This is a genomic window from Mycobacterium scrofulaceum (assembly GCF_001667885.1).
GTDB classification, from domain to species: Bacteria; Actinomycetota; Actinomycetes; order Mycobacteriales; family Mycobacteriaceae; genus Mycobacterium; species Mycobacterium scrofulaceum_C.
On sequence record NZ_LZJW01000132.1, the window covers coordinates 1 to 55,086 of the forward strand.

General features: G+C 68.2%; 58 protein-coding genes and 1 pseudogene (1 of these 59 only partly in view). 28 read left to right on the forward strand and 31 right to left on the reverse strand.

The window, feature by feature from the left end; all coding sequences use genetic code 11:
- Positions 1–810, reverse strand: an 810-nt coding sequence (locus A5681_RS18845) for a GlxA family transcriptional regulator (protein WP_067278382.1), incomplete at its 3' end; no start/stop codon positions are given.
- Positions 811–922: 112 nt separating this feature from the next.
- On the opposite strand from A5681_RS18845, the gene tpx reads away from it, so the two are divergent.
- Both tpx and A5681_RS18855 read left to right on the forward strand, forming a co-directional pair.
- Positions 923–1,417, forward strand: a complete 495-nt coding sequence (gene tpx, locus A5681_RS18850) for a thiol peroxidase (RefSeq protein WP_067278385.1) — start codon at positions 923–925, stop codon at positions 1,415–1,417.
- Between the two features lie 160 nt (positions 1,418–1,577).
- Positions 1,578–1,889 (forward strand): DUF4333 domain-containing protein, encoded by a 312-nt coding sequence (locus A5681_RS18855; protein WP_067278389.1) that lies wholly within the window; start codon positions 1,578–1,580, stop codon positions 1,887–1,889.
- Here the strand turns inward: A5681_RS18855 and A5681_RS18860 are convergent.
- Positions 1,870–2,826, reverse strand: coding sequence for an NAD(P)H-dependent flavin oxidoreductase (locus tag A5681_RS18860; RefSeq protein WP_067278392.1), 957 nt, complete (start codon positions 2,824–2,826; stop codon positions 1,870–1,872). The genes A5681_RS18855 and A5681_RS18860 overlap by 20 nt on opposite strands.
- A complete protein-coding gene (locus tag A5681_RS18865; protein ID WP_067278395.1) occupies positions 2,823–3,203 on the reverse strand; it encodes an NYN domain-containing protein in 381 nt (126 codons plus the stop codon). Before A5681_RS18865 ends, A5681_RS18860 begins: the two co-directional genes overlap by 4 nt.
- A gap of 134 nt (positions 3,204–3,337) precedes the next feature.
- Here A5681_RS18865 and A5681_RS18870 point away from each other — a divergent pair, with 134 nt between their 5' ends.
- The 5 genes from A5681_RS18870 (at position 3,338) to A5681_RS18890 (ending at position 8,046) form a co-directional block, all read left to right on the forward strand.
- Positions 3,338–4,522, forward strand: a complete 1,185-nt coding sequence (locus A5681_RS18870; protein ID WP_067278399.1) for an acyl-CoA dehydrogenase family protein — start codon at positions 3,338–3,340, stop codon at positions 4,520–4,522.
- A gap of 152 nt (positions 4,523–4,674) precedes the next feature.
- On the forward strand, positions 4,675–5,577 hold the full coding sequence (locus A5681_RS18875) for an NAD-dependent epimerase/dehydratase family protein (protein ID WP_067278402.1): 903 nt from the start codon (positions 4,675–4,677) through the stop codon (positions 5,575–5,577).
- A 9-nt stretch (positions 5,578–5,586) separates the two neighbouring features.
- Positions 5,587–6,033: a helix-turn-helix transcriptional regulator gene (locus tag A5681_RS18880; RefSeq protein ID WP_067278406.1), complete on the forward strand. Its 447-nt coding sequence runs from the start codon at positions 5,587–5,589 to the stop codon at positions 6,031–6,033.
- A gap of 4 nt (positions 6,034–6,037) precedes the next feature.
- Complete coding sequence (locus A5681_RS18885) at positions 6,038–6,448, forward strand: VOC family protein (RefSeq protein WP_067278409.1); 411 nt, start codon at positions 6,038–6,040, stop codon at positions 6,446–6,448.
- A 143-nt stretch (positions 6,449–6,591) separates the two neighbouring features.
- Positions 6,592–8,046: an aldehyde dehydrogenase family protein gene (locus A5681_RS18890; protein ID WP_067278413.1), complete on the forward strand. Its 1,455-nt coding sequence runs from the start codon at positions 6,592–6,594 to the stop codon at positions 8,044–8,046.
- Between the two features lie 69 nt (positions 8,047–8,115).
- Here the strand turns inward: A5681_RS18890 and A5681_RS18895 are convergent, their stop codons facing one another.
- Entirely contained in the window at positions 8,116–8,370 is a 255-nt protein-coding gene (locus tag A5681_RS18895; RefSeq protein WP_067278416.1) for a hypothetical protein, read from the reverse strand.
- A 248-nt stretch (positions 8,371–8,618) separates the two neighbouring features.
- Between A5681_RS18895 and A5681_RS18900 the strand changes: the two genes are divergently transcribed.
- Both A5681_RS18900 and A5681_RS18905 read left to right on the forward strand, forming a co-directional pair.
- Positions 8,619–9,266 carry an SOUL family heme-binding protein gene (locus A5681_RS18900; RefSeq protein ID WP_067278419.1) on the forward strand — a complete coding sequence of 216 codons (648 nt, stop codon included), beginning with the start codon at positions 8,619–8,621 and terminating at the stop codon, positions 9,264–9,266.
- An 82-nt stretch (positions 9,267–9,348) separates the two neighbouring features.
- Entirely contained in the window at positions 9,349–10,182 is an 834-nt protein-coding gene (locus A5681_RS18905; RefSeq protein ID WP_067278422.1) for a class I SAM-dependent methyltransferase, read from the forward strand.
- Here the strand turns inward: A5681_RS18905 and A5681_RS18910 are convergent, their stop codons facing one another.
- Positions 10,183–11,193: an NADP-dependent oxidoreductase gene (locus A5681_RS18910; RefSeq protein ID WP_067278425.1), complete on the reverse strand. Its 1,011-nt coding sequence runs from the start codon at positions 11,191–11,193 to the stop codon at positions 10,183–10,185.
- Between the two features lie 51 nt (positions 11,194–11,244).
- Here A5681_RS18910 and A5681_RS18915 point away from each other — a divergent pair, with 51 nt between their 5' ends.
- On the forward strand, positions 11,245–11,919 hold the full coding sequence (locus A5681_RS18915; RefSeq protein WP_067278883.1) for a hypothetical protein: 675 nt from the start codon (positions 11,245–11,247) through the stop codon (positions 11,917–11,919).
- A gap of 29 nt (positions 11,920–11,948) precedes the next feature.
- Positions 11,949–12,794 (forward strand): class I SAM-dependent methyltransferase, encoded by an 846-nt coding sequence (locus tag A5681_RS18920; RefSeq protein ID WP_067278428.1) that lies wholly within the window; start codon positions 11,949–11,951, stop codon positions 12,792–12,794.
- A 6-nt stretch (positions 12,795–12,800) separates the two neighbouring features.
- Here A5681_RS18920 and A5681_RS18925 read toward each other — a convergent pair whose 3' ends face one another.
- Positions 12,801–13,649 carry a glycoside hydrolase family 16 protein gene (locus tag A5681_RS18925; protein ID WP_067278431.1) on the reverse strand — a complete coding sequence of 283 codons (849 nt, stop codon included), beginning with the start codon at positions 13,647–13,649 and terminating at the stop codon, positions 12,801–12,803.
- A 258-nt stretch (positions 13,650–13,907) separates the two neighbouring features.
- Here A5681_RS18925 and A5681_RS27205 point away from each other — a divergent pair, with 258 nt between their 5' ends.
- Positions 13,908–14,114, forward strand: coding sequence for a hypothetical protein (locus A5681_RS27205; RefSeq protein WP_156738055.1), 207 nt, complete (start codon positions 13,908–13,910; stop codon positions 14,112–14,114).
- Between the two features lie 279 nt (positions 14,115–14,393).
- Here A5681_RS27205 and A5681_RS18930 read toward each other — a convergent pair whose 3' ends face one another.
- Positions 14,394–15,065 carry a cutinase family protein gene (locus tag A5681_RS18930; RefSeq protein WP_067278434.1) on the reverse strand — a complete coding sequence of 224 codons (672 nt, stop codon included), beginning with the start codon at positions 15,063–15,065 and terminating at the stop codon, positions 14,394–14,396.
- A gap of 101 nt (positions 15,066–15,166) precedes the next feature.
- Here A5681_RS18930 and A5681_RS18935 point away from each other — a divergent pair, with 101 nt between their 5' ends.
- Entirely contained in the window at positions 15,167–15,829 is a 663-nt protein-coding gene (locus A5681_RS18935; RefSeq protein ID WP_067278886.1) for a class I SAM-dependent methyltransferase, read from the forward strand.
- A gap of 11 nt (positions 15,830–15,840) precedes the next feature.
- On the opposite strand, the gene A5681_RS18940 is transcribed toward A5681_RS18935, so the two are convergent.
- Genes A5681_RS18940 through A5681_RS18950 form a run of 3 tightly spaced genes read right to left on the reverse strand, consistent with a single transcriptional unit; the run spans position 15,841 to position 18,921 of the window.
- Positions 15,841–16,917 carry a prenyltransferase gene (locus A5681_RS18940; RefSeq protein WP_067278438.1) on the reverse strand — a complete coding sequence of 359 codons (1,077 nt, stop codon included), beginning with the start codon at positions 16,915–16,917 and terminating at the stop codon, positions 15,841–15,843.
- Positions 16,904–17,662 carry a class I SAM-dependent methyltransferase gene (locus tag A5681_RS18945; protein ID WP_067278441.1) on the reverse strand — a complete coding sequence of 253 codons (759 nt, stop codon included), beginning with the start codon at positions 17,660–17,662 and terminating at the stop codon, positions 16,904–16,906. Before A5681_RS18945 ends, A5681_RS18940 begins: the two co-directional genes overlap by 14 nt.
- A complete protein-coding gene (locus A5681_RS18950) occupies positions 17,656–18,921 on the reverse strand; it encodes a glycosyltransferase family 4 protein (RefSeq protein ID WP_067278444.1) in 1,266 nt (421 codons plus the stop codon). Before A5681_RS18950 ends, A5681_RS18945 begins: the two co-directional genes overlap by 7 nt.
- Before the next feature lie 577 nt (positions 18,922–19,498).
- On the opposite strand from A5681_RS18950, the gene A5681_RS18955 reads away from it, so the two are divergent.
- Together A5681_RS18955 and A5681_RS18960 are read left to right on the forward strand one after the other, a co-directional pair.
- Positions 19,499–20,305 (forward strand): DUF1906 domain-containing protein, encoded by an 807-nt coding sequence (locus A5681_RS18955; RefSeq protein ID WP_067278446.1) that lies wholly within the window; start codon positions 19,499–19,501, stop codon positions 20,303–20,305.
- Positions 20,306–20,345: 40 nt separating this feature from the next.
- Positions 20,346–21,125, forward strand: coding sequence for a glycerophosphodiester phosphodiesterase family protein (locus A5681_RS18960; protein ID WP_197498654.1), 780 nt, complete (start codon positions 20,346–20,348; stop codon positions 21,123–21,125).
- Between the two features lie 173 nt (positions 21,126–21,298).
- Here A5681_RS18960 and katG read toward each other — a convergent pair whose 3' ends face one another.
- The 3 genes from katG to A5681_RS18975 all read right to left on the reverse strand — a co-directional run bounded on the left by katG (position 21,299) and on the right by A5681_RS18975 (position 25,371).
- Positions 21,299–23,542 carry a catalase/peroxidase HPI gene (gene katG, locus A5681_RS18965; protein ID WP_419866340.1) on the reverse strand — a complete coding sequence of 748 codons (2,244 nt, stop codon included), beginning with the start codon at positions 23,540–23,542 and terminating at the stop codon, positions 21,299–21,301.
- A 26-nt stretch (positions 23,543–23,568) separates the two neighbouring features.
- Positions 23,569–24,009, reverse strand: coding sequence for a Fur family transcriptional regulator (locus tag A5681_RS18970; protein ID WP_197498650.1), 441 nt, complete (start codon positions 24,007–24,009; stop codon positions 23,569–23,571).
- An 84-nt stretch (positions 24,010–24,093) separates the two neighbouring features.
- Positions 24,094–25,371 (reverse strand): L,D-transpeptidase, encoded by a 1,278-nt coding sequence (locus tag A5681_RS18975; protein ID WP_067278889.1) that lies wholly within the window; start codon positions 25,369–25,371, stop codon positions 24,094–24,096.
- A 135-nt stretch (positions 25,372–25,506) separates the two neighbouring features.
- Here A5681_RS18975 and A5681_RS18980 point away from each other — a divergent pair, with 135 nt between their 5' ends.
- A complete protein-coding gene (locus A5681_RS18980; RefSeq protein ID WP_067278458.1) occupies positions 25,507–26,322 on the forward strand; it encodes a hypothetical protein in 816 nt (271 codons plus the stop codon).
- 75 nt (positions 26,323–26,397) lie between these two features.
- On the forward strand, positions 26,398–27,888 hold the full coding sequence (locus A5681_RS18985; protein WP_067278460.1) for an FAD-dependent oxidoreductase: 1,491 nt from the start codon (positions 26,398–26,400) through the stop codon (positions 27,886–27,888).
- A gap of 77 nt (positions 27,889–27,965) precedes the next feature.
- Here the strand turns inward: A5681_RS18985 and A5681_RS18990 are convergent, their stop codons facing one another.
- A complete protein-coding gene (locus A5681_RS18990; protein WP_197498651.1) occupies positions 27,966–29,009 on the reverse strand; it encodes a class I SAM-dependent methyltransferase in 1,044 nt (347 codons plus the stop codon).
- Positions 29,010–29,065: 56 nt separating this feature from the next.
- Positions 29,066–30,244, reverse strand: a complete 1,179-nt coding sequence (locus A5681_RS18995) for a glycosyltransferase (RefSeq protein ID WP_067278469.1) — start codon at positions 30,242–30,244, stop codon at positions 29,066–29,068.
- Between the two features lie 335 nt (positions 30,245–30,579).
- On the opposite strand from A5681_RS18995, the gene A5681_RS19000 reads away from it, so the two are divergent.
- The 3 genes from A5681_RS19000 to A5681_RS19010 all read left to right on the forward strand — a co-directional run bounded on the left by A5681_RS19000 (position 30,580) and on the right by A5681_RS19010 (position 33,593).
- Positions 30,580–31,911: a PPE family protein, SVP subgroup gene (locus A5681_RS19000; protein WP_067278472.1), complete on the forward strand. Its 1,332-nt coding sequence runs from the start codon at positions 30,580–30,582 to the stop codon at positions 31,909–31,911.
- A gap of 465 nt (positions 31,912–32,376) precedes the next feature.
- Complete coding sequence (locus tag A5681_RS19005) at positions 32,377–32,658, forward strand: DUF732 domain-containing protein (protein WP_156738056.1); 282 nt, start codon at positions 32,377–32,379, stop codon at positions 32,656–32,658.
- 131 nt (positions 32,659–32,789) lie between these two features.
- Positions 32,790–33,593: an MOSC domain-containing protein gene (locus A5681_RS19010; protein WP_156738057.1), complete on the forward strand. Its 804-nt coding sequence runs from the start codon at positions 32,790–32,792 to the stop codon at positions 33,591–33,593.
- 5 nt (positions 33,594–33,598) lie between these two features.
- Here A5681_RS19010 and A5681_RS19015 read toward each other — a convergent pair whose 3' ends face one another.
- From A5681_RS19015 to A5681_RS19045, 8 genes are all read right to left on the reverse strand, one after another.
- A complete protein-coding gene (locus A5681_RS19015) occupies positions 33,599–34,867 on the reverse strand; it encodes a cytochrome P450 (RefSeq protein WP_231996358.1) in 1,269 nt (422 codons plus the stop codon).
- Positions 34,868–34,879: 12 nt separating this feature from the next.
- Complete coding sequence (locus tag A5681_RS19020) at positions 34,880–36,283, reverse strand: NAD(P)/FAD-dependent oxidoreductase (protein WP_067278482.1); 1,404 nt, start codon at positions 36,281–36,283, stop codon at positions 34,880–34,882.
- On the reverse strand, positions 36,280–36,495 hold the full coding sequence (locus A5681_RS19025; protein WP_067278485.1) for a ferredoxin: 216 nt from the start codon (positions 36,493–36,495) through the stop codon (positions 36,280–36,282). Before A5681_RS19025 ends, A5681_RS19020 begins: the two co-directional genes overlap by 4 nt.
- A gap of 118 nt (positions 36,496–36,613) precedes the next feature.
- Positions 36,614–36,865 carry a hypothetical protein gene (locus A5681_RS19030; protein WP_067278488.1) on the reverse strand — a complete coding sequence of 84 codons (252 nt, stop codon included), beginning with the start codon at positions 36,863–36,865 and terminating at the stop codon, positions 36,614–36,616.
- Between the two features lies 1 nt (position 36,866).
- Positions 36,867–37,112: a DUF6480 family protein gene (locus A5681_RS26690; protein ID WP_082968432.1), complete on the reverse strand. Its 246-nt coding sequence runs from the start codon at positions 37,110–37,112 to the stop codon at positions 36,867–36,869.
- Positions 37,113–37,129: 17 nt separating this feature from the next.
- A complete protein-coding gene (locus tag A5681_RS19035) occupies positions 37,130–38,335 on the reverse strand; it encodes a zinc-dependent alcohol dehydrogenase (protein ID WP_067278491.1) in 1,206 nt (401 codons plus the stop codon).
- Positions 38,336–38,351: 16 nt separating this feature from the next.
- On the reverse strand, positions 38,352–38,846 hold the full coding sequence (locus A5681_RS19040) for a hypothetical protein (RefSeq protein WP_067278894.1): 495 nt from the start codon (positions 38,844–38,846) through the stop codon (positions 38,352–38,354).
- Positions 38,847–38,983: 137 nt separating this feature from the next.
- Positions 38,984–39,238 carry a hypothetical protein gene (locus A5681_RS19045; RefSeq protein ID WP_067278495.1) on the reverse strand — a complete coding sequence of 85 codons (255 nt, stop codon included), beginning with the start codon at positions 39,236–39,238 and terminating at the stop codon, positions 38,984–38,986.
- A gap of 224 nt (positions 39,239–39,462) precedes the next feature.
- Here A5681_RS19045 and A5681_RS19050 point away from each other — a divergent pair, with 224 nt between their 5' ends.
- On the forward strand, positions 39,463–40,020 hold the full coding sequence (locus tag A5681_RS19050) for a CsbD family protein (protein ID WP_067278499.1): 558 nt from the start codon (positions 39,463–39,465) through the stop codon (positions 40,018–40,020).
- 26 nt (positions 40,021–40,046) lie between these two features.
- Complete coding sequence (locus tag A5681_RS19055) at positions 40,047–40,721, forward strand: IF2 family translation initiation factor (RefSeq protein ID WP_067278502.1); 675 nt, start codon at positions 40,047–40,049, stop codon at positions 40,719–40,721.
- Positions 40,722–40,731: 10 nt separating this feature from the next.
- Here A5681_RS19055 and A5681_RS19060 read toward each other — a convergent pair whose 3' ends face one another.
- The 3 genes from A5681_RS19060 to A5681_RS19070 form a co-directional block, all read right to left on the reverse strand.
- Positions 40,732–41,409, reverse strand: a complete 678-nt coding sequence (locus tag A5681_RS19060; protein WP_067278507.1) for a cutinase family protein — start codon at positions 41,407–41,409, stop codon at positions 40,732–40,734.
- 81 nt (positions 41,410–41,490) lie between these two features.
- Positions 41,491–41,853 carry a DUF3253 domain-containing protein gene (locus A5681_RS19065; protein WP_082968441.1) on the reverse strand — a complete coding sequence of 121 codons (363 nt, stop codon included), beginning with the start codon at positions 41,851–41,853 and terminating at the stop codon, positions 41,491–41,493.
- A 105-nt stretch (positions 41,854–41,958) separates the two neighbouring features.
- On the reverse strand, positions 41,959–42,732 hold the full coding sequence (locus A5681_RS19070; RefSeq protein WP_067278510.1) for an enoyl-CoA hydratase/isomerase family protein: 774 nt from the start codon (positions 42,730–42,732) through the stop codon (positions 41,959–41,961).
- 115 nt (positions 42,733–42,847) lie between these two features.
- Between A5681_RS19070 and hrpA the strand changes: the two genes are divergently transcribed.
- On the forward strand, positions 42,848–46,750 hold the full coding sequence (gene hrpA / locus A5681_RS19075) for an ATP-dependent RNA helicase HrpA (protein WP_067278901.1): 3,903 nt from the start codon (positions 42,848–42,850) through the stop codon (positions 46,748–46,750).
- A gap of 51 nt (positions 46,751–46,801) precedes the next feature.
- Positions 46,802–46,960, forward strand: a pseudogene (locus A5681_RS28065) (hypothetical protein); the annotation flags it as partial.
- A gap of 30 nt (positions 46,961–46,990) precedes the next feature.
- Here the strand turns inward: A5681_RS28065 and A5681_RS19080 are convergent.
- Complete coding sequence (locus A5681_RS19080; RefSeq protein ID WP_067278513.1) at positions 46,991–47,173, reverse strand: hypothetical protein; 183 nt, start codon at positions 47,171–47,173, stop codon at positions 46,991–46,993.
- A 164-nt stretch (positions 47,174–47,337) separates the two neighbouring features.
- On the opposite strand from A5681_RS19080, the gene zwf reads away from it, so the two are divergent.
- On the forward strand, positions 47,338–48,843 hold the full coding sequence (gene zwf, locus A5681_RS19085) for a glucose-6-phosphate dehydrogenase (RefSeq protein ID WP_067278517.1): 1,506 nt from the start codon (positions 47,338–47,340) through the stop codon (positions 48,841–48,843).
- An 8-nt stretch (positions 48,844–48,851) separates the two neighbouring features.
- Here the strand turns inward: zwf and A5681_RS19090 are convergent, their stop codons facing one another.
- On the reverse strand, positions 48,852–49,775 hold the full coding sequence (locus A5681_RS19090; RefSeq protein ID WP_067278520.1) for a class I SAM-dependent methyltransferase: 924 nt from the start codon (positions 49,773–49,775) through the stop codon (positions 48,852–48,854).
- A 161-nt stretch (positions 49,776–49,936) separates the two neighbouring features.
- Between A5681_RS19090 and A5681_RS19095 the strand changes: the two genes are divergently transcribed.
- Positions 49,937–50,818, forward strand: a complete 882-nt coding sequence (locus tag A5681_RS19095; RefSeq protein WP_067278524.1) for an HpcH/HpaI aldolase/citrate lyase family protein — start codon at positions 49,937–49,939, stop codon at positions 50,816–50,818.
- A 10-nt stretch (positions 50,819–50,828) separates the two neighbouring features.
- Here the strand turns inward: A5681_RS19095 and A5681_RS19100 are convergent, their stop codons facing one another.
- Positions 50,829–51,575 (reverse strand): sensor domain-containing protein, encoded by a 747-nt coding sequence (locus A5681_RS19100; protein ID WP_067278528.1) that lies wholly within the window; start codon positions 51,573–51,575, stop codon positions 50,829–50,831.
- Positions 51,576–51,986: 411 nt separating this feature from the next.
- Here A5681_RS19100 and A5681_RS19105 point away from each other — a divergent pair, with 411 nt between their 5' ends.
- Both A5681_RS19105 and A5681_RS19110 read left to right on the forward strand, forming a co-directional pair.
- Positions 51,987–52,406 carry a hypothetical protein gene (locus tag A5681_RS19105; protein WP_156738058.1) on the forward strand — a complete coding sequence of 140 codons (420 nt, stop codon included), beginning with the start codon at positions 51,987–51,989 and terminating at the stop codon, positions 52,404–52,406.
- Positions 52,407–52,626: 220 nt separating this feature from the next.
- On the forward strand, positions 52,627–53,862 hold the full coding sequence (locus tag A5681_RS19110) for an osmoprotectant NAGGN system M42 family peptidase (protein WP_067278535.1): 1,236 nt from the start codon (positions 52,627–52,629) through the stop codon (positions 53,860–53,862).
- A gap of 10 nt (positions 53,863–53,872) precedes the next feature.
- Here the strand turns inward: A5681_RS19110 and A5681_RS19115 are convergent, their stop codons facing one another.
- Together A5681_RS19115 and A5681_RS19120 are read right to left on the reverse strand one after the other, a co-directional pair.
- Complete coding sequence (locus A5681_RS19115; RefSeq protein WP_067278538.1) at positions 53,873–54,643, reverse strand: class I SAM-dependent methyltransferase; 771 nt, start codon at positions 54,641–54,643, stop codon at positions 53,873–53,875.
- A gap of 52 nt (positions 54,644–54,695) precedes the next feature.
- On the reverse strand, positions 54,696–55,086 hold the 3' portion of the coding sequence (locus tag A5681_RS19120) for a GAP family protein (protein ID WP_067278541.1). It continues 293 nt past the right edge of the window; only the last 391 of its 684 coding nucleotides appear in the window; its start codon lies beyond the right edge, outside the window; the stop codon is at positions 54,696–54,698.

A 55,086-nucleotide genomic window follows, 5' to 3' on the forward strand; every position in this document is an offset into this window, starting at 1 on the left:
CGTGCGGATCCGCTCGACGTATTGACCGGGCGCCTCGCCGACCTCGGCGGTGAACACTCGGGTGAAGTGCCGCGGGCTCATCGCCGCTCGGCGGGCGAGCTCGTCGATGCTGTGCTCGCCGCCGGGCTCGGCCTCGATCGCCTCCTGCACGGCGCGGATCGAGTGGCGTTTGGCCCGCGGCATCCACACCGGCGCCGCGAACTGTGTCTGCCCGCCGGGGCGGCGCAGGTACAGCACCAGCCAGCGCGCGACGGTCTGCGCGACCTCGGTGCCGTGGTCGTCCTCGACCAGCGAGAGCGCCAGGTCGATGCCCGCGGTGACGCCTGCGGCGGTCCACACGGTGTCCGAGCTGCGCACGAAAATCGGGTCCGGGTCGACGTCGATCGCCGGGAACTCGCGGGCCAGCCGCCCGGCGAAAGCCCAGTGGGTGGTCACCCGCTGCCCGTCCAGCAGACCCGCCTCGGCCGCAAGAAACGCGCCCGTGCAGACCGTGACCACGCGGCGGGCGGTCCCGGCGACGGCCTTGATCCAGCCGATCAGCTCGGCGTCCGACCGCGCGGCGTCGACCCCGCCGCCGCCGGGCAGCACCACGGTGTCGATCTGTTCGCTGGGGTCGCACGGGTCCGGCAGCGGCGCAGCGACGAAGGCCAGCCCCGTCGGGGTGCTGATCGCCTGGCCGTCGATGGAGGCCAGCGCGACGTCGTATCCGCCGCCGGTGAGCAACGATGCGCCGGTGAAGACCTCGTGCGGTCCCACCACGTCGAGCGCCTGCACGCCGGGGAAACCGGCGATGACCACCTTGCGAGTCATGGCTCTCAGTGTTCGGCACGCACGGGCATGTCGTCTACGCCATGCCCCCCACCAATTAGGACACGGGGACCTGGCCCTTAGGGCGCGCGGCGGGCTTGGCAGACTGTGCGGCATGGCACAGATAACGTTGCGTGGAAACCCGATCAACACCGTCGGCGAGCTGCCTTCCGTCGGCTCTCCGGCGCCGGCCTTCAGCCTGACGGGCGGCGACCTGGCTGAGGTGAGTAGCGACCAGCTCGGCGGTAAGGCCTTGGTGCTCAACATCTTCCCGTCCGTGGACACACCGGTGTGCGCGACCAGCGTCCGGACGTTCAACGAGCGCGCCGCCGCCAGCGGCGCGACGGTGGTGTGCGTGTCCAAAGACCTGCCGTTCGCGTTCGCCCGGTTCTGCGGGGCGGAGGGCATCGACAACGTCAAGACGGGTTCGGCGTTCCGCAGCAGCTTCGGCGAGGACTACGGCGTCACCATCAACGACGGCCCGATGGCCGGCCTGCTGGCCCGGGCCATCGTGGTGGTCGGCGCCGACGGCAAGGTCACCTACACCGAGCTGGTGCCGGAGATCGCCCAGGAGCCCAACTACGACGCGGCGCTCGCCGCGGCGGGCTGACCATCAGCTACGCCGACTTTTGCCGGCCTCCGCGCCTGTCGCCTGTTTGCGATGTGGCGACCCTGACCGCCTTGAGCTGTCCTGTCGCACAGCTGACGTGTTAGCCTGACCGTTCCGCCGGACGACCGGTGGAACGGTCGGCGGCAAAGGAGCACCGGCGATGGATGGCCCTAGGTTCGGTGTTGCCGCGGGCGTGCTGGTGGGCGTGCTTTGCCTGCAGCTCGCCGGGTGCGGCACGAAGGCGACGGTCAAGCCCGACGGCGCGGCGCAATCGGTCGTCGACGTCGTCTCGAGCCAAACCGGGTTCCACCCGGCGGACGTCAGCTGCCCCTCCGGCGTCGAAGCCAAAGTGGGCCAGGAGTTCGACTGTCACTTCACCGGCCCGGAGGGCAAGCGCTACACCGCGCACATGCGCATCACCAAAGTCGAGGGCGAGCAGGTGGTCTTCGACGTCAAGAGCCGTCCGAGCTAGGCCCGAGCCGGTCCGCGGTGGCCGCGAGCACGTCGCGGCACCCTGCCCACATCCGCTCGATGATGTCGGCCGCCGGCGGGATGTCCTGAATCCGCCCGGCCACCTGACCGGTATTGGCGACGCTGGCGTCCATGTCGCCGTCGAAGTAGAGCCGCTGCACCCGCTGCAGCGCGGCGGCGCCCTCGGCCGAAGAGGTTGCGGCGTCGAGCCTTTCGGCGGCGGCCGTCCGGATGACGCGCATCATGCGTTTGCCGTCGAGGGGTAGCAGCACGGTGGCCGTCTCGTCGGCCGCGACGACCGCCCGTTTGAGATTGCCGTGCACCGGGGAATCGGCCGAGGCCAGCAGCCGCGTGCCCATCTGCACGCCTTCGGCGCCGAGAACGAAAGCGGCCGCCATCGAGCGCGCGTCGCAGATCCCGCCGGCGGCCACGACCGGCACGTCGACATGCGCCGCCACCAGGGGCAGCAGCACCATCGTCGACGCGCCGAACCGGTTCTTGAACCCGCCGCCCTCGACGCCCTCGACCACGAGCCCGTCGACTCCGGCATCGACGGCTTTGCGGGCCGCCGCGAGGGTGCCCACCACATGGAACACCGTGATGCCGGCATCGTGGAGCCGGCCGGTGAACAAGGCAGGATCGCCCGCCGAGGTGGTGACGAAGCGAATGTCGTTGGCCACCAGGAGGTCCACGGTGGCCGGGTCGCGGTTCATGATCAGCGCGATGTTCGCCCCCACCGGGCGGTCGGTGAGGTCACGCACGCGCCGCAGATCGGCCCGACCCTGCTCGGAGGTCGTCTCGATGATGCCCAGCGCCCCCGCGTTGGACACCGCCGCCGCCAGCCGGGCACCGGCGATGTAGGTCATCGGCGCGCCGATGATCGGGATGTCGATGCGCGCGAGTCGGCAGACCCGGTTGGGCGCCGGGCAGGTGTTCATGACCCGCCCGGGTCGATGAGGTCACGAAAAGCGGCGGATGGGTGCACGGAGGCGCCCAAACTCAGCACGCGTTCGGTCAGCCCCTTGTCCGACGTCACCACCCGGATGTCGTGCGGGTGCGGATCGGCGTGGACGCGGCGCACGATTTCGTCGTCGGCCGAATTGGCGGCCGCCCTGGGCGCATAGGCGATCTCGACCGCGGACGCGGGCATGTCGGTCGAGGGCGGCCGCTCGAACACGACCGTCACGTCGTCCTCGTGGGCGGCGGCCCATCGGTCGAGGCTGCCGACCAAAGCGGCCATGGCGCGCCCGCGGTCCTTCCACCAACCGTCCGGGCGGCTCCCGATCACGTTCATGCCGTCCACGATCCACCGCACGCTCCCTACGGTAGGGCGACCATTCGCGCGCACTCACGCTCACCCTCGGATTTGGTCCTTTTCATCGCTGAGCGGTTGGTACGGTCACCGTTATCAGTTGCCCGCTGATGCCGTCGCAACGATGGGACAGGTGAATGACGTCGATAGCCGACACCGATGACCGGGTCGTATCGCTGGCCCGCGGCATGCGGGAGCTGGTGCTCGCCGAGGCCGCCGAATCCGAACGGGCGCGCACGCTGACCCCGGCGATCGTCGACGAGATGTGGGCGACCGGGCTGATGTCCGCGTTCAACCCTGCCGAGGCCGGCGGGGTCGAGCCGTCGTTCGCCGAGATGATCGAGACGTGGATCGAAATGGCTTGGCAGGACGGCTCTTTCGGCTGGGTGGGCATCGCCAACCTGCCGTCCTCCTTCGCGGCGGCGGCGTATCTGCCCGACGAGGGTTTCGCCGAGGTGTTCACCGCGCATGACAACCGTGTCACGATGGGCGGCCAATTCTTTCCCAACGGGCAGGGGGCCGCCGTCGACGGCGGCTACCTGGTGAGCGGTTCGTGGAATTTCGGCTCGGGCATCGGGCACTCCCAGTACGTCGCGGCCGGGTTCCTGCCGATGGACGACGGCGAAATGCGCTGGGTCAGTGAGGGCTTCCCCGAAATGCGAGTCGCGGTGATTCCCCGGGAGCAGATCAGCTTCGACGACGGCTGGTTTGTGCAGGGGCTCAAGGGGACCGGGTCCTACGACTACAGCGCTCACGAGGTATTCGTGCCGGCGAGCCGCACGTTCGAGCTCTTCGTGCGTCAGCCGCACCGTGGGACATCCCCGGCCACCCGGATGGGGCTGATGCCGGTTACCGCCGCCGGCCACGCGTCCTGGGCCCTCGGCGTCGCCAAGAGCATGCTGGACGACGTTCAGGAGCTGGCGGCGACGAAGTTCCGGATGAGCGACATGGCGTCGCTGGCCAGCCGACCGACCTTCCAGAAGGGCCTGGCGCACCATCGCGCGGCGTGGCGCGCCGCGCGTCTGCTGGTGCTCGACGCGTTCGGTACCGCCGAGGCCACCGTCGCGGCGGGGGAGGACCTGACGCCCGCCCTGCGCGCGGACATGCGGGTCGCGGCGGTCTACGCGACCGACATCGCCCGCGGCTGCGCCGAGTGGGCCCACCTGGTCGCGGGCACCAGTTCGATCCGGGAGGGCAGCCGGCTCGAGCGCGCCTTTCGCGACATTTACACCGGCACGCAGCACGCCTTCATCAGCGAGAAGGTGGCCATCGACGTCGCGCAGATCTGGCTCGGCATCATCGAAGACCAGCCGGGGTTGTGAGTCGCTGACCGTTCCGCCGGCTAGACCGGGCTCTCGCCCGGCCGTTGGGCGCCAGTGCTGTGCCACCCACACTTTCCTCCGCCCTTAGGCGCCTACCGGCCGATGAGTCCTGAAAGCCCGGGCGTTGCGCCGGCGTCGCCTACTATCAGCGCATGCGCGGTTCGAAGATCCTGATCACCGGCCCGACCGGACAAATCGCAACCCCCATTGCGCGGGCGCTCGCGGCCGACAATGAGGTGTGGGGCATCGCCCGCTTCACCGACCCCGCCGCGCGAGAGGGCCTGGAGAAGGCGGGCGTTCACTGCCAGGCCGTCAACTTGGCCGCGGGCGACTTCACCGCTCTGCCAAGCGATTTCGAGTATGTCCTTAACCTGGCGGTGGCCAAGAGCGGGAATTGGGACAAGGATCTCGCGGCCAACGCGGAATCGGTCGGGCTGCTGATGGCGCACTGCCGCAACGCGAAAGCCTTCCTGCACTGTTCCTCCGCCGCCGTCTACGACCCGCCGGACGACCTTCCCCGCGCCGAAAGCGCCGCCCTGGGCGACAACCACAAGTGCCTGTTTCCCACCTATTCGATCTCCAAGATCGCCGGGGAGGTCGTCGCCAGATCGATGGCGCGGGCTCTCGGGGTGCCCACCACCATCGCCCGGCTCAACGTCCCCTACGGGGACAACGGCGGGTGGCCGTTCTACCACATGGAGATGATGCTGGCGGGCATTCCGATCCCGGTCCCGCCGGGGGAATCGGCCCGGTACAACCCGATTCACGAGGACGACATCATCGCGACGATCCCCAAGCTGCTCGAGGTGGCGTCGGTCCCGGCCACGACGGTCAACTGGTGCGGCGACCAGACGGTCAGCATCCAGGAGTGGTGTGGGTACCTCGGCTCACTGGTCGGCAAGGAGCCGGTCTTCGAGGTGAGCGCGCAGGCGTTGCGCGGCAATCCCACCGCCAGCGAGCGGATGCACGAGCTGATCGGCGGCACGACGGTCGACTGGCGTGACGGGCTGCGCCGCATGGCCGCCAAGTTCCATCCGGAGTTGGTCGGAGCGTAGGGATTACGAATGCGCCCGGGCCCCGATCAGGCGCGGCTTCGCACGCTCGCGCTGCTCAGACGCGTACGTGACCGGATCGACCGGGAATACGCACGGCCTCTCGACGTGGAGGCGCTCGCCCGCGAGGTGCACATGTCCGCCGGCCACCTCAGTCGCGAGTTCCGCCGCGCCTACGGCGAGTCGCCGTATTCCTATCTGATGACCCGGCGCATCGAGCGCGCGATGGCGCTGCTGCGGCGCGGCGACTTGAGCGTCACCGACGTGTGCTTCGCCGTGGGTTGCTCGTCGTTGGGCACCTTCAGCACACGCTTCACCGAATTGGTCGGCATGCCGCCGAGCACCTACCGGCGCCAGGCGGTGGACGCCCTGGCCGGAATGCCGCCGTGCGTGGCCAGACAGGTGACCAGACCGATCAGGAATCGAGAAGCACCGGCCACCGGGCCGCACCTAGCCTGACCCCATGGACATCACGATTCACTCGAGTTTCCTGCCGCACGACGACCCCGAAGCCTCGCTGGCGTTCTATCGCGACACGCTCGGCTTCGAGGTTCGCCTCGACGTCGGGAAGGGCAAGATGCGCTGGATCACCGTCGGCCCCCCGAACCAGCCCGACACCTCGATCGTCCTCAACCCGCCGGCCGCCAACCCCGGCATCACCGACGACGAGCGGCGCACCATCGCCGAGATGATGGCCAAGGGCAGCTATGCGACGTTGCTGTTGGCCACCAAAGACCTCGACCGCACCTTCGAGCGGTTGCAGGCCGACGAGGTCGACATCGTCCAGGAGCCGACGGACCAACCGTATGGGCTCCGTGACTGCGCGGTCCGCGATCCCGCCGGCAACCTGATCCGCATCCAACAGCTGCCCTAGCGTCCGGATTCAACCCGTTTTCGCGGCCGGGCGCAGCGGGCTCATCCGTGAACGCTGCCTTGACCCCGCCACACCCCCAATGCTAAGCAAGTGCTCAGCATTGGGGGTGTGGGCCTAAAGGCCCGCGACACGGAAGGGATCAGATGACGCTGCAGACGGTTTTGGATGACATTCGCAAGCGCCCGGGGACGGGGGAGGTCATCGCGGTCATCGACCCCGCCACGGAAGAGACGATCACCGAATTCACCGACTGCGGCGAGGCGGCGGTCGACGACGCCGTCGGGCGGGCCAGAGATTCCTTCGAGTCGGGCGTCTGGTCTCAATTGCCGGGCCGTGAACGCGCCAAGGTCATGTGGCGCATCGCGGACTTGATCGACGAACACGCCGAAGACTTCGCCCGGCTCGATTCACTGAACACCGGCATGCCGTTGCTGCAGGCGCAGCTGCAGATGTCCACCTGCTCGGAATTCTTCCGCTACTACGCCGGCTGGTGTTCGAAGATCAACGGCGTCGCGTACGACGTGAAGACCGACGGCATCGCGACGGACGCCTTCGTCGACATGCACGCCTACACGCTGAAGGAACCGTACGGCGTGGTCGGGCTGATCTTCCCGTGGAACGGCCCGATCTTCAACGCCAGCGCGAAGCTGGCGCCCGCGCTGGCCGCCGGCTGCAGCATGCTCGTCAAGCCGGCCGAGGAAACGCCCTTGTCGGCGCTCTTGCTCGACCGGCTGGTCCATGAGGCCGGCGTGCCCGAGGGCGTGGTGAACCTGCTGACCGGTTACGGCCACACCGCGGGCGCTGCGATCACGGCGCATGCGGGCGTCGAGAAGGTCGCCTTCACCGGCTCGACCGAGGTCGGCAAGGAGATCGTGCGGGCGTCCGCCGGCAACTTGAAGAAGGTCACGCTGGAACTCGGCGGGAAGTCGCCGGTGCTGATCTTCGACGACGCCGACCTGGACAAGGCCATCCTGATGGCGTCGCTGGGCATCTTTGTGCACTCCGGCCAGGGCTGCGTATGCGGCTCGAGGATCTTCGCGCAGCGCGGCGTCTACGACCGGGTCGTGGAAGGCATTGCCATGATGGCGAATACGTTCAAGCTCGGCGCCCCCAGTGAGGAGGGCTGCGTCAGCGGCCCGCTGATCAGCCAGAAGCAGCTGACCCGCGTCATGGGCTTCATCGACGAGGGCAAACGCGACGGCGTCGAGGTCGTCGCCGGCGGCCACCGCCTCGACCGCAAGGGCTACTTCGTTCACCCCACCGTTCTGACCAACGTCGATCCCGCGATGCGGCTCTACCGGCAGGAGATCTTCGGGCCGGTGGTCAGCATCCTGCCGTTCGACGACGACGACGAAGCGGTGGCCATGGCCAACGACACCACTTACGGCCTGGCCGCCACCGCCTGGACCGAGAACGTCGGCCGCGCCCACCGGATCGTCAAGCGGCTGCAAGCGGGCAGCGTCCAGGTGAACTGCCAGTTGGTGTTCGACCACGACGTGCCCTTCGGCGGTCACAAGCAGTCCGGTTGGGGACACGAGTTCGGCCGTGAGGGCATCGAGATGTACCTGAAGACGAAGTCGGTCTGGGCCCAGCTCTGATTTCCCCGGGACACGGGAAAGCCCCGAACCGCATCGGATTCGGGGCTTTTCGTCAGCGCACGGCCAGGTTCATGATCCCTTGGCGTAGCGGGTCAGGAACCCGAAGGCGGCCACCGCCGAGACGGTGCCGATCACGCCCCAGAGCACCATTTGGAAGACCATCGACCCGAAGAGCCAGCCGAACGTCATCCCGATGTAGAGGGCCCAGATCAGCCGGTACGCGCTCCACAGCGCGACCGCACCGGCGCTGAGTCCGATGTAGAGGCTGCGCTGCCGGTCGACCCGATTGATCTGGTCTTCGATGCTGGCCGGGACGATCTTCATTTCTGACTTCCTTTCGTGGGGCGCCGCCGGGATTGGCGTCGTCGTTGCGCCAAGTACAAACCGCGGCGCGAGCTACCGATCCCAACGTTGTCCGGCGACCACGGCGACGGGCACGTGGCGTCTTCCGTAATCTCGCGGTGAGAGACGGCACCACGGGCGGGCCGGATACGCCCTCGCGGTCACCTGCAAAGGTGGGTCGCTGCGCTCACGGCGCGCGGCAGCCGACGTGGTGGAAGGAGACGAGCCCGATGATGAACCCGCTCAAGATCGCCGCGCAGGTGACCGAATCGGTTCTGGCGGTGGGCGGTGTGCGGGTCGGCCTCGAGGAGCCGGCGTACACCCACCAACGGATCACCGACACCGTCGAAATCCGCCGCTACGGTCCGCGGATTGCCGCCGAGACGTTCGTCGACGCGGACGAGAACCGCGCGCGCGACGTCGGATTCCGGCGGCTCGCGGGATACATATTCGGCGGCAACCGGGACAGTCGATCGATCTCGATGACCGCGCCGGTCAGTCAGCAGTCGAGCCGCGGCGGGCAGCAGATCGCGATGACAGCGCCCGTCGTCCAGTCCGCCGCCGTCGAGGCCGGCTGGGCCATCCGGTTTTTCATGCCCGCGAAGTGGACGATGGACACCCTGCCCACACCGAACGACGATCAGGTCCGGCTCGTCACCGTGCCGCCCGCGACCGTAGCGGTGCTGCGATTTAGCGGCGACCGCAGCCCCAAGGCAGTCGCCTCCCGCACCGAGGAACTGCTGAACATACTGCGGGACAAGGGGATTGAGCCCGCCGGCGATGCGGAGTCCTGGTTCTACGACCCGCCCTGGACGCTGCCGATGCGGCGGCGTAACGAGGTCGCAATTCCCATCGATCCGGCGTCGGCGCCGCGCTAGCCGAGCCGGGGTCGGCGGACGTGATGCCCGTGCTGTCGATCGCGGGCTGCGCGCGCGATGCCCAACGGTACGGTTTCGCGTGATGCGTGATGACAACAAGAAGGTGGACGCGCGGCTGCTCACCGGCGTTTCCGAAACGGCGCTGCTGACTCTCTACGGAAGGGCACACCAGGCGGCCGCCCCCGACCCGATCATCGACGACCCGATGGCCGTCAAGCTCATCGACTCCATCGACTTCGACTTCGAAAAGTTCGGCCGCCGCGGCCAGGAGATGGCGCTGCGATCTTTGGCCGTCGACCGATGCGCGATCGACTATCTCACCGCCCACCCCCGGGCGACCGTCGTCGCGCTTGCCGAAGGCTTCCAGACGTCCTTCTGGCGCTTGGACCGCGCCCTGCCCGACCCGCAATTCACGTGGGTTTCGGTGGATTTGCCCCCGGTCGTCGACCTTCGGCGGCGGCTGCTGCCGCATTCGCCGCGGATGACGCATCTCGCCCAGTCCGCCCTCGACTACACCTGGATCGACAAGGTGGACGCCGGCAACGGGGTGTTCATCACAGCCGAAGGCCTGTTGATGTACCTGCGGCCCGACGACGCGCTGGAGCTGATCGCTCAGTGCGCCAGAGCCTTTCCCGGCGGACAGATGTTCTTCGACCTCCCGCCGACCGTGGTCAAGAAGGTCGCACGAAAGGGGCTGCGGTCCTCCAAGCGCTACCGTGTTCCGCCGATGCCCTTCAGCCTCTCGGTGCGTCAACTGGCGAAGCTGGCGCGCACGACGCCCGGCATCCGCGCGGTGCACGATGTACCGATGCCCGCGGGGCGGGGTGTGTTCTTCGGGACGCTGTACCCGGCGCTGTGGCGGTTCCCGCCGACGAAGCAGTTCCGCGGTGTCTACGCCCTCCTGGATTTCGGCTGATCAGCCGATCTTGACCACCAGCTTGCCGACGTTCTTGCCGTCGAACAGCATGTTGATCGCGGTCGGCAGCTGCTCGAACCCCTCGACGACGGTCTCGAGCGGCTTGAGCTTTCCCGCCTCGATCAGGCCGGCGATCTCGCCGATCGCTTCCGGGGCGCGCCCGAAGTGGTCGAGGACGATGAAACCCTGCACGGTGGCCCGCTGGATGAGCAGATTGCCGAACGCGCGCGGGCCGGGTGGGGGGTCTTCGGCGTTGTAGCCCGAGATCAGGCCGCAGAGTGCGACGCGGGCGCCGATGTTGAGGCGCGCGAAGATGGCGTCCATCAGGTCGCCACCGACGTTCTCGAAATCGACGTCGATGCCGTTCGGTGTCGCCGCCGCCAGCTGGGCGGCCCAATCGTCGGCGCGGTGATCGACCGCCGCGTCGAAGCCCAGCTGATCGGTGAGCAGCGCGCACTTCTCGGGACCCCCCGCGATTCCGACGACACGAGCCCCGGCCGCCTTGGCGAGTTGCCCGGCGACCGAGCCGACCGCGCCGGCCGCCGCGGAGACGACCACGGTCTCACCGGGCCGAGGCTTGCCGATCTCGCGGATCCCGATCCACGCGGTCAGGCCGGTCATCCCGAGCGCGCCCAGGTAGGCGCTCGGCGAGATGCCGGGTGCCACGTCCACCGGGTTCACCATCGCCGTGTCCGTGAGGACCGCGTACTCCTGCCAGCCCAGAAGCCCTTGCACCCGCTGTCCGACCGCGTAGTTGGGGCTCTTGGACGCGACCACCTCGCCGATCCCGGCGGCGCGCATGACCTCACCGAGCCCGACCGGGGGGAGGTAAGTCGGGGTGTCGTTGATCCACATGCGGTTGGTCGGGTCGAGCGAGATCCACTCGACGCGCACCAGCGCCTCGCCGTCGGCGATCTCGGGGATCGCCTCCTCGGTCAGCTCGAAGGTGTCCGGGCCGATGCGGCCGGTGGGGCGTTCGCGAAGCAGGAAACGACGGTTTCGATCGCTCATATGCGCACCGTACCCTGCAACAAGGGGCCGCCGAACGAAAGGTTTTCCGCGGTGAACGTGATGTCGCGAATCGTCGTAGTCCCCGTAACCGCGCTGTCGATCGCGGCCCTGTCGCCGCCCGGTTCGGCCGCCGCGGAGCCGCCGCCCACCCAGCAGATCACCGTCGTCGCCGTCGGACCCGACGGCAAAGCGATCAACGGTTACCACGTCGCGTCCGGGCCGGGCGACGTCGGCCAGGCCAGCGACTGCAGCACGCCGTCGCCGTCGGCGGTGGCCGACAACGTCTACTCCTGCTCGCCGAGCGCGGTCGGGGCCGGCACCTGTTGGCCGTCGACGCCGGGATCGCTGCTGTGCGTGGACGATCCCTGGGACAGGAGCATGCATCGCGTGACGTATGACCGTCCGCTTCCGCCCGTGACCGCGCCCGCGACCCCGGACCCGTTTGCGCTGACGCTCGACGACGGCACCCGTTGCCGGCTCCGTAACGGCGGGGCCTGGGGTTGGCGCGCCGACGGCTACGAGGGCGCCTACTGGTGCGGCGACCCGCACGCGAACCTCTCGGTGCTGTGGCTGCCCAGCCAGGGCGCCGGGAGTTGCATCGACCGCTCGGGCGCGGCGTGGACCGTCAAGGTCGGTCAGCTCGGCGCGGGGGAGGCGAGCCTGCCCCCGCCCCAAACCCGGACGGTGACCGAAGCGTGGTTCGCGGGGGGCAAGGCCGGTCAATAGGCCGGCGCGGGTGCTGCTATAACCCACGTATGTCAGCCCCCAGACACACGATCACCCACGTTTCGGACACCGCCCGCTGGACCGCGTTGCACCGGGCGACCGAAACCGCCCGTCCCGACGCCCTTTTCAGCGACCCGCTTGCCGAGCGCCTCGCCGGCGAACACGGCCGCGAGATCGTGGCCAACGTGCCGCGGTCGACCCGCAACGGCTGGTGGCTCGTCGCGCGCACCAAGATCATCGACGACGCCATCACCGAAGCGATCGCCGCCGGCTGTGACCGGGTGCTGAACCTCGCCGCCGGCCTGGACACGCGGCCCTACCGGCTCGACCTCCCGGCCGATTTCACCTGGGTGGAGGCGGACCTGCCGAAATTGCTCGGGGAGAAGACGCAGTTGCTGGCCGACGAGACGCCGCGGTGCCGGCTGACCCGCATGGCCGTCGACCTGGCCGACGCCGCGGCCCGCCAGGACTTCCTCGACGAGGCCCTGGCCGGCGCGGCCCAGGCGCTGGTGCTGACCGAGGGCCTATTGATGTACCTGGAGGACAGCGACGTCGTCGCGCTCTCCGCGGCGATCACGCGACCCGAGGTCAGGTGGTGGATGCTGGACTTCGCGGGCCCCGGCCTCAAGAAGATGATGAACAAGAAGATGGCCGGCATGCTGCAGAACGCGCCGTTCAAGTTCGCACCCGAGAACGGGTTGGCCTACTTCGAGGACCTCGGCTGGCGCACCGTCGACGTGCAGGCGCTCTATCTCGCCGCCCACCGGTTCCGTCGCTTGCCGGTGTGGATGCGCCCGCTCGCCTGGCTGCCCCAGCCGGACCCGCGGCACCCGGGAGGCAGGGCGTGGAGCGCCACCGCCCTGCTCACGCGCTGAGCGCGACTACCAGACGCGGATCCAGTCGACGAGCATGTCAGCAGGATAGGTCCCCGGCCCGGGATCGCCGCCACCGGAACCCGCCACCGCCAGGTTGAACACCGGGTAGACCGTGTAGCCGGGCCCGTTGAACGGCCAATCCGGCAGGGAGCTGGCCGGCACGTCGAAGTAGGGCTGCGCGCCGTCGGCATAGTCCTTCCAGAACCGGATGCCCGCCTCGTCCCACTGGGTTCGCCAGGTGTGCCAGCCGCTGTCCATCGCGATGTTGTGGGTCTTCCACTCTCCACCGTTGGCCTTGGCGTGGACGGTGGTGGCCGAGGGCCAGCTGCCGTTGCCGTACCACTCCATGACGTCGATCTCGCCCTGGTCCTCGTTGCCAAGCCAATAGGCCGGCCAGGCGCCCGCCGTCAGGCAGTTGAGCTTGATGCGGGCTTCCCAGGTGTGGCCGACGCCGCCGCGCCAGAGGCTTTGAACCTTCCCGCTGTAGTAAGTGGGGCCGTCTTTCGCCGCCCGGAGCACGAGATTCGAGTTCCCGTCGAGGAAGACGTTGCGCCGGTCGTCGCGGTACTGCCCGATGTGCTCGGGCTGCTCCCAGTAGGTCGGGTCTTTGATCGTCTCGCGGGCCCTGGCCACCGTCCACTTCGACGCGTCGGGCGCCGAGCCGGCGGGGCCGTCGAATTCGTCGTGGAAAATGTAGCTGCCGGTTTGGCCGCTGGGCGCGTCGGGAGCGGGCGGGCGATCCGCCGGCGATTCCCGTCCCGACGGGCGGGCCCGGGCTTCCGGCGCAGGCAGCGCGGCTGCCAGCACGCCGATCCCGGTCGTCAACATCATGCGGCGGCGATCCATCTTGGGCATACGCAAGGGACCCTAGCAGTCGCCATCGCGGCGACCGAACCGGGAATTGTTGTCGGTGGCCCCCACTAACATTTCGAATCGCCGGCGGGCCAGCGCGGACGACGGTGCGAAGCGGCTGAAGGATTAGTCAAAATTCATGGCTAATTCTCAACTTCGTGGGTGGTTTGGTCTCAGGATCGGCCGGGCATTCTGGGATCACAAGCCGATAACCACAAGTCGTAGAGCTTTTGCGGGTTGCGCTGAGAGGAGTTAACGATCGTGGCTAATACAACGGGAGCGACGGTTATTTTCCTTCAGTCCCACCCGATATGGACCGCGGCCCAGCGTCACGAGCGCGAACGCAACGAGGCGATGCGCCGCCATCCCGCCTTCCGCGCCCGTCAGCGCGCCGCGGTGGCCGGCGGCGAGGTCGTCCCGCTTGTCCGCGACTTCAAGCTGTACTCGAGCACGAACACCCCGGCCTGAGAATTCCGAGCGCAAATTGCGCCGAAGCGGCGACTCAGTCTTTGTCGCCCGGCGGGGTTAGTCGCCCGCAAAAACGATCCGATAACTTCCCGCGTCCGGCGCCCTGACCCGGTCGGTCCGCTCGAAGCCGGCTTTCGGCAGTTTTTCAATTACCGCTGTCGCCTTCGCGGCGGGAAGCGCGGCCGGTCGCGAGAAGGGATGGGCAACAATTGCTTTGCGGCGCGGCATACTGCGCGTGCGCTGTGGCGCACCGGGGCATCGCCTAGGGGTCTGGCGCGCTCAGAGCTTGCCGGCGACGAAGTCGGCGGCCTGATTGGCCATCCCGGCATCGATGTACGCGCCGGCCAGGTGTTGGGGCCAGTTGGCTTTCCAGGTGTTCGGGTCGGCGGGGTTGCAGATCGGGTCAGCGCCGTGGCACAGCTCGATGGTCCGGTCGTTGTAGACCGGGCTGAAGTTCGTGATAGGGCCCACCCACTGGCTGCCGTTGCCGAACAACGCCACGGCGGCGATGTGCTGGTCGGCGCCCGGCGGGAGGGGGCTGTCGAACCCGAACGCGCTGATGGGCGCGGCGAGCACCACGTCGGTCACTGCCGCGCCGAGCGAGTAGCCGCCCAGCACCAGCCGGGTATTCGGGCAATTGGTGATCATGTCCTGAACATGGCGGCTCATGTCGTTGGCGCCCTGAGCGACCTCGGTGTCGGCGGGGTAATTGACGGCATAGACACTGATGTTCTTGTTGACCTTGGAGCGCAGCGCACTGATGAACGCGTTGCCCAGCGCTCCCGCTCCGGGCGATTCCATTCGGCCACGGGCGAACACCACCTGCACCGGGGGACAGTTGGCGGCCGCGGCGCCGGGAATCGGGGGCGACGGCAGCACAACGGGCAGCGCCAGCGCGGCCGCGGTAAGAACCGCCGCCAGGCCGATGTCACCGAGTCTGCGGGCGAGCACAGCATGATCGTAGAGCGATCCCGACTCCGCCGCTGGTCAATGTGTCGGCCGCCATGGACCACCCCGATCCGGTGACGCCGCTCACCGATAGGTTCGGGGGTATGACTCACACCGACGTCGGTAACACCGAGCGCCTGTTTGCGTTGGCCGAGCAGGTACGGGGTTTCCTGCCCGCCGATGAGGGGCGTGCGCTCTACGAGGCCGGGCTGCGGTATCTCGGTGGCGGCGTCGGTGTCGAGATCGGCACCTATTGCGGCAAATCCACGCTGTTGCTCGGTGCGGCCGCCCAACAAACCGCAAGCGTGCTCTACACGGTCGACCACCACCACGGCTCCGAGGAACACCAGGCCGGCTGGGAGTACCACGACGCCTCGCTGGTCGACGAGGTCACGGGTTTGTTCGACACCCTGCCGACGTTCCGTCGCACGCTCGACGCCGCGGGGTTGGACGACCACGTCGTCGCCATCGTCGGGAAGTCGCCGGTCGTCGCCACGGGATGGGGGACGCCGCTGCGGTTTCTGTTCATCGACGGCGGCCACAGCGAGGCCGCGGCGAACCAGGATTTCGACGGCTGGGCGAAGTGGGTCGCCGTCGGCGGGGCGCTGGCCATCCATGACGTGTTCCCGGACCCGCGGGACGGCGGGCGGCCCCCGTACTACATCTATTGCCGCGCGATCGATTCCGGCACGTTCCGGGAGGTCTCGGCGACCGGATCGTTGCGGGTGCTCGAACGCGTCAGCGGCGAACCGGGCGCACCGATCTGACCGAACTCAGGTCACCAACCGGGCCCGGTCGCGACGCATTCGCAGTCGAAGTCCGTCTGCAGGCCCATCGGCAGGTCATCACCGCGGAAGATCCCGGCGCCCGCGGTGGTGTTCGACAGCGCGTCCGCGGCGAGAATCATCGCCGCACCGGTCCACGTGGTGCGCTCCTCGGGCCACCGCTTCCCGTCGGCGAACACCAAACCCGTCCAGTACGAGCCGTCCTCCTCACGGAGATGCTGCATCGCACCGAACTGCCGGTGGGCGGCCGACCGCTGGCCGATGGCGTCCAGCGCCATCACCAATTCGCATGTCTCCGCGCCGGTTACCCATGGCCGGTCGGCCACGCAGCGAATGCCCAGGCCGCCGACGACGAAGGTGTCCCACCGTTCTTGGATCCGCGCGGCCGCCCGGGGCCCGCGCAGCGCGCTGCCGAGGATGGGGTAGTACCAGTCCATCGAGTAGCGATCCTTTTCGGTGAACGCCTCGGGGTGGGCGGCTATCGCGTGGCCGAGCCGGCCCAGCGCCAGTTCCCACTCGGGCTGCGGCTCGCCAACCAGGGCGGCGAGCGCCAGGGCGCACCGAATGCTGTGAAAAACGCTCGCGCAGCCGGTCAGCAGCGCTTCCTCCAGGGGGCCGACTTCGCTTCGGGCCCAACAGATCTCGCCGTAGCCGACCTGCAGGTCAATGACGAAGTCGATCGCCTTGTGCACCACCGGCCACATCCGGGCGGCGAAGCGCCGGTCACCGGTGACGAGCACGTGGTGCCACACTCCGGTGGCGATATAGGCGCAGAAGTTGCTGTCGCTGTTGCCGTCTTCGACGACCCCCGCGCGCAGCTGGATGGGCCAGGAGCCGTCGGCCCGCTGGGTCCGGCGACTCCAGTCGAACGCGGCGCGCGCCGGCTCCAGCAGCCCGGCGGCGGTGAGCGCCATCGCGCACTCGACGTGATCCCAGGGGTCGGTGTGGCCGCCCTCCGACCAGGGGATGGCCCCCGAGGATTCCTGGATGGCTGCGATGGACAGCGCGGTTTGACGACATTGCTCGGGGGAGAGGACGCCCGGGACCGAGGGTGGGTTAGACCGACGCAACTGAATAACCCACCGCTGCTTGGTTTTTAGCCACCGGGTGCTTGACGAAGTACATGGCCACGCTCTTGCCGACCAGCGGATTGAGCAGCGATTCGGCCAGCTGGGTTACCTTCGGGCGCCGCATCAGGTCCCACACCAGGAGCTTGTGGTAGGCGGACACGGCTCGATGCTCGGTGTTCGAGACTCCCACGGCGCATTTCAACCACCAGAAGGGCGAGTGCAACGCGTGCGCGTGGTGAGCGTGCGTCATTTGCATTCCGCCGTCGAGGATCTTGGCGCGCAATTCACTGGCCCGGTAGACGCGCACGTGGCCACCCTCGTTGCTGTGGTATTCGTCGGACAGCAACCAACAGACCCGTTCCGGCAGCCACCGCGGCACACTGACCGCCAATGTGCCGCCGACTTTGAGCACCCTGATCAGTTCGGCGATGGCGGCGTCGTCGCGCGGTATGTGCTCAAGGATTTCGGACGCGATCACGCAGTCGAACGTCTCGTCGGCGTAGGGCAATTTGAGCGCGTCCCCGACCACGACCTTCGCCGATGCCCCGGCGGGCGCCTCACCGGTTTCGGCCATCGCGCGCAAAATGGTGTCCACCGAACGCAATTCGGCCTCATCGCGGTCGAACGCGATCACGTCGGCGCCGCGCCGATACGCCTCGAACGAGTGCCGGCCCGCCCCGCAACCGACATCGATGACCTTGGTGGCCGGTCCGATCCGCAGCCGGTCGAAATCGACTGTCAGCATTGCGCTTCTCCCTGGGCCGCCGACGAAGCGGCCCGGCGAGCGATCGCGCGCTCATACACCCGAACCGTTTGAGCGGCCACGGCCTCCCAGCTGAAGACGTTGACCGCGCGGGTGCGTCCCGCCTTGCCCAGGTTCCGCCGCTTCTCCGGCGAGTCCAGCAGGGCACCGAGCGCGTGGGTGAGCGCGTCGACGTCGGCGGGCGGCACCAGCTCGGCGCACGCGCCGTCGGTGCCCAGGACTTCGGGGAGTGCGCCCACCCGGCTGGCCACGATCGGCGTCCCGCTGGCCATGGCCTCCACCGCGGGGAGCGAAAAGCCTTCGTAGAGCGACGGAATGCAGGCTACTTCGGCCGAAGCGAACAGCGCGGCGAGCTCGGCGTCGGAAAGCCCACTGGTGATGTGGACGATGTCGGAGATGCCGAGCTCGGCGATGAGTTTGTGGGTGGGACCGTTGGGCTCCACCTTGGCGACGAGGCACAGCTCGAGATCCCTGCTGGTGCGCAGCCGGGCCACCGCGTGCAGCAGCGTGCGGACGCCCTTGAGCGGGGTATCGGCGCTGGCGATCGCGATGATCCGTCCGGCCCGCCGGGGCTGCGGCCCCGGCTTGAACAGCTCGGTGTTCACGCCCAGCGGCACGACGTGCAGCTGATCGGGGGAGACAGCGAAGTCGCTGACGATGTCCGCGGCCGACGACGAGGACACCGTCAGCAGGTCGGGAATCTGGCGCGCCACCCACTGCTGCATGTCGAGGAACCCGTACCACCGCCGCACCAACGGTTTTCGCCACCATCGCGCGGCGGCCAGGTCGAGCACGCGGTCGCGGGTGATGGGGTGGTGGACGGTGGCCACCACCGGCAGACCCGCGCCGGCGATCGTGAGCAGTCCGGTGCCCAGGCTCTGGTTGTCGTGGACGACGTCGAAATCGGCCGTCCGGCCGGCCAGCAACCGGGCGGCGCGCATCGTGAACGTCCGCGGCTCCGGGAACCCCGCCGTCCACGTGGTGAGCAGTTCCAGCAGGTCGATCGAGTCACGGATCTCGCTGGGGCGCGGCACGCGAAACGGGTCGGGCTCGCGATAAAGGTCCAGGCTGGGCACCTTGGTCAGCCGTACCCGCGGGTCGAGCAGGTCGGGGTAGGGCTGGCCGGAGAACACCTCGACGTCATGGCCCAGTTCCACCAGCCCGTGGCTGAGATGTCGCACGTAGACGCCCTGTCCGCCGCAATGGGTTTTACTACGGTAGGACAGCAGGGCAATTCGCATACTCAACTCTTCTTTGCTGGTGAATGACCGCGGAACAGCGCCGAACCCATCGCGGTCAACGGACTCCCGAACTCCGTGACAGCAAACTGGACATGTGTCCAGACTATAGTTCGATCACCTAATCGAGCGCAACGAGCTCGAACGTCACCGGCATCCGCGGGAACGGTCTCACGAAAATCCGGCATCAAAGGATCATGCCACCCGGCCCGAAAGCGGGTTGACCCGTTCCGCCCGGCCGGGAGTGCGACCGGGCGTGCCCCGGGTGATCGGGGTCGCGGTCGACGCACGGCTGGCGGATAACCCCGACGTAAAGGTCGGTTTTTCTGCGAGCCGGCCTCCATGTCGCCCGGGCGGCATCGACGCGGCGCGGCCCACGGCATCCCCGGCCGTCAGCGTCCGGCCGGCCGCACGGCGCGCGGCGCCACCAGCCCCAACCTGCGCGGCGGCGATGCCGTCGGGGATCCGGGCCGCAACCTACTCGGGCCCGCTCAGGAGCGGCGAAAGCCGGCCGCGTTGGCGCGCCGCGAGCTCATCGAGGCAACAGCACCGGTTCTGAGCCGTTTGTTACCATCGCGCGGTGCAGGGTTCGGCTGCATCAGGCGAACGCCGCGGGCGGCGATCGGCGTCGCGACGCGACGTTCTGAAACTTGCCGCGGCGCCGGCTTTCCTCAGCTTCGTGACGTCGGCCGCCAGCTCCGCCGCGCCAACGGCGTCCGCCGCCGACCTACGGCTGATCGATTTCGCCGAGCGCAGGATTTCCCCGGACGAGATCAAATCCGCGGGCTATGCCGGGGTGGTGAATTACGTTTCCGAGTCGCGGCCGGGCGCGCATTTCGAGGCGAAGCCCATCACCCGCGAGTACGCGGACGCGCTGCGCGCCGCGGGCCTGCAGATCGTCAGCAATTTCCAGTACGGCAAACCCGGGTGGCCCGACCCGTCGGACTACACCCGCGGTCATGACGGCGGGGTCGCCGATGCCCAGACGGCGCAACGGTTGCACGCCGCCGCCGGGGGCCCGCCGTCGGCCCCGATATTCTTCAGCGTCGACGACGACATCGACGAGAACACCTGGAACAGCATTGCGGTGCAATGGTTTCGGGGGATCAACTCCGCACTGGGCGTGGGCCGGACCGGCATCTACGGGCATGCCAACGCGTGCGGCTGGGCGATCCGGGACGGCGTCATCGGGAACTCGACCACACCGGGGCACCGGTGGGCGTGGCAGACCAAGTCGTGGTCGCACGGCGCGCGCGAACCCGCGGCGGTGCTCTACCAGGCCGTGGTCAACAGCCCGGCCAACCCCAGCCCGCTGCTTGGCGGGATCAACGTGGACATCGACGAGGTGTTGGCCGCCGACTACGGCCAGTGGAGCCTGGATCGGTGAGCCGTGCGGGCGGCTGATGGCTGATCGCGGCGTACCCGCCGTGCAGTTTCTGCGTGACGCCGGGCGAATCGCCATGGCGCACAGGGGTTTTACGTCGTTCAAGTGGCCCATGAACAGCATGGGAGCCTTCTGCGAGGCGGCTAAGCTCGGGTTTCGTTACGTCGAGACCGACGTTCGGGCGACGCGCGACGGCGTCGCGGTGATCCTGCACGACCGGAACTTCAGGTCGGAGTCGGGGGAATGTGGCGCCATCGACCGCTGGCACTGGCGCGACGTCCGTCACCTGCATCTAGGTGCGGGAGAATCGATCCCGACCCTGGAGGAACTCCTGGGCACGCTGCCGGACATGCGGATCAACATCGATATCAAATCCGCGTCCGCCATCGTTCCCACGGTCGAGGTGATCGAGCGAATGAAGGCACACGACCGGGTGCTGATCACATCGTTTTCCGAACGCCGGCGGCGCCGTGCGCTGAGTCTGCTGTCCAAGCGGGTCGCCAGTTCGGCGGGCATCGGCGCGTTCCTGGCCTTGCCGGCGGCACAAACGCCGGCAAGCCGGTCCTACGCCTGGCAGCTGTTGCGTGACAGTGACTGCCTTCAGCTGCCGCCGCGGCTGGGTCGGATACCGATCATCACGCGCGGGTTGGTCCGGGCCCTTCACGAGTCCGGACGCCAGGTGCACGCCTGGACGGTCGACGACCCGGCCACCATGCACGCGCTCTTCGATATCGGCGTTGACGGCATCATCACCGATCGGGCGGACGTGCTCCGTGAGGTGCTGGTCGCCCGCAACGAATGGCGACCGCGCCAGGCCCACTGATGGGTCCGGTCGGCCGGCGCCGCCGATTACGAGACTTAAACCACGGCGAGCGTTCGCGGCGTGTCGTGTGCGTCGTTTACGTGTCGCGAGCCGACCAGGTTTTTCTCGCGCTGACCTGACGCACGGCGCCCCGCGAGCCGATGGCCCGCGGGGCGCCGCTTGCTATCCCGGTCTTACTTGAGATCGAACCGATCGCTGTTCATGACCTTGACCCACGCCGCGACGAAGTCCTCGACGAACTTGCCCTGGTTATCGTCCTGGGCGTAGACCTCGGCCAACCCGCGCAGCACCGAATTCGACCCAAACACAAGGTCGTTCGCGGTAGCGGTCCACTTGACCGCGCCCGACGCCCGGTCGCGGCCCTCGTAGACGTTCTCGGTGGTCTCCGACGGCTTCCACTCCGTGCCCATGTCGAGCAGGTTGACGAAGAAGTCGTTGGTCAACGCGCCGGTCCGGTCGGTGAACACCCCGTGCTTGCTGCCGCCGTGGTTGGCGCCGAGGGCACGCAGCCCGCCGATGAGCACCGTCATCTCCGGGGCGGTCACGCCCAACAGGTACGCCCGCTCGATCAGCAGGTGTTCCAGCGGCGCCTTCTCCCCGGGCCGGATGTAGTTGCGGAAGCCGTCGGCCCGCGGTTCGAGCACCGCGAAAGACTCCACATCGGTGTTCTCCTGCGAGGCGTCGGTGCGTCCCGGCGCGAAGTGCACGGAGATCTCGTAGCCGGCGTCCTTGGCCGCCTTCTCGACCGCCGCGGACCCCGCCAGCACGATCAGATCGGCCAACGAGATCTTCTTGCCTCCCGACGCGGAGCCGTTGAAGTCCTGCTGGATCTTCTCCAGCACCGGCAACACCTTGTCGAGCTCCGAGGGCTCGTTGCACTCCCAGTTCCGCTGCGGCTCCAGGCGCAGGCGCGCGCCGTTGGCGCCGCCGCGCTTGTCGGTGTTGCGGTAGCTGCCGGCCGCCGACCACGCGGTCTTGACCAGCTGGGGCACCGACAGGCCCGACTCGAGGACCTTGCTCTTCAGCGCCGCGACGTCACCGTCGTCGACCAGCTCGTGGTCGACGGCCGGAACCGGGTCCTGCCAGAGCTGCGGTTCGGGAATCCAGGGCCCGAGGTAGCGGCTGATCGGTCCCATGTCGCGGTGCAGCAGCTTGTACCAGGCCTTGGCGAACGCCTCGGTCAGCTCCTCGGGGTGGTCCAGCCAACGGCGCGTGATGTCCCGGTAGATCGGGGACTCCCGCATCGAGATGTCGGTGACCAGCATTGTGGGTGCGCGGCCCGGTCCGCCGAACGGGTCGGGGATGGTGCCCGCACCGGCGCCGTCCTTGGCGACGAACTGCCAGGCGTCGCCGGGGCTCTTGGTGAGCTCCCACTCGTAGCCGTACAGCGTCTCCAGGAAGGTGTTGTCCCACTTGGTCGGGGTCGGCGTCCAGACCACCTCGAGGCCGCTGGTGATGGCGTCCTTGCCCACGCCGGTGCCATACGAGCTCTTCCAGCCCAGCCCCTGCTGTTCGATCGGGGCCGCCTCCGGCTCGGGCCCGACGAGGTCGCCGGGGCCGGCGCCGTGGGTCTTGCCGAAGCTGTGCCCGCCGACGATCAGGGCGGCGGTCTCCTCGTCGTTCATCGCCATCCGGCCGAACGTCTCGCGGATGTCGATGGCGGCGGCGATCGGGTCCGGCTTGCCCTCGGGACCCTCGGGGTTGACGTAGATCAGCCCCATCGTGGTGGCGCCGTACGGCTGGGCGAGGTCACGCTCCCCGGAGTACCGCTTGTCGGTGCCCAGCCAGGTGTCCTCCTCGCCCCACAGGATCTCCTCGGGCTCATAGACGTCCTCGCGGCCGAACGCGAAGCCGAACGTCTTGAAGCCCATCGACTCCAGCGCGCAGTTGCCCGCGAAGATGATCAGGTCGGCCCAGGAGATCTTGTTGCCGTACTTCTTCTTCACCGGCCAGAGCAGCCGGCGGGCCTTGTCCAGGCTGACGTTGTCCGGCCAGCTGTTGAGCGGGGCGAAGCGCTGCATGCCCTGCCCGCCGCCGCCGCGGCCGTCGAAGATGCGGTAGGTGCCCGCCGCGTGCCAGCTCATCCGGATGAACAGGCCGCCGTAGTGGCCGTAGTCGGCGGGCCACCAGTCCTGCGAGGTGGTCATCACCGAGATCACGTCCGCCTTGAGCGCCTCGACGTCGAGCTTGGCGAACTCTTCGGCGTAGTTCCAGTCCTCGCCGTACGGGGTTGATTTCGGGTTGTGCGGCTGCAGCACCGACGGGTCGACCTGATCCGGCCACCAGTCACGGTTGGTCAGCGGCCCGCGTGCCTTCGGCTCGGGCGAGGAGATCGCGGGGTTCTCGCTCTCGCTCCTGCTGGCCGTCTTGGAGTCGTCGTGCGGCGGCCGGCTTTCGGATATATCTGACACAGCAATCCTTCCTTGGTGAATCGGGCTGCGAGCTAGGGACCTGCAGTCGAACAGTCGGGGCAGACGCCCCAGTAGATGACTTCGGCCTCGTCCAGGACGAAGCCATCCAAAACGTTGTTGTCGTCGGACGGGGTGAGACAGGGCGCCTCACCGACGGCGCAATCGATGTCGGAGATCACGCCGCAGGCCCGGCACACCACGTGGTGGTGGTTGTCGCCGACGCGCGACTCGTAGCGGGCGACCGACCCGGCGGGCTGGATCCTGCGTACCAACCCGACGGTGCTCAGCGCGTTGAGGACGTCGTACACCGCCTGGCGGGACACGTCGGGCAGGCCCACGCGGACGGCGGAGAAGATGGTCTCGGTGTCGGAATGCGGGTGGGCGTCAACGGCCTCCAGCACCGCGATCCTGGGCCGGGTCACCCGGAGATCGGCCATGCGCAGTCGTTCCGCGTAATCGGCCGTCGATGACACCGCACCAATATCACGCACTTATTTGGAACGAGTCAAGACTTTACTGTGAAGTGACGCACAACCGGCGGTGACGAATGAGCTGCGTCACGTCTGCGGCTTCAGGGCGCTGCCTTTGCGCCAGTCGTCCCAACTGAGTGTCCAGTCACCGTTCTGGGCCAGCGTCAGCGGTGGGCCGCCGCTGTTGCGGACCTCGACCACGTCGCCGGGTACGGAGAAGTCGTAGAACCATTTCGCGTTGTCGGCATTGAGGTTCAGGCATCCGTGCGAGGTGTCCTGATGGCCCTGCGCCCATACCGTGGCGTCCAGCTCGTGCAGGTAGATGCCGTCGGTGCTGATCTTGGTGGCCCAGTTGATGGTTTCGCGGTAGCCCAGGCGGGAATTCTTCGGCAGGCCGAACGTGGAGGAGTCCATCACGACGGGGTTGCCCTTGTCGAGCACGGTGTAGGTGCCGGGGGGAGTCCACAGCGAGATGCTCTTGCCGCCGACGTTTTCGGTCCCGCCCATTCCCATCGAGGTGGGCATCGTGCGGACCAAGGCCCCGTTGTTGAAGACGGTGACCTGATGGGTCGCGTCGTCGGCGATGGAGACGTGGGCGTCGCCGATCCGGAACGACACCTTGGTATCGTCCTGCCCGAATAGGCCGTTGCCCAAAGAGATTCCGTAAATTTTGGCCTCGGCCGTGACGGTCGTGCCCGGCGCGTAGTAGTGCTCCGGGCGCCAATGGGCGTTCTGGTCGTCGACCCAGTACCACGAACCCTCCACCTTGGGGTTGGTGGTCACCGCCAGCTGGCGCTCGGCGGCGGCGCGGTCGGCGATCTGTTCGTCGAAGTGCGCGACGATCACCGTCCCGACCCCGTAGGTGCCGCCATCTTTGAGTGCGGCCTCCGACGTGGCGGTGAACGACACCTTGGTCTGGTTGGATGGCTTCACCGTCGAAAACGACGAAACCTGAGTTGACACAACACCATTGGGGCCCCGGCTGGTGACCGTCAGGGTATAGGTTCGGCCATACCCCAGGGGGACGGTCGGCTTCCATACGGTGTTGTCGGGTGTCGTCACGCCCTGCACCGATTTGCCGCTTTCGTTGACCATTTTGACGTCGGTCAGCGTTCCGGTGTCGGCCTTGACCGTCACGGGCGCAACCGGGTCCACGTCGTGCGCGTCCGGGCCCGGCGTGATCGTCACCTGCGCGGGCCCCGACTTGGACGAGGCGCTGCGGTGACCGCAGCCGCCGCTGAAGCAACCGATGGACGCGGCGATCACCACGGCGCCAACCAGGGCGACGACCGCCAACACCGCGAGCAGTAACCGGCGATCCCGGAGGATCCGGTGAACGGGCCGGTCACTGGTCTTGGACATCATTGAGCTGGCGGATCCTTGCGTTCTGTTGGTGCCGGGTCGAGGTCGCTCGCTGCCCGGCGCGACGATGTTGTCCTTCAGGTGCCACGGAGGTGCGGTTTTTAAACCGACGGCGCCGGGCGCGTGGATCATGGCGTCATGGCCGGCGATGAACTCGACAGTCTTTATTGGGCGCCGCCCAAGGAATTCACCGCGGAGCGCGCCAGGTTGGCCGCGGCGGCCAAACGTCGCGGGGACGACGCGGCGGCCAAGCGAATTTCCGCTTGCACCAAGCCAACTACGGCGGCGTGGATCGTCAACCGGCTCGCGCTGCGGCACCGGGACACCGGGCAGCGCTTGGCGCGGCTGGGCGATGACTTGCGTGCCGCGCACGCCGCCATGGACGGCGCCCGCATCCGGGACTTGTCGGCTCAACAGCACCGGCTCATCGACGACCTCACGCGGGCCGCATTCCAAGCGGCGGACATCGAACAGCCGTCCTCAACCGTGCGCGACGACGTCACCAGCACGCTGCAAGCCGCCATCGCCGAGCCGGAGGTCCGGCAGCGGCTCGGCCGGTTGGCCCGCCCCGAGCAGTGGTCCGGTTTCGGCGACTTCGGCGCCGCGACCGCGATACCGACAACCTCTCGCAAGACCAAGGAGCAGCCGGCGAAACCGCGGTCACAGCCCGCCAAGCGGTCCGCGCGCGACGCCGCCACGCAGCGGCGTCTCGACAAACTCACGGCGGCCGTGACCGCCGCCGAGCGCAAGGCGGCCGACGCCGACGCCGCGCTGTCCGAGCGCCGCGCCGAGCGCGATGCGGCCCGCCGGCGTCGCGATGAGGCGCTCGCGGCGTGGCGGGCCACCGAGCACGAACTCGAACGCGCCGAGGCGGGCTATGACCGCGCCAAGCGAGCCAGCCGCGAGGCGGAAGAATCGGTCAGGGAGGCGAAAGCGCAGCTGAGGCGGGCGTGACGCCGCCCCACCGGGCCGCGTCGGTGTTTCCCTGGGGTCGGCAGGGGTATTAGCCCACCCGTGACGTCTTTATGGATGACCAACCGAGGCGAACAGCCTTGGGCCGCAAGCCAGCTTGATCAAGGACCTCGCCGCGCGGATGTCATTGTCGTGGGCGCCGGCATCACCGGGCTGATGACCGCGGTGCTGTTGGCCCGGGCCGGCAAGGACGTGCTGGTGCTCGAGGCCCGCACCGTCGGGGCGTGCGCCACCGGGAACACCACCGCGAAGATCAGCCTGCTGCAGGGCTCCCACCTGTCGAAGATCCTGCCCAGGCACGGCAGGGACCTGGCCCGCGCCTACGTGGACGGGAATCGCGAAGGCCAGGACTGGGTGGTCGATTACTGCGAGTCGCACGGCATCGCGGTGCAGCGCGAGGACGCCTACACGTACGCCCAGTCGGCCAAGGGCGTGCCGTCCGCGCGACTGGAGCTCAAGGCCTGCCAAACGGTTGGCTTGCCCGCGGTGTGGGACGACGAGGCCGACGTGCCGTTCCCGTACCACGGCGGCGTGCGGCTGCCCGATCAGGCGCAGTTCGATCCCATGCCGTTCCTTGACGCACTGGCGACGGAACTGCTGGGCCGCGGCGGCCGCCTCGTCGAGCAGACCCGGGTCCGGCGGGTGTCCACCCGCGGTGACCGCGTCCGTGTGCATGTCAACGACGCCGCCCAGCGAGACGTGGAACTCGAGAGCCGGCAGCTGGTGCTCGCCACCGGCATCCCGATTCTGGATCGCGGGGGATATTTCGCGCGCGTGAAGCCGAGCCGGTCCTACTGTTTCGCGTTCAAGGTGCCCGGCAACATCACCCGGCCGATGATGATCTCGACCGACTCGCCGACCCGCTCGGTGCGCTACGCGCCGGTCGCGGACGGGGAGCGGCTGATCGTGGGCGGCGCCGGCCACACGGTGGGCCGCAAGAAGAGCCCGACGAAGGCGCTCGAAGAATTGGCGTCGTGGGCCCGCATGCACTACCCGGGTGCCGAGCAGACGCACTTTTGGTCGGCGCAGGATTACACGCCCATCGATCAGCTGCCCTACGTCGGGCCCATCCTGCCGAACACCCAAACCATCTTCGTCGCAACCGGATTCAACAAGTGGGGGATGACCAATGGCGCCGCGGCGGCGCTCGCGCTGTCGAGCCGCATCCTGGGCGGGCGAATGGATTGGGCCAAAGCGTTCGCCAGCTGGAGCCCCCACGAGTTGACTGGGCTGCCCACCGCCCTGCAGGCCAACCTGGAAGTGGGCTTCGATCTGGCCAAGGGCTGGATCACCCCGCTGCTGCGCACCGGTCGCCGAAGCCCCGGCGCGGACGAGGGCGGCGTGGTCAGCGGACCGCCGTGGCACCTGGAGGCGCGCTGCCGGGTCGACGGCATCGAGCATCGCGTTTCGCCGGTGTGCCCGCACCTCGGCGGGATCGTGAACTGGAACGACGCCGACAAGGCGTGGGAATGCCCGTTGCACGGGTCACGCTTCGCCCCGGACGGCACGTTGCTCGAGGGGCCGGCCACCCGCGACCTGTCCGCCTAGCCTCCACCGCCCAGCGTGCGCTGGGGGCGAATAAATCGCCGAACTCCCTCGGTCAGTGCACGTTCTGCGCGCAGGGCTCAGTCCGTCTTGCGGTAGACGAGCCAGCGCAACTCGATCGGCGAATGCTCGCGGTCGACGTCGAACACGTCGAGGCCATTGGCCCATCCCTCGAACCAGGCGGTGGGCGGCCAGGCGTCCGCGGGCAAGTGCGCTTTCTCGTATTCGTAGGCGGAGTCGTCGGCGACGAGTTCCAGGGAAAGCCCCGCCACCGCACTCGCCATCTGGTCGCGCGTGTAGATCATGGTGTTGCACTGCTGACCGAATTGCAGCGCGGATTGGTCGGGCACATACCCGTCGCGCGGCAGAAACGTGTTGAAAACCAATCGCCCTGCGGGAGCCAGACATTCGGCGGCCAGTTCGAACACGCCACGCAGTTCCTGGGCCGTGCGGAAGTCGGGTACCACTTCCGAGAGCACCATCAGCTGGTATTCGTCGTGGACGCTCTCCATCGCGGTGAAGACGTCGCTCTGGATCACCCGCACGGCCAGCGATTGGCTCTGCGCCTCCGCGCGCATGACGTCGGCAAGTTTTTCGGCCATCTCGACCGCATCCACCGGGTGGCCCTTACGCGCCAGCGCCAGCGCGTTGCGCCCGGTACCGGCGCCGACGTCCAGCACGCGGTAGGTCGTCGGGTCGCCCGCTTCCGCGGCCAGAGCGAGCACCCGCGCGTCGGGCTCGTTGCCGAACAGCGGCGCCGGACGCACGGCCACCCATTCGTCGTAGTCGGCGTCGAGCGTGCGCCACTCGGCCTTGACACGGATGTTGACGCTCGTCCCGAAGGGGGCGTTGAACGAGATGACGATGTCCGAGCGAGGGGAGGCCTTGAAGCCCTTCGCGAGCTCGGTCTCGAGGGAGATCCGCAGCTGGGCGGACTGTTCGGGGGTGTGCCAGACGCCCAGGGTGGCGCAGATGTTGCCGCACAACTGCACGTACTCGTCGATCAGGCTGGGGACGGCCGGCACTCTGATGTGCCCCTCGGCCGACGTCCGGCGGTACCACCGCCTGATCATTGCTTCGTAGAGGAGCGACGGATCGAGAGGCTCAGAAGGCGGACCCTGCACCAGAACCTTCTACACGACCCGGCCGCTTTGCACCACCGATCGAATCCAGCCGTCGTTCACCCTGATCGGGCGGCGTCTTCGAGCAGATCGGCGGCCTTCGCGACGCTGTCGGCGGGTTTGGTCATCCGGGCGGCCAGCTCTCGGGCTCGGGCGGCACATTCCGGAGTCAGGATCGAGCGCAGGTCGGCGACCAGTGAGTCCAGAGTGCTGTCGAAAAACCCCCGGCCGGCTCCGACCTTCAGATCTTCGACAGCCTGTGCCCACATCGGCTGGTCCCAGACCGTCCACAGGATCAGCGTCGGAACCCCGGCCCGCAGACCCGCTGCCGTAGTGCCTGAGCCCCCGTGGTGGACCACCGCGCGACAGGCGGGAAAGATCGCCGCGTAATTCAGCGCATCCACCATCTTGACGTGGCTCGACCGTGCGACGTGGCCGAAGTCGTTTGCGCCGGCGCAGATCAACGCCCGCTCACCCAGTTGCGCGCAGGCCGCGCTGATGACGGCGACCGTTTCGGCGGGAGACTCGATCGGGGTGCTGCCGAAACCGAAGTAGATCGGCGGCGTCCCCTCGGCGATCCACGCCAGTACCTCGTCGTCGGCATCCGTCGGCAACTCGAGCGTCAATGATCCGACGAAGGGTCGCCGACCGGCGGGCTCCACCCATTCGGCTGCCGGGCCGGGCAAGCAGAGTTCGTCATACGTTTGCAGTTCGAGCCATCCGTCTTCCGAGCGCGCCGGCCGGGCGGCGGCCTGCGGCAATCCGAGCGCGCGACGTTGAGCGTCCCCGGCGTCCCTGGTGATTTTCGAATACAACTCACTCGAGGGCATGATCCGCGCCGGGAAGACGTGGAGCGCAGCGAGCGGGATCCCGTGATATTCGGCGACGTTGGCGGCCAGCGCCTGGTCGTTCATGTGCGCCACAATCAAGTCCGCGCCCTGCGCTAGCGGCGTCAGTGTCGCGCTCTTCTCCGACCAGATGCGGTTGACCCGGTCAGCCACTTGAGGCGCCGCGCCGATGCCGTGGAAGCGGCCGAGGAGTTCCCTCGCCGCGTTCATCGAGCCCTGTGTGTCGGGCCCGTAGGCGACCCCGACCAGCCCCGCGGACTCGACGAAACCCACCTTGTCCGGCGGAACGGCCAGTTGGACGTCGTGGCCTCGACGGGACAGCTCCCGACCGACGGCGGCGCAGGGCTCGATATCGCCGCGCCCCCCGTAACCCACCAAGACAAACTTCATTCGCTCCGACCTCGCTCGCGGTGTCCGGTATCGATCCAAGCAGACCAAGTGACGTCGGGCCGGGTCCGCTGCGATTGGCGCAGCCCGCACGGGCACAGCCCCGAGACCGCTCCGTGGCGTTGACGGGCTCCGTTGCGCTGCGAGGGTAATTTATCGGTGTTCTCGAGGCGGGGGCGGCGGGGTGAGGGGCGGCACCCGATTATCCGCCGGTGCCGAACCTGTACTACTAGAAAGTAACGAGATTTGTTTGCTGCCCGTTGGGCAATCCCCCTACCGCCCGCAACGAGCCGTTAACGCCGTGGCTACCCGTTAGCCCGTCCGGAGGGATCGACGACATGGACTTCGCAGCACTGCCTCCGGAGATCAACTCCGCGCGGATGTACACCGGCCCCGGGGCCGCGCCGCTGCTCACCGCCGCGATGGCGTGGGACGCGCTGGCCGGCGCGCTGCATTCCGCTGCGACCTCCTACCAGTCGGAGGTCGCAGCGCTGACCGGCGGGCCGTGGCTCGGGCCGGCGGCGGCGGCGATGGCGGCCGCGGCCGCCCCGTTCGTGACCTGGACGCGCACCGCCGCCGCACAGGCCGAACAGACCGCCAACCAGGCCAAGGCCGCCGCGGCGGCCTACGAGGCGGCGTTCGCCGAAACGGTGCCGCCGCCGGTGATCGCGGCCAACCGCAGCCTGCTGATGTCCCTGATCGCGACGAATCTCTTGGGTCAGAACACGCCGGCGATCGCGACCACGGAGGCGCAGTACTCGGAGATGTGGGCGCAAGACGCCGGAGCCATGTACGCCTACGCGGCGGCGTCGGCGTCGGCCACGAGGCTGACGCCGTTCGCCCCGCCAGAACAAAACACCGATTCCGGCGGATCGGTGCGACAAGCCGCCGCGCTCACCCAGGCCGCCGGCACGTCGGCCGGGAAGGTGCAAAACGCCGTCTCCTCGACGCAGGCCTTCGCCGCGGCGCCCAACGCGCTGCTCAGCCTGGCGAGCCCGCTCGATTTCGGCTTCGGCGGGCGGGACCTGCTGGGCCTGGCGGCGGACCTGAGTGCGGTGTTCGTCGACCCCGAAGTCGGGACGGCGGGGCTCGCCGCGGCCATCGTGGCGCTTCCCTACGACGTCTCCGGGGCGCTGACCGGTTTCCACACCGACGACATCGTCAGCGGCTGGGCCGGGGTCCAGTCGTGGCCTGGCTCGGCGCCGGTGCCCCCGACGCCGTTCCCGGTCATCACCAACCCTGCCGGCGGGTCGGCGGCGACGGCGGCCCTGGGCGACGCCAACACGGTCGGCGCATTGTCGGTGCCGCCGGCGTGGACGGCGGCCGCCCCCGCCGTGCGCCCGGCCGCGCTGGCCCTGCCCGCCACCACCGTCGGCGCGGCCGCTCCAGCCACGTCCACAGGTAGCGGCAGCTTGTTCGGCGAGATGGCGGCGGCGAGCATGGCCGGGCGCGCCATAGCCGGCACGGGCGGCGGCGCGGGTCGCGCGGAGCGGCTCAAGGCCTCGACACAGAAGGCGACCCAGGGTGGGGCAACGGCACCGCAGGTTCCCGCCGGTGGCCCGATCACCAGCATCGCCGCCGAGCTGCGCGAGCTGGCCTCCCTGCGCGATGCGGGAATCATCACGGAGGACGAGTTCCTCGAGCAGAAACAGCGGTTACTGCCGCACTGACGCGCTCGCGCATTGGACGCGTGCGCCTTTTCCACCGCGACAAACGACGTCCAATATCGATAGATGCCACGTGCAATTATTTCGTATGATATTTGTGTGCTGGTGCGTCATTTCTGCTCGATGGCAACCGGAAGTCGTGAATTATTGAGTCGCTAACGCTCGCGTCACCCGCACGGCATCATTTGGCTATAACCGGAGCCGAAGTTTCCAACTTCGGCCGCCAATGCCTTTTCGCTTTGGACATTCGCTGAGCCGGCTCACCTGCGGAACAGCGCCGTCGAACTCGAACCGAGATCGCCAAAAGAACGGCCCCGCGGCCAGTCGGGCGAGGGCGCAGCAGTTTTCTTACTTTTAATATCGGGGCCTGCCGCCCACTCATATACTGACGCCACCCCGACACCGACAAGAAAAGAAGGACGCGAAATGCTTACACCCCGTTGGCTGGCGAAACTCACAATTCCCGTGATGGTTGGCGCTGCCCTGACCGCGAGCACCGCGATTGCCTCGGCCGACAGCACCGACGACGCCTACTTGGCGAAATTGCACAACCTCGGATTCACGTGGCCCTCGTCGAGCGATTCCGACATGATCGCGTTGGGGCACGCGGTGTGCTCCGACCGGATGGCCGGCAAGACGCCGGATGCGATCGCCGCCGACCTGCATTCCGGCATGAGCTCGAAGGGCTTCTCGTTCGCGGACATGACCGGCTGGGTCAGCGCGGCGGAGTCCACCTACTGCCCGGGCTGATCGGTTTCCGACCTCCCACCGCTGCTCACGTCCTGCCCGCATAGTCTGGTCCAGACAGTGCGGGCAGGGTCGCTGAGTGGGGACAGCCAGTGGAGGAGCGAACGGCCTTTTCAGGCCCAGCCGCGGGGGAGATGCGGGTTGAAAGCCTGCTCCGCTACCCGGTGAAATCGATGCTCGGCGAAACCGTGCCGAGCATGTTCGTCGACGAGCACGGCGCCGAAGGGGACCGGAGGCTGGCACTGCTCGACACCACCACCGGGCACGTGGCCAGCGCCAAGAACGCCCGGCTCTGGCGCGGGCTGTTGAAGTGCACCGCGAACCGCCACGCCGGCGGGGTGAACATCGGGCTTCCCGACGGGACGAGTGTGGCGGCCGACGACCCCGGAATCGATGATCGGCTTTCGCAGTGGTTGGGGCGATCCGTCCGGCTGGTCACCCAGCGGCCCGACGGCGCGACGTTGGTGCGCCCGGATCCCGAGCAGCTGCTCGAGCTGGGGCTGGACGCCGAAGTCGGCGGCCGCATCCTGAAGATCGCGCAGGCGACGCCGGGTGACTCGTTCACCGACGAGGCCCCGCTGCACGCGATCACGACGGCCACGCTCGAACACATCGGCGTCGAGGCCCTGCGGTATCGCCCGAACCTGGTGTTCACGACGCCGCCGGGCTGCCCGCCCTATGTGGAGAACGACTGGGTCGGCGGGGAGATCGCGGTCGGCGAGGTTCGGCTGCGCGTCCTGACGGCAACGTCACGCTGCGTCGTGCCGACGCTCGAGCATGGCCCTCTGCCACGCGCACCGCAGGCGCTGCGCACTCCCGCCGCCGAAAACCGTTGGAATACAGGCGGTCACGGCGCCCAGCCGTGCGCTGGCGCATATCTCGCGGCGGTGACCGAGGGCGTCATTCACGTCGGCGACCGCGTGACGACCGGCCGGTAAGCCGTTCAGTCAGCGACTGCCGCGAAATCCACCCAGAGCTGGCGCGGCCCGCGAAACACCTGATTGTGCCGGTACGGCGGCGGGTCGACCACGAGCCTCGGAGAGTCGATGCGACGCACGAAGATCTCCAGCGCCAAATTGACCTCCAGCCGCGCCAGCGGACCGCCCATGCAGGTGTGAATCCCGCTGCCCCAACCGAAATGCTCGTTGTCGGCCCGCAATGGATCGAAGCGATCCGGATTGTCGAAGCGACGCGGGTCCCGGTTGGCGGCGGCGTAAATCAGATAAACCGCCGAGCCCGCGGGGATCACGGTCCCGCCGATCTCGATGTCGGCGGTGGCACTGCGGCTGGGAAAGAACTGCACCGCCGACTGCAGCCGTTGCACCTCTTCGATGACGCGCGGGATCAAATCGGGGCGCTGCCGCACCAGATCCCACGAGCCGGGATTGCGCAGCAGCGTCATGACGCAGTTGCTGATGGTGTTGACCGTGGAGTCATGACCGGCCACCAGCAACAGCATCGCGTTGGACGTCGCCTCCTTCAACGACATCGGGCCATCGGGCCCGTCGTCGTGTAACAGCTTGGACAGCAAACCCTCGCCTGAGGACGACGCATATTTGCGCACCAGGTCGCCCAGGTACGCCAGTAAGGCGGCGGTGCCCGCGCGGCCCCGGTCCGCCAGGGCGCGCCCTTCCTCGGTGGCGCCCTCCGGCCCAAGGTCGAGGCCCATCATGAAATCGAAGATCCAGGCATGAAACATTGACTCGTCTTCGACGGGGACGCCAAGGATCTTGCAGATGACGGCGACTGGGATCGGGTAGGCGAATTCTTCCACCACGTCCATGCGGGTGGCGCCGCGCGACCTGGCCTTGTCGAGGAGGTCATTGGCCAACCGCACAACAAGCGGTTCCATGCCGGGAATCACGTCGGGGGAGTGCGGGGGCCCGAAATGGCGCATGACCTGGCGCCGGGCCCGGTCGTGGTCGGGCGGGTCCGAGACGATGATGCTCGGCTCGCGGCCGTAGGCCTGCAGGTGTCCGCTGCCGGGCTCGGGGTCGGGCTTCTCGACACCGAAATCGGCGGGGCTGCGCCGGATGTCGGAGCTGATTCGCGGGTCGTGGGCCAGGGTGAGCAACTCGGGGTAGCCGGTGACCACGTAGGTTTTGTCGGCGACCTTGGCCACCGGCGTCTTGCGCAGTTCCTCGAAATACGGGTAGGGGTTCGGCCGGTTCTCGGATTTCATCGCTTCGGCCCAGGCGGTCGCGGCGTCCAATGTCGTCTCCTCTCAGCGGATCCGGGGCCGGAATTCGGCGCCCCGCGACGTCGGATCGTGCCCGGTGAGCACCACGTCGGGGATGTCCGTGCGTTCGCGGGGATCCGGGAATCGGGCGGGCATCGGCTCGAAGATCGCGGGACGGTCGTAGCCGGGCGGCGGGGGCGGAAACGGCGCGGATCGCTCGATCAGGGAGGCGTAATACGGCAGCCACTTGCCGTGGTTGAACGTCACCGCGGCAACGACGCGGCCCCGGTAGCCGTAGGCGGCCGCGAAGCGGCGTTGCTCGACCGAGCCCTGCGTGAAAACGATCTCGTCACCGAACGAGCACACGCCGACGCTTTTGATGTTGACGCCGAACTGCCCGGACCAGAACGAGGGCAGTGGCAGGTGCGGCCGCCGCCCCGTCTCCAGACTGATCATGTTGTTGGCCGCGACCTCGGCACCGAAAACGGCGTTGTCCCAATGCTCTTGCGACATGAATTGGTACTCGTAGAGCACGTGCGGGGCGCGCGCCACGTCGCCGGCGACGAAAATGTTGTCGGTGACCACCCCGTTGATGTCGAACGCGCGGCAGCCGGCGTCGCAGGCCACTCCCCAAAAACCGCTCGCGAGCTGCGCCCCGTCGAGCCATTCCACGTTGCGGATCGAGCCCAACGAGGCCACGACGACGTCGACCTCGAGCACCGTGCCGTCGGACAGGCGGGCCGCGCGGACGTGGCCGTCGGCGTCCCCGTCGAGGCCATCGACCGCGACACCGGTGCGCAGGTCGACTCCCGCCTCGATCTGCATCTGCGCGGCGATGTCGCCGATCACACCGCCCAGCGCACCCGCCAGCGGCGCCTTGCCGCGCTCGGCGACGGTCACCGGAAGGTCGAGCTCGCGGCACACCGAGGCGATCTCCGAGCCCACGAAACCGGAGCCGACGATGAGCACCCGGCGCGGCCGAGCCTTCAACGCGGCAGCCAGCTTCGCCGCGTCGTCGCACGTGCGCACGGCGAACAATCCCTGCAGCGCTGCCTCTTCGGGGTTGAACCAGGGGCGCGCCCTGGTGCCGGTGGCGATCAGCAGCCGGTCATAGTCGACCTTCTCGCCGTTGGCCAGCAACACCTGGCGGTTGGACCGGTCCAGCCCCACCGCCGCCACACCGAGCCGCCAGTGCGCGTCGACGGGCCGCAGGCGGGGCAGCTTGGTGTGGTCGGCGGGCACCCAGCCCTTCAGAACCTGCTTGGACAACGGCGGTCGGTCGTAGGGTTCGTGGGGCTCGTCACCGATGATGGTCAGTTCGCCCCGAAACCCTTTCTCCCGCAGGGCCTCCGCCGCTCGCAAGCCCGCCAGGGAGGCGCCGACGATGACTATCCGGCCCTCTGCCCTGAAGGTCTCAACCAGCTGGCTGACCAGCGAACCCGTTCTCATACGGTGTCCCGGTCGGCCGGGGGCTCCACTTCGAGGATGATCGCCTGCACAGGACAGGAAGCCGCCGCACGCAGCACCCGCTGTCGCGCGGCTTCGTCGGGATTGGGGTCGTAGGCGAGCGCTTCTTCACCGACGAGCCGCAATACGTCGGGCGCCAATGGGACGCACTGCGCGTAGCCCTGGCACTTGTTGAGATCGACGACCAGCCGCATGACCCGACCTCCGCCCGTCGGCTACCAGCCTTCTTTGAGGGCAGATTACTTCGCCGTGTGCGTCGGCCACAGGCTTCCCGAAAGATTCGCCTCCGTGCGGCGGTCGCGGCGGCGTCAGTCAGGCACCCAGATTGCGGAATGCCGTGTCGAGCTCCTCGGCCTGCTCGGCCAGTTCATGCTCCGAGAGCTGTGCGCCGCCGGCGCGATCGAGCACCTCCTGGCGCGTCGCGATCTGCAGGGCGCCACGGTAATCCGGTGATTCCAACTCCGCCGCCGACGCGATGTCGATGCGGCCCTCGATCGCGACCAGCACGGCGTCCTCATCCTGGCGATCCAGCAGCCGCCGGACATCCTCAGCGCTGACGCTCATGTCAGGACACCCCAACCATTTTCATCACGAGCAGCACCGCGACCGCCAGGAACACCACGGCAAAGACGCACACGCCGATCACCGTGAGTACGGAGCTGGGGGTGAACCGCCGGGTCGCGGGCGGTTGATGCTCGCCCACACCCGCGGTTTGCGGGGCGGCGGGGGGAGTGGTCCCCGCGGGGACACCCCCTCCCGGCTCGAGGCCGGGCGTTTGTACCGGGTCGGGGTTGGGGGGTTGCGCGGTCATCGCTGACACCGGTCCTTTCATGGGCTTTCACTGTGGGACGCACCGGCTTTCATACCGGGCCGCATCGCCACCCGGATGCAGTCGTCCTTCTTGTTCTTGAACAGGTCGTAGGCCCGCACGCCGTCCTCGAGCGGCAGGACGTGGCTGATCAGCTTGGCGGGATTCAGGTCGCCCTGTTCGACGTAGTCGAACAGCCGGGCCATGTAGCGCTGACCGTGCTGTTGGGCCGTTTTGAGGGTCAGCCCTTTGTTGGTCAACACACCCGTCGGAAATTTGTCGGTCAGCCCGTACACCCCGAGGACCGAGACCACTCCACCCTTGCGGCAAGCCAGGATCGCCTGTCGCAGCGCGTTGGCGCGGTCGGTCTCCATCCGCAGGAATTGCTTGGCACGGTCGTAGAGCTGCTGCACGCCGGTGCCGTGGCCCTCCATGCCGACCGCGTCGATGCAGGCGTCCGGCCCCCGCCCGCCCGTCATCTCGCGCAGCGTCTCGTGCACGCTGTCGACCGCCGTGTAGTCGATCGTTTCCAATCCGAACTCGTTCTGCGCCAACGCGAGTCGCTCCGGGATTCGGTCGACGACAATCGCGCGTTCGGCGCCGAGCAGCAGCGCGATGCGGGCGGCCATCAAGCCCACGCCACCGGCGCCCCAGACCGCGATGGTGTCTCCTCCGGCGATGTCGCAGAAGTCGGCGCCCATGAACCCGGTGGGGACCGCGTCGGAGAGAAAGAGCGCCTGTTCGTCGCTGATATCGCCCGGGATGGCAAAGCAATTCGCGTCGGCGAACGGCACGCGAACGTACTGCGCGTGCGAGCCCGCGTAGCCGCCGAACGGATGGGTGTAGCCATAGATTCCACCGGAGGGATAACCCAGCAGCGGCTGTTGCAGCTCGGCGTTGGGGTTGGTGGTGTCGCAGCACGAATACAACTCGTTCTCGCAATACCAGCACTGGTTGCAGGCGATGAATGACGGCACCACCACCCGGTCGCGCACCTTGGTGTCGCGCACCTCCGGTCCCGTCTCCACCACGACGCCCATGAATTCGTGGCCGAAGACATCGCCCTCGCGCATTCCGGGCAGGTAGCCGTCGATGAAGTGCAGATCCGATCCACACGTGGTGGTCAGCCGGACTTCGACGATCGCGTCGTGGGGGTTGAGGATCTTGGGGTCGTCGACCGTCTCCACCGAAAGATCGTTGACGCCGTTCCAGCACAGCGCGCGCATGCTCGCCGCCTTTCGCTTACCGCGCGGACTTCCGCGCGCTGGGGTTGTTCCGGATGGTCGGCACCTCGCCGGTTTGCATGAGCGCCCGCAGCCGGTACAGCGCCTTGAACGTTGCCGCGCCTGCCAGCAAGCCCGGTGCCGGTGCTGAGACGCGCAGGGTCACCTCGGTGCCCAACTTGCCCGGGGCGGGCCGATAGCCGACGGTTATCTGGTTCTTGTCGCGGGTGCCGACGAATCGAAGCCCTTCGGGCTCCGGGACCAACTCCGATTCCCACAGCACTTTCGGCCCGGTCAGCGACCGCCAGCTGTAGCGCTCCGGCCCGCGGCGCTCGACCTCGGCGATGTCACCGAGTACCACCGACATCTGCTCGGGGTCGCGCCAGAACTGTTCGATCCGCTCGACGGGGCAGGCTATGGTGACCGTCTGCCCGGTGGCGTGGCGGGGACGCGCGCCGGCGACCGTCTTGACCGCTCCCAACACCTGTTCTTTCGCGAAATCCAGATAGCTCACGCCGCTCCCTTCGTTGGGGCGTTGCATTCCCATCCAGGACGGGCCCAAACGAGTTGCTGCGTTTACTCCGCCGACGGACGGCGCACTCGGCCGCATCGCGTTGCGTATGAGCGGTATTGAGGCCCCGGGGCCGCTGTCTAGCCTTCGGTGCGCGGGGTGGGGCTCTGCGCGGATTCCCATTTCGACTCGAGCGACCTGGTCACCGTGGTGCCGGCGGCCAGCTCGAGCTGGAAGGTCTCCCCGTCGCCGGCCTCGAACGTGACGACATACCCGTCTTCGGTGGCATCCTTGAAGACCACTTTGTAGGGCTGGTCACCAGAGCCGCGGTCGACGGCGATGATGTCGCCGGGGGAGACGTCGTCGATGGGGTCGTTACCGGAGACTTCGGACATGCCTCCGACGGTAGCCGATCGAAATCCCGCAGCGCAGCGCGAGGCCCGTCTTGCGCGCGACTTGTGTTGAGGCGCTGGCCAATTCGTCGACGCGAGGGCGCCCATCCGGACGTCCGCCCATGGTGACCCAGATCACAGGCGTGTTTGATCCGGGCTATCGGTGGAACCACTGGGCGTGACACGAACTAACGCAATTCTTGGCTAACGCCGCAAGGAGACTTTCGATGAGCGAGCACAACAAAGCCGACGAAGCGCGCAGGGGCCTGATCGATTCGGTCAAAGGCAAAGCCAAAGAGGTGTTCGGGGCCGTCACCGGCAACGAGTCGCTGACCGCCGAAGGGCAGCTCGAGCAGACCCAGGCGCACGAGCGCAAGGAAGCCAACGCGACGGAGGCCGTCGCCGAGGCGCAGGCCAAGGAGGCACAAGACGCCGCGGCCGAGGCCAAGGCGGAGGGCGCCCAGCAACGGGTCGCCGCGAATGCCCAGGCCGTCGCGGCCGAGGAGTCGATCGAGGCCCAGGAGGCGGCTCAGAAGCGTGCGGCCGAGGAGGCCGCGCGGCGGCGGGCCACCACCGAGATCACCCAAGCGGAACTGGACGCGCAGCGGGAAGCGCAACGAGCGAAAGCCGAAGAACGCGCCGAGATCCGTGAGGCGTCCGAGGAGGTCGTCGACGCCGTCGCCGAGCACCAGACGTCGGTGCAGGTGGCCCGCAACGAACAGTCGGAGGCCGATCGCCTGCGGCGCCAAGCCCAGGACGTGACCGACGAAGCCGACCTGCCCTGACGGCGGGCCAGACACAGGAGAAGTTGATGAAGATATCCGAAGTTCCGTTGGCAGTTCTGCGCTTTCACTACCAACTGGCCCGTTTCCCGCTGCAGGTCATCGAGGATCGGGTCGTCACCCGGATCCCGTCCGAAGCGCCAGCGCGGCTGCTCTTCGAGCGCTCGTTGGGCATGCTCGACGCCACCGTCGGCAATGCGCTCGCGGACCCGAATCTGGTCGAGCGCGGGACGGCGCTCGTCGAACGCAGCGACGCGCTGGGCCGGGCCGCGCAGCTGGACGCGAAGGCCGCGGCCAGAAAGGAACAGGCCGACGCGAAGCTTCGGGGCGCCCGCGACGAGGCGATCGAAGACCGTGAACAGGCGCAGGCGGCCACCCAGCAGGAGATCAAAGAGGCGCGGCAGAGCGCCGAACAACGCAAACGCGCGGCAACGCAGTCGGCCCAGCAGCAGAGCGCGGCGGCGAAACGGCGCGCCGACGAGGCGGCCGACCGGCAGAAGCGGACGGTCGAGTCGGCCAAACGCCAGGTGGAGACCCGGACGCAGGCCACCGAGAAGGCCGTGTCCAAGGCCGCGGCGGCGAAGATCGACGAGGCCGAGGACAAGCTGGGCGACGCCGCCGCCAAGCGCGCCGAGGCGGACCGTGTCGCCCAGCTGGCGGACGTCGAGAAGCAGCAGCGCCAGGAGGAGCGGGCGACAGACTGACTGCCGCGCGTCAGGCGCGCGTCGGCGGACCCTGATTGATCTTGTTGGCGGCGAAGGTCGCGGCCTGGTTGGTCATCCCGGCGTCGATGTAAGAAACGTGCGCCATGATGTTGCCGCCGCCGGAACAGATCGGGTCGTCGGGGGCACACAGGCTGATCGTCTTGGAGCCATACGCCGGATTGATCGTCGGGAGGGGCTGGCCGCCCCACAGCATGGACGAGAACCCGCTGGTGGGCTCCCCGAACAGCGCGACGGCGGCGACGTGATCGGCGACCGAGGGCGGCATCGCGTTGGTGGCCAGATCGATCACCGTTGAGCCCTGGGAGTAACCGCCCAGCACGATCCTCGAGTTCGGGCAGCTGGCGACGGTGTCCTGGATGTGCGTGCTCGCGTCGTTGGATCCGGCGTTCGCGCTGTTGTGGTAGTCGTCGTTGGCCGGGTAGTTGACCGCGTAGACGTCGACGGACTTCCCGCCGAGCTGCGAGGTCAGCGAGTCCACGAACGCCTGGCCGATGTTGCCCAGACCCGGCTCCTGATGGGTGCCGCGGGCGAAGACCACCGAGACGTCGGAGCAGGCATCGGCAGCGGCGGCGGGGAGGGCGGATGGTTCCCAGACGGGGATGCTCAGCGCTGCCCAGGTCGTCGCCACCGAGACACCGACAATGCGGCCAAATCTGCGTGCACTCATGGCGAAATCCTGTCACACCGACGGTCACCGCGGTCCCGGCGGTTGGCGCCGCCGCGCCGACGCGACCATCGAAACGCCGAATTACCTTGCACTGCAAGGGTTGTCAGCCGGTGGCAGCCGAATGCGGATGGGACCGGTCCACTCGTCGGCGGGATCGACGACGTTGCCGCGCTGCGTGATCTGCACGTCGCCCGATTCGGCCAGCTTCCGCGCGGCATCCCGGGCGTCGGCCATCAGGTCGCGCCAGTTCTCGCCGCCCACGGCGCGGGCCGCATCCGACGGGCAGATGCTGCTCTGCGGGCCCCGATGCTCGGTCAACGCGCGGATCGACGATTCGAGCCGTCGGCCGATCGGCCCGTTCGCGAGAGCGATCTCGGCGTGCCGGGCGCCCGGCCCACCGCCAGCGAGGACCCTTCCGAGTTCGGCGCGCAATCGCTCACCCACCCCACCAGTGAAGAACAACGCGCCCGTGTCCGCCACCACATCCGGAACCGCGGCCGACGGGCGCCCATTGCATCGATATGCCGGCTGCGCTACCCGTTCTGACGGCTAGCGTCCGCGCCACTGGGGCTTGCGCTTCTCCGCCCACGCCCGAAGCCCCTCCGCGACGTCCTCTGTCGCTCCGGCCACTTTGCGCATGGTCTCGCCGAAGCGGACCGCCTCGATCCACCCCATGTCCGCCGTTCGCCACGCGACCTCCTTGGTGGCCCGTTGGGCGAGGGGAGCGGCCTCGGTGAGCGTCCGCGCCCACGCCCGGGCCTCGGCCTGCAGGTCGTCGGGGTCAACGAGTTTCCAGACCAGGCCGACCTCCTTGGCCCGCGCCGCGCTCATCGGCTTGCCGGTCAGCAGCAGTTCCATGGCGTTGGCCCAGCCGATCCGCTGGGGAAGCCGGATGGCCCCGACGATGGTCGGCACGCCGATGGACACCTCGGGGAAGCAGAAGCTGGCCTCGGTGCTGGCGATCACGAAGTCGCAGAACAGGACCCCGGTCACGCCGTAGCCGATGCAGGGCCCGTGCACCGCCGCGATGGTCGGCTTGAACAGCTCCATTCCGGATTCGAAGGAGTTGATCGTCGGCTTCTCCCAGAAAGTGCCGCCGAAAGTACCGACCGAACCTTCGCCGTCCTTGAGGTCGCCGCCCGCGCAATAGACGCTGCCGTTGGCGGTCAGGATCGCCACCCACGCGTCCAGGTCGTCGCGGAACCGCTCCCACGCCGCGTTCAAGTCCTGGCGAAGGGCGCCGTTGATGGCGTTGCGAGCCTCGGGCCGGTTCAGGGTGATGGTGGCGATGTGGTCGGCCAGCTCATAGGTGACGAGGCTCATACGCCAACCCTAGGGTGCCGAGTGTGGGCCTCACGTACCGAAAGTGGCTCGATTTCGTCCATACGCCCCACGCTCGGCGGCCGGCCGGGTGGGCCGCGCGCCTACCCTGGCCAAAGTGTCCGAATTGTCCGTCGCGGAACTGCGAGCCCGCCTCGACGGTCTGACCACCCGCGATGCCGTGCGCCTGGGCAGGCGCTTGAAGAGCCTGCGCGGCGCGAAACCCGACACCCAACTCGCTGAGCAGATCGCGCGGGCCGAGGCGCTCGTCGCCACCCGCCGGGCCGCGGTGCCGGCGATCGCCTACCCCGACCTGCCGGTCAGCGAGCGGCGGCAGGAGATCACCGACGCGCTGCGCGCCAACCAGGTCGTCGTCGTAGCCGGCGAGACCGGTTCGGGCAAAACCACCCAACTGCCCAAAATCTGCCTGGAGGCCGGCCGGGGGATCCGGGGAACCATCGGACACACCCAGCCCCGGCGGCTGGCCGCGCGCACCGTCGCGCAGCGCATCGCCGACGAACTGGGCAGCCCCCTGGGCGAGACCGTCGGCTACACCGTCCGATTCACCGACCAGGTCAGCGACCGCACGCTGATCAAGTTGATGACCGACGGCATCCTGCTCGCCGAGATTCAGCGCGACCGCCGGTTGCTGCGCTACGACACGCTGATCCTCGACGAGGCCCACGAGCGCAGCCTGAACATCGACTTCCTGCTGGGTTACCTGCGCGAGCTGCTGCCACGCCGCCCCGACCTGAAGGTGATCATCACGTCGGCGACCATCGAGCCGCAGCGGTTCGCGGATCACTTCGGCGGCGCACCGATCGTCGAGGTATCGGGGCGGACGTACCCGGTGGAGATCCGCTACCGGCCGTTGGAAGTTCCCGTGTCGGGCGGCCAAGACGATGACCCGGACGATCCCGACCACGAGATCGTGCGCACCGAAACCCGTGACGAGGTCGAGGCGATCGTCGACGCGGTCGGGGAACTGGAGGGCGAGCCCCCCGGGGACGTCCTGGTGTTCCTCTCGGGTGAACGCGAAATCCGCGACACGGCGGAGGCCTTGGGTGGCCTGAAGAACACCGAGGTGCTTCCCCTGTACGCCCGGCTGCCGACGGCCGAGCAGCAGAAGGTCTTCGCGCCCCACACCGGGCGACGGGTCGTGCTGGCGACCAATGTGGCCGAGACGTCGCTGACCGTGCCCGGCATCCGCTACGTCGTCGACCCCGGGAACGCCCGCATCTCGCGGTACAGCCGCCGCCTGAAGGTGCAGCGACTGCCGATCGAACCCATCTCGCAGGCGTCCGCCGCGCAACGGGCCGGCCGCTGCGGCCGCGTCGCGGCCGGCGTGTGCATCCGCCTGTATTCGGAAGAGGATTTCGCGGCTCGTCCGCCGTACACCGAGCCCGAGATCCTGCGAACCAACCTCGCCGCGGTGCTGTTGCAGATGGCGGCGCTGCGGCTCGGTGAGGTGGAGAACTTTCCGTTCCTCGACCCGCCGGACCGGCGCAGTGTCCGCGACGGGGTGCAGTTGCTGCAGGAGTTGGGGGCCTTCGACGCCCGCGGCGCCATCACCGAACTCGGTCGCCGGTTGGCGCGGCTGCCCGTCGACCCCCGGCTCGGCCGAATGATCCTGCAGGCCCAGACCGAGGGCTGCGTGCGTGAGGTGCTGGTGCTGGCCGCGGCGCTGACCATTCCCGATCCGCGGGAACGTCCCACCGACCGCGAGGAGGCCGCGCGCCAGAAGCACGCCCGCTTCACCGCCGACGACTCCGACTTCCTGTCGTACCTCAACCTCTGGCGCTACCTACGTGAGCGGCGAAAAGCACTGACGGGCAGCGGCTTTCGCCGGATGTGCCGCGACGAATTCCTGCACTACCTGCGCATCCGCGAGTGGCAGGACCTGGTCGGCCAGCTGCGCAGCATCGCCCGAGAACTGGGCATCGTCGAGGACGCCGAATCCGCGGAGCCGGCCGACCCGCCACGGGTGCACGCGGCGCTGCTGGCCGGCTTGCTGTCGCACGTGGGCATGCGTCGAGAGGACGGGCGCGAGTATCTGGGTGCGCGCAACTCGCGCTTCGTCCTCGCGCCGGGTTCGGCGCTGATCAAGCGGCCACCGCGCTGGGTGGTCGTGGCCGAGCTGGTCGAAACGAGCCGCCTCTACGGTCGCACCGCAGCGCGCATCCAGCCCGAAGTCGTCGAGCGGGTCGCGGGCGATCTGGTGCAACGCACCTACAGTGAGCCGCACTGGGACGCCAAACGCGGCGAGGTGATGGCCTACGAGCGGGTGACGCTTTACGGGCTGCCGCTGGTCGCGCGCCGCCGCGTCGGATACGCCCGGGTGGAGCCGGCGGTGGCGCGGGAACTGTTCATCCGGCACGCGCTGGTGGACGGCGACTGGCAGACCCGCCATCACTTCTTCCGCGACAACGCGCGGCTGCGCGCCGAGCTCGAGGAGCTCGAGGAGCGGGCCCGCCGCCGCGAGCAGCTCGTCGGTGACGACGAGATCTACGCGTTGTACGACGCGCGCGTGCCGCCGGATGTCGTCTCGGCGCGGCACTTCGACGCGTGGTGGCGCAAGCAGCGCCACAAGACGCCCGAGCTGCTGACCTTCACTCGTGACGACCTGTTGCGCACCGGTGACACGGCCGACGCCGAGCGGCCGAGCACCTGGCGTTCCGGTGATGTCGCGCTGCCCGTGACCTACCGGTTCGAGCCCGGCGCCGCCGACGACGGCGTCACGGTGCACGTGCCGATCGACGTGCTCGCGCGGCTGGGCGGTGACGAATTCGCCTGGCAGGTGCCGGCGCTGCGCGAGGAGCTGGTGACGGCGCTCATCCGCTCACTGCCAAAGGAGCTGCGGCGCAACTTCGTTCCCGCCCCCGACACCGCGCGTGCCGTGTTGGCCGGCATCGACCCGGCGGGCGAGCCGTTGCTGGAGGCGTTGCGGCGCGAATTACGCCGCCGTACCGGAGTTTCGGTCCCCGTCGACGCCTTCGACTTGGACAAGCTGCCGGCGCATCTGCGGGTGACGTTCGCCGTCGAGTCCGCCGACGGCACCGAGGTCGCCCGCGGCAAGGACCTTGCGGCGTTGCAACAACGGCTGGCCGCGCCGGCCCGCCGTGCCGTCGCCCAGACGGTCGCCGGCGAGCTGGAACGGACCGGCCTCCGCGCGTGGCCGGAGGATCTCGACGCGCTGCCAACCGTCGTCGAGCGAACGGTCGACGGGCGCGCCGTGCGCGGCTTTCCCGGTTTCGTCGACACGGGCGGCGCCGTCGACCTGCGGGTGTTCGCCACCCCTGTACAGCGGGACGGCGCGATGGGGCCGGGCATGCGCCGGTTGGTGCGGCTGAGCGTGGCGTCCCCGGTCAAAGCCGTTGAGCGGCAGCTGAGTCCACGCACACGGCTCTCACTCGGCGCGAACCCGGACGGCTCCCTGGCCGCGCTGCTCGAGGACTGCGCCGACGCCGCGGCGGATACGCTGCTGCCCGGACCGGTGTGGAACCGGGACGAGTTCATCGCGCTGCGCGATCGCGTGGCCGGGGCTCTGGTGCCGGCGACCGCGGACATCGTGACCCAAGTGGAGCAGGTGCTGGCCGCCGCGCAGGAAGTGCGACTGCTCCTGCCCGGTCGGCCCCCGCCCGCGCAAGCCGAAGCGATCGCCGACGTCCGCGCTCAGCTGGATCGACTCTTGCCGCGGGGGTTCGTGACCGCCACCGGGCGCGCCCACCTGGCCGACCTCACCCGCTACCTGACCGCGATCCGCCGGCGGCTGGACCGGTTGCCGTACGGGCTCGACGCGGACCGCGACCGGATGCAGCGGGTGCACGCCGTGCAGCACGCCTACGACGAACTGGCGCGGGCTCTTTCACCCGTGCGGCGGGCGGCGGATGACGTCCGCGACATTGCGCGACAGATCGAGGAATTGCGGGTGAGCCTGTGGGCGCAGCAGCTGGGTACGCCACGGCCGGTGAGCGAGCAGCGGATCTACCGCGCCATCGACGCGCTGCGCGATGCGACGTGAAGTATCGCCCTGCCACGGGGGCTTACTGCGGGAGCGGGGTGATGCCGCACAATCGCTGGCCGAAGCCAACTTTCGAAGCGTTCCGGTAACCGGGAGCTTCCGGCAGTCGGCGTCGTCACGGCCCCCGCTGAGGTGTTGATACGGCCGGACGGACATGTCGCCTGGCTGGGAAGTTCGATCGATGCAAAGCTTCGGGACGCACTCGAGGCCCGGTTCGGCGCCTCGCCCGCGTCATATGCCCTAGTCGGGCGGCTCCTCCGTCGAGCCGAGGGTGGGCGCGCTTTCCCGGTCGCTGGGCTTGCCGGCGACACCTTCGGCCTCACGATCGTCGGCGACCTTCTCCTCGAGCTGGTCGACGATGTCTTCCAGTTCCTCCGAGTGACCGCGCAGGTCCTTGTCCGGTTTCGTCATATCGCTTTCCATCGAGTCTGCTGGGTACCGCACCGTCGGTACCCAATACCCCGTCGGCCGGTCGGTAACCGGGCTGAGAGTGTGATCCTAGCGTTGCGGGCCGCAAACGCCGCGTTTGAAAGAGCCACGGGGTGACGGACGCGACATAACGCCGTGGCGATGGAAGTATCGCAAGAGTGGCCGATAAGAAACCGCAGACCATCTCGTACCCGGCGGCCGGTGGGCGTCCGCACCGTCACGAAACCGAACCGCTCGACCCGCACGTCATCGTCCTGTTCGGCGCGACGGGGGACCTGGCTAAACGCAAGTTGCTCCCCGGGCTGGCCTATCTGGACCAGTCCGAGCTTGCACCGGACATCCAGATCGTTGCGACGTCGTTGGAAGACATCAGCGACGACGAATTCCGGGAGATCGCGAAAGAGGCGATCGATTCGTTCGGTAGCCACAAGCTCTCGGACGAACAGTGGGCCAACTTCGCGAAGATCCTGACCTACATTCCGCAGGGCCGCGGGCCGGAGGCGCTGGCGGAGGCCGTCGCCGAAGCCGAGGCCAACCTGGGTCCCAAGGTCAGGCGGCTGCACTACCTGTCGGTGCCGCCGAAGGCCGCGCGAGAAGTCATTTCCATGTTGCGTGAGGCGAAACTCGTCGACCGCTCGCGCGTCGTGATGGAGAAACCGTTCGGAACCGATTTGGCCAGCGCGGTCGCGCTCAACGACTTCGTGCACGAAACGTTCGAGGAATCCCAGATCTTCCGGATCGACCACTTCCTGGGCAAGGAGGCGGCCCAGAACATCCTGGCGTTCCGCTTCGCCAACGGTCTGTTCGAGCCGATCTGGAACCGCAACTTCATCGACCATATTCAGATCGACATCCCCGAAGCCCTCGGCCTGGATCAGCGGGCAAACTTCTATGAGGAGACCGGCGCCTACAAGGACATGGTGGTGACCCACCTGTTCCAGGTGATGGCGTTCGTGGTCATGGAGCCACCGACGGCGCTCGAACCCTTTGCCATCAGCGAAGAAAAGAACAAGGTGTTCCGGTCGATGCTGCCGGTCAAGCCTTCCAACGTCGTCCGCGGCCAATACGGCGGATACCGCGACGAAAAAGGCGTGGCCAAGGATTCCGACAACGAGACGTTCATCGCGCTCAAGGTCGGCATCGACAATTGGCGCTGGGCCGGTGTGCCCATCTATCTGCGCACCGGCAAGAAGATGGCCGAGGGCATCCGCATCATCTCGATCGCATTCAAAGAGGCGCCGAGGACGATGTTTCCGCCGGGCTCGGGGGTGGGGACTCAAGGTCCTGACCACCTCACGTTCGACCTGGCCGACAACTCCAAGGTGTCGTTGTCGTTCTACGGCAAGCGGCCGGGCCCCGGCATGAAGCTGGACAAGCTGTCCATGCAGTTCTCCTCCCAGGAGATCGACACCGTCGTCGACGTGCTGGAGGCGTACGAACGGCTGATCCTGGACGCGATGCGCGGTGACCACACACTGTTCAACACGGCCGAGGGCATCGAATCGCTCTGGGAGCGTTCGCAGGAGCTGCTCGACGACCCACCGCCGGCCAAGATGTACCAGCCGGGCACGTGGGGCCCCAACGCCATTCATCAGTTGATCGCGCCGAACGCGTGGCGGCTGCCGTTCGAGCGGGAATGGCGCGACTCCAAGCCCGACCGCTAGCCGCGCATTCAGCCCAGCTCGGCGCTGATGTAGGTGATGGCGTGCCGGAACCGTTTGATGATCTCGTTGTCCGGGATGGCGAAACCGTGCTCGGCGTATAGCTCCTCGGTGGGGTAGGGGGTGACCACCCAGCCGGTGGCCGCCAGGTGGTCTCCGGCGGGCTGGCGCTCCCCCTGCCACACCAGGTCGGCCACGTCGAAGTCCAGTCCGTGCTTACGCCAGGCGGCGCGCATCGCCCGGGCCCGCTCGTCGGTGAATACGGCCATGTCCGCGATGTTTTCGGTGGCCAGCCGGCTGCCGGGCGCGCTCAGCGCGGTTATGTTGTCCAACAACCGGTCCTGCGCATCCGGCGGCAGGTAGGGCAACAGCCCCTCGGCGATCCAGGCGGTCGGTGCTGACTTATCAAAACGGCTGTCGCACAGTGCTTTTGGCCAATCTTCGCGCAGGTCGATACCCACTGTCCGACGTTCGGCGGTCGGTTCGGCGCCGATCCGGGCCAGGGTTTCGCTCTTGAAGGCGATGACCTCGGGCTGATCGACCTCGTAGACCACCGTGCCCGCAGACCAGGGCAACCGGTAGGCCCGGGCATCGAGTCCGGCGGCCAGGATGACGGCCTGACGAATCCCGGCCCGTGTCGCGGAGGTGAGGAAGTCGTCGAAAAACCTGGTGCGCACGGCGATTTGCTCGCGACGCTGCTGCAGGGTGAAGGGCACATCGTCGTTGTCGAGCGGGATTTCGCCGTCCAGCATGCGGACGAAGAAGGGGTGCCCCACGGCGCGTACCAGAGGCTCGGCGAACCGGTCGTCGAGCAGAGGATCGGGCTCGCGGGAGGCCAGCGCTCGGGACGCGGCGACCATCGTCGCGGTCGCCCCGACACTGGACGCCAAGTCCCAGCTGTCGCCCTCTGTGCGCGCCGACCCAAGTGATGACACTCGCCGCTCCCTTCTGGGATTCGGCCGCCGCCGCGGCCATTTCGCATGCGGATGTTCGCCGCCGACGGGCTGCGCGACCATACCTCAGGAAAGGGTACTTTCTGCCTATGCCGCGCTCACCACGCACCCGCTGAGCCCGACGACAGGAAGCGAATCACTCGATGGCACCGACCCTGCGCCCGCGCCGCTCCGCGTTGTACCTGCCCGGAAACAAGCCGCGGGCGTTGGAGAAGGGGAAATCGTTGCCCGCCGACGTGGTCATCTTCGACCTCGAAGATGCCGTGGGGCCCGACGCCAAAGCCGATTCGAGGGCGACGGTGTGCGAAGCGATCTCGTCGGGCGGGTACGCGCCCCGCGAGGTCGTGGTGCGCATCAACGGGTTGGACACCGAGTGGCACGACGAGGACCTCGCGGCCGTCGCGGGGTCGACCGCGCAGGGCGTGCTGGTGCCCAAAGTCGAGTCGGGCGAGCAGGTCGAAGCGCTGGCGGCCACGCTGGACAAGCTGGGCGCGCCGGAGTCGTTGCAGCTGTGGGTGATGATCGAAACGCCGCGATCGTTCCTGCGGGCCGAAGAAATCGCCTCGGCCAGTGACCGACTGGCCGCGCTGGTGATCGGCACCAATGACCTGGTGAACGACCTGCACGCCCTGCACGTCCCCGGGCGGGCGCCCGTCGTACCCGCGCTGTCCTTGGCGGTGCTGGGTGCCAGGGCGGCGGGGAAGGTGATCCTGGACGGCGTGTTCAACGACATCACCGACGAGGACGGCTTTCGCGCCGAAGCGCGACAGGGCCGCGAAATGGGTTTCGACGGCAAGAGTTTGATCCATCCGTCCCAGGTCGGGCCCGCGAACGACCTGTTCGGTCCGTCGGAGCGCGAACTTGCCGATGCTCGCAAGGTGGTGGCGGCCTATCGGGAGGCGCGGGCCGCGGGGACGAGTGTGATCACGGTGGACGGCCGCATGATCGAAAGCCTGCACGTCCGCAACGCCGAACGGATCCTCGCCCTGGCCGAGATCATCGAGGAAGTGGCATCCGCCTCGTAGGCGCTCTCGGTTATTGCTTGTCGACTTTGCCGGCGATCTGACCGGCGAGCTTGACGGCCAAGTCGGCCGGGTCCTTGCGGATCGCGCTGACATCGATCGCGACGTTGTTGCGGACCGTCAACGCCCGCTGAGCGGTCATCGTGAGGATGACGTTGCCGTTGTCGCGAATGGTCATCGTCAGCGTGGTACTCAACGTTCCGTTGTCATTCGACACGGGTCCCACCTGCCAGCCCGTCTCGGGGGTGTCCTGCCCGGCCGGGGTGGTGAACTGGCGGTTGGCGCACGCCGGCCAGCGCTGCGCCGAGGTGGCGTAGAACGCGCTGGCCTCCTTGGCGGTCGGGAACAACACCAGCACCTGTTCCACCTCGGGGTCCGGTTCGTTGGAATTCGCAGGGAGGGACGCGACTTCGTCGTCACCGCTCACCGCGGTATAGCCGCTGCCGGCGTAGACGGGAGCTTGCCCGGGGCCGATCGCGTAGACGCAGTCGTCGGGGAATTTCCAGCCCGCGGGCCACGGCTGCTTCGCGGCGTCGTCCTTCAGCTTGTCGTTCTTTTCCTTGCTCTTCGATCCGGTGGCCCCGAGGGCGTTGTCGAGGTCCGCGGACGTAAGCAGCAAGCCCGGTAGCGCGGCCTGCGCGACCGGCGGCTTGGTGGAGGTCGTGGTCGACGAACTAGGGGTGCCGCCGTTGCTGCCGCCGCACGCGGCAAGCAGGATTGCGACGGCGGCGGCGGACATCGCGGTCGTCAGTTGGTGCATGTGTTGCTCACCCTTCGTGGTCGCCGTGCCGTCGAGAGCTTCCGCGCAACCGGCGCACGCGCCGCCCGAAGCTCCGAGGTGGACGGAAGCATAACCGCTTCGTCAGCAAATTGCGTCGTTCATCGCAAAGTAGTCATCGGCTCGGCCGTCGAACCGCGCCGTTCCGCGGCGGGCGCAGGCGAACACACCGGGATTCCACGCCACATCCCGGTTCGCAGGGCAGCGCCGGGAATGAAAGCGTTCGCAGATCAAGGGTTTCCTAAGGCAACAAAAGCGCGGCGTATGCCCCGGCTGCTCTGTCGCACAGTGTGTCGACGAGGTGAAGAAGGCACACAAACCGCTTCGATCCGATCCGGGTGGCCGGTAGGGTGCATGCAGCAAACACATCTTCGGGGGACGAAGGAGTGCCCGATGCGGCGAGCTCGAATCACGTGCGCAGGATTGGTCGCCGTCGCGATCGTGACGGCGGGATGCTCGAACGACTCGTCGCCGTCGGCGTCCTCGTCCAGTCAATCGCCGACCTCGACCTCATCGGCGCCGGCCGCGTCGCCGTCACCGACGACGTCCTCCGCGCAAGCCCAGTCGTTCGACCAGTCCACCTGCCTGGATATCTCGTTCGCCAAAGACAACCTGATGGTGGCCAACAACTCGGACAAGGCGCGCAAGTATGCCGACACGCTGGAGAAGTACGGCCCGCCCGATACCGTGAAGGCGGCTATCGAGCACTTCGTCACCACCGGCGGCGCGCGGCCCACCGATGCCGATCTGGACAGCAACAGGGACCTGATCACCAACTGGATCAAGCAGGCCTGCCCCAACGTGAACCCTTGACGCCGCTCACACGTGGCTAGCGTTTGATCGGCTGAGCGCCGCGGTTTTGCGAGGCCGGATCCGATTGCGCCAACGGGCGCCTGGATCCGAAGTGCTCTACCGTGAGGGCAGCGGAGGACGGGTGCCCTCTTACGGCGCGGGCCGCGCGGCCCGGGCCAATGGATCAACGGTGGCCACGCGGTAGGTTGATTCGGTCCCGAATGATTCGAGAGGAGATACCGTGCGCCAAACCGCGGCCATGGCCGAGGCCGACCGCACGTGGATGGTCGACACGCTGCTCGCCCTGCTGCAGACGCCGAGTCCGGCCGGACGGACGGACGCGGTGATGCAGCTGATCGGTGACATCTTTGACGGCTTCGGCGTGCCGTTCTCGTTGACGCGTCGCGGGGCGTTGACCGCCGAACTCCCGGGGGAGTCCGCGACCACCGACCGCGCGCTGGTGGTGCACGCCGACACCATCGGCTGCATGGTGCGCCGGCTCAAGGACAACGGGCGTCTCGAGGTGATTCCGGTCGGCACCTTTTCGGCCCGGTTCGCCGCGGGCGCGCGGGTGCGAATCTTTTCCGACGATCCCGATGAGTTCATCACCGGAACGGTCCTGCCGCTCAAGGCCAGCGGGCACGCTTTCGGTGACGAGATCGACCTGCAGCCCACCGACTGGGAACACGTCGAGGTGCGCGTCGACCGCCAGGTGCACTCGCGGGAGGACCTCGTCCGGCTCGGGCTGCAGATCGGCGATTTCGTCGCGCTGATCGCCAGCCCGGAACTGACCGCCGACGGCTACATCGTCTCCCGTCACCTCGATGGCAAGGCGGGCGTCGCGATCGCGCTGGCGCTGGCGAAGAATTTCGCCGAGAACAAGGTGGTGCTGCCGCACCGCACGATGGTGATGATCACCATCACCGAGGAGGTCGGCCACGGGGCGAGCCACGGCTTGCCCGCCGACGTCGCCGAACTGGTCTCGGTGGACAACGCGGTGTGCGCGCCGGGCCAGCACTCGATTGAGGACGGCGTGACGATACCGATGGCCGATCTACACGGTCCGTTCGACTATCACCTGACGCGCAAGCTGTGCCGGCTTGCCGAAGAGCAGGACATCCGTTGCGCGCGAGACGTGTTCCGGTTCTATCGCTCTGACGCGGCCGCGGCGATCGAGGCGGGTGCGGGCACCCGCGCGGCCCTGGTCGGTTTCGGGCTCGACGGGAGTCACGGTTGGGAGCGCACCCATCTGGATTCGTTGCAGGCGGTCTACTGCCTGCTGCACTCCTGGCTGCAGACGCCGCTAACCTTCGCCAAATGGGACGCCAAGCCGACGGGCAAGCTGCGGGACTTCCCGTCGTCCAAGCAGCCCGCTCCCAGCGAACGGTGGGTGCCGCTGGCTCGTGGGGAACACGATTCGCCCGGGGAGGCGTGGCCGGGGTCGCACTGGCCGCCGTCGAAGGGACCGCAGGCCTGAGTCGCTGTCGCTAACGACCGACCCGGGGAATTCGGTCCGCGCGCCAGCAGCGGGATTTCATCGGGACGTCGATCGCGTCGGCGCCGGGAAAACGCTCGTTCAGGGCGGCGCGGGCATTGGCCAGTCGCGCAGCGCGCTCATCTGCGGGCGCGATGATCACCCTGCTGTACGTCCCGACCATCGCGACAACATCGTCGAGGGTCATGGTCCGCACGAACGTGAAGGTCTCGCGGGAAATGTTGTGGAAGATCTGCGGATCGGGGAGCAGCACGTTCTCGTGGCGCCGGCGGAAGCGGTCCGGGGATTCCGCCTCGGGCGTGTCCTCGCCCGGGAGCAGGTCCAGGTCGCGAACCCAATCCACGTCACGGTCTCGACTGGTCCAGATCAGGCCGAACCGCCCGTGGTCGCGCAGCACCCGGCCGATCTCGGGAACGGCGCGCTGAGGATCCATCCAGTGCCACGCCGAGGAGACGAACACCGCGTCGACGCTCGCCTCGGGGAGCGGAATCGATTCGCCCGTGCCTTCGACGGCGCGCACCTCGGGCGACCGCTCGGTGAGCACCGCGCGCATGCGCGCGTCGGGCTCGACCGCGATGACCTCCGCCGCCCTGCTCAGCAGCGCCCGGGTGAACAGACCGGTACCCGCACCGAGATCGACTGCCGCCTCGCACCGGGGCGGCACCAGCCAGTCCACCGCTTCTTCCGGGGGTCGGGGACGAAAGCCGTCGTAATCCTCGGCGATCGAGCCGAAGGACATCGCGCGTTCTTGGCGATCGGTCATAGCCGCCAAAATAATCCAGCTCGCTGGGCGACCGGTGAGAAAGAGTTGTGGGTCACCACAGCGCGCTGTGATTGATGAGCGCGTCAGCCACCAGCCCGACGCCGAACACCAGGAACAACAGTCGCACCGACATCGGGCCGTAGCGGGTGAGGGCGCGTACCAGGCGACGCTGAATGCGCTTGGCCCGCATGGTCTTTCTCATTGAGAGGGCGAGGATCAGCAGCGGCGGCGAAAGCGCGATCGCCCAGTAGGCGATGATGGCCAGGGGCCAGAGCGGCGGCCTCGGGTGCAGGGCTGCCAGCATGGCCAAGCCGGTGAGATACGGAATGGCGGTCGGCGCTTGGCCACTGCCGATCGCCAGCCCGAGGAACCCGAGCAGCCAAGGACGCTCACGCATCGCCGCCAGCGCCCAGCCCGGAGCCGACGATTGGGCGGTCAACGGA

What these genes read in the sequence shown, in the direction of transcription:
- tpx (WP_067278385.1), top strand. Translation starts at nt 923, where the DNA reads ATGGCACAGATAACGTTGCGTGGAAACCCGATCAACACCGTCGGCGAG.
- A5681_RS18855 (WP_067278389.1), top strand. Translation starts at nt 1,578, where the DNA reads ATGGATGGCCCTAGGTTCGGTGTTGCCGCGGGCGTGCTGGTGGGCGTG.
- A5681_RS18860 (WP_067278392.1), bottom strand. Translation starts at nt 2,826, where the DNA reads ATGAACACCTGCCCGGCGCCCAACCGGGTCTGCCGACTCGCGCGCATC.
- A5681_RS18870 (WP_067278399.1), top strand. Translation starts at nt 3,338, where the DNA reads ATGACGTCGATAGCCGACACCGATGACCGGGTCGTATCGCTGGCCCGC.
- A5681_RS18875 (WP_067278402.1), top strand. Translation starts at nt 4,675, where the DNA reads ATGCGCGGTTCGAAGATCCTGATCACCGGCCCGACCGGACAAATCGCA.
- A5681_RS18880 (WP_067278406.1), top strand. Translation starts at nt 5,587, where the DNA reads ATGCGCCCGGGCCCCGATCAGGCGCGGCTTCGCACGCTCGCGCTGCTC.
- A5681_RS18885 (WP_067278409.1), top strand. Translation starts at nt 6,038, where the DNA reads ATGGACATCACGATTCACTCGAGTTTCCTGCCGCACGACGACCCCGAA.
- A5681_RS18890 (WP_067278413.1), top strand. Translation starts at nt 6,592, where the DNA reads ATGACGCTGCAGACGGTTTTGGATGACATTCGCAAGCGCCCGGGGACG.
- A5681_RS18895 (WP_067278416.1), bottom strand. Translation starts at nt 8,370, where the DNA reads ATGAAGATCGTCCCGGCCAGCATCGAAGACCAGATCAATCGGGTCGAC.
- A5681_RS18900 (WP_067278419.1), top strand. Translation starts at nt 8,619, where the DNA reads ATGATGAACCCGCTCAAGATCGCCGCGCAGGTGACCGAATCGGTTCTG.
- A5681_RS18905 (WP_067278422.1), top strand. Translation starts at nt 9,349, where the DNA reads ATGCGTGATGACAACAAGAAGGTGGACGCGCGGCTGCTCACCGGCGTT.
- A5681_RS18910 (WP_067278425.1), bottom strand. Translation starts at nt 11,193, where the DNA reads ATGAGCGATCGAAACCGTCGTTTCCTGCTTCGCGAACGCCCCACCGGC.
- A5681_RS18920 (WP_067278428.1), top strand. Translation starts at nt 11,949, where the DNA reads ATGTCAGCCCCCAGACACACGATCACCCACGTTTCGGACACCGCCCGC.
- A5681_RS18925 (WP_067278431.1), bottom strand. Translation starts at nt 13,649, where the DNA reads ATGCCCAAGATGGATCGCCGCCGCATGATGTTGACGACCGGGATCGGC.
- A5681_RS18935 (WP_067278886.1), top strand. Translation starts at nt 15,167, where the DNA reads ATGACTCACACCGACGTCGGTAACACCGAGCGCCTGTTTGCGTTGGCC.
- A5681_RS18945 (WP_067278441.1), bottom strand. Translation starts at nt 17,662, where the DNA reads ATGCTGACAGTCGATTTCGACCGGCTGCGGATCGGACCGGCCACCAAG.
- A5681_RS18950 (WP_067278444.1), bottom strand. Translation starts at nt 18,921, where the DNA reads ATGCGAATTGCCCTGCTGTCCTACCGTAGTAAAACCCATTGCGGCGGA.
- A5681_RS18975 (WP_067278889.1), bottom strand. Translation starts at nt 25,371, where the DNA reads ATGATGTCCAAGACCAGTGACCGGCCCGTTCACCGGATCCTCCGGGAT.
- A5681_RS18980 (WP_067278458.1), top strand. Translation starts at nt 25,507, where the DNA reads ATGGCCGGCGATGAACTCGACAGTCTTTATTGGGCGCCGCCCAAGGAA.
- A5681_RS18985 (WP_067278460.1), top strand. Translation starts at nt 26,398, where the DNA reads ATGACCAACCGAGGCGAACAGCCTTGGGCCGCAAGCCAGCTTGATCAA.
- A5681_RS18995 (WP_067278469.1), bottom strand. Translation starts at nt 30,244, where the DNA reads ATGAAGTTTGTCTTGGTGGGTTACGGGGGGCGCGGCGATATCGAGCCC.
- A5681_RS19000 (WP_067278472.1), top strand. Translation starts at nt 30,580, where the DNA reads ATGGACTTCGCAGCACTGCCTCCGGAGATCAACTCCGCGCGGATGTAC.
- A5681_RS19005 (WP_156738056.1), top strand. Translation starts at nt 32,377, where the DNA reads ATGGTTGGCGCTGCCCTGACCGCGAGCACCGCGATTGCCTCGGCCGAC.
- A5681_RS19010 (WP_156738057.1), top strand. Translation starts at nt 32,790, where the DNA reads ATGCGGGTTGAAAGCCTGCTCCGCTACCCGGTGAAATCGATGCTCGGC.
- A5681_RS19020 (WP_067278482.1), bottom strand. Translation starts at nt 36,283, where the DNA reads ATGAGAACGGGTTCGCTGGTCAGCCAGCTGGTTGAGACCTTCAGGGCA.
- A5681_RS19025 (WP_067278485.1), bottom strand. Translation starts at nt 36,495, where the DNA reads ATGCGGCTGGTCGTCGATCTCAACAAGTGCCAGGGCTACGCGCAGTGC.
- A5681_RS19030 (WP_067278488.1), bottom strand. Translation starts at nt 36,865, where the DNA reads ATGAGCGTCAGCGCTGAGGATGTCCGGCGGCTGCTGGATCGCCAGGAT.
- A5681_RS26690 (WP_082968432.1), bottom strand. Translation starts at nt 37,112, where the DNA reads ATGACCGCGCAACCCCCCAACCCCGACCCGGTACAAACGCCCGGCCTC.
- A5681_RS19035 (WP_067278491.1), bottom strand. Translation starts at nt 38,335, where the DNA reads ATGCGCGCGCTGTGCTGGAACGGCGTCAACGATCTTTCGGTGGAGACG.
- A5681_RS19045 (WP_067278495.1), bottom strand. Translation starts at nt 39,238, where the DNA reads ATGTCCGAAGTCTCCGGTAACGACCCCATCGACGACGTCTCCCCCGGC.
- A5681_RS19050 (WP_067278499.1), top strand. Translation starts at nt 39,463, where the DNA reads ATGAGCGAGCACAACAAAGCCGACGAAGCGCGCAGGGGCCTGATCGAT.
- A5681_RS19055 (WP_067278502.1), top strand. Translation starts at nt 40,047, where the DNA reads ATGAAGATATCCGAAGTTCCGTTGGCAGTTCTGCGCTTTCACTACCAA.
- A5681_RS19060 (WP_067278507.1), bottom strand. Translation starts at nt 41,409, where the DNA reads ATGAGTGCACGCAGATTTGGCCGCATTGTCGGTGTCTCGGTGGCGACG.
- A5681_RS19070 (WP_067278510.1), bottom strand. Translation starts at nt 42,732, where the DNA reads ATGAGCCTCGTCACCTATGAGCTGGCCGACCACATCGCCACCATCACC.
- A5681_RS19080 (WP_067278513.1), bottom strand. Translation starts at nt 47,173, where the DNA reads ATGGAAAGCGATATGACGAAACCGGACAAGGACCTGCGCGGTCACTCG.
- A5681_RS19095 (WP_067278524.1), top strand. Translation starts at nt 49,937, where the DNA reads ATGGCACCGACCCTGCGCCCGCGCCGCTCCGCGTTGTACCTGCCCGGA.
- A5681_RS19100 (WP_067278528.1), bottom strand. Translation starts at nt 51,575, where the DNA reads ATGCACCAACTGACGACCGCGATGTCCGCCGCCGCCGTCGCAATCCTG.
- A5681_RS19105 (WP_156738058.1), top strand. Translation starts at nt 51,987, where the DNA reads ATGCGGCGAGCTCGAATCACGTGCGCAGGATTGGTCGCCGTCGCGATC.
- A5681_RS19115 (WP_067278538.1), bottom strand. Translation starts at nt 54,643, where the DNA reads ATGACCGATCGCCAAGAACGCGCGATGTCCTTCGGCTCGATCGCCGAG.